Consider the following 56199-nt stretch of genomic DNA (forward strand, 5'->3'; position numbering starts at 1 on the left):
TCTTGGAAAATCGATCATACTCGATAATATACAGTATATGAGAGGTATTGCGGCCCTCTTGGTGGTTTTTTCCCATGTTTCTGTGTTTTTTCCCCATATTCTAGATGAGAGGTATTCTGCGCTCGGTGCGTTAGGCGTCGGAATTTTTTTTGTGATCAGCGGTTTCATCATGACCGTGACCGCCTGGGATTCCTTCGCGACGGTGAATGCGCCCCGTGAGTTTCTGCTGCGGCGGATCCAGCGGGTCTTCCCGCTTTATTGGATCGCCCTGTCGATCAAGATTTTCATCGATAGCCGACAGAAGGACTTTGTCTGGACGACGGGCTCGTATTTCCTGCTTCCCGTCTTCTCCCCGAACGGTCTGGTGGAGCCTGTTCACGGCGTAGGTTGGTCGCTGGTCTGGGAAATGATGTTCTATTATATTTTTGCCTTGTCTTTGTCGCTTCAACGTAGATCGGGCTTGCTCCTCATCTTGTCAGCTCTGGTCGCATTGACCTTCGTTGGATATCTGACGACCTTCAGGAGTGTCGCCTGGCATGGCAGTTCGATCTTCCTGCTGTTTGCACTGGGAATCCTCATCGGCATTGTCACGCAGGTTTCGGCCATCGATCGATCGCGGCATGGCCTCCTCGGGGTAGGTCTCGCCCTCGCGGCGCTGGTGATCGGCATCGCGATCGTCGTGTTCCAGATCAGAGAGGGATGGTTCGAGTTCCTCGAACTCGTCCTGTCGGGGGCCATCATCCTGGCGGCCGCGATCGCACCCAACATCAGCCCCTCATCATGGGTGCTGAAAACCATGCATCTTATCGGAGACGCATCGTACAGTCTCTATCTGACCCATACCCTGACCTTCAGCCTAAGCCTGTCAATCCTGAAAAGAGCGCATCTGCAGTCGTTGGAAGCCAGTCTCTGGCCCGTGTTGATCGTCGCCGCCTGCGTCGTCGGAGTTCTGGTTCACCTGGTCGTGGAAAAGAGGATCATCGCGTTTTTCCGTGTTCGGACATCGCGTGGCAAGGCGATTGCTGCGAAGGCCGAAGTGTCCTAGCGATTTCCTCGGACGGGCTGCGTCGGCGTGCGAGGAGGGCGAACGCGTTCCGCGATCGGAACTCGCAGACCCTACGGGCCGCCCGTTCGGCCTCAAGGATGATGGCAAGCCTCCGGGTCCGAGGCGCCGGACTCCCGCAACGCCTGATCACCGATACGCGACTGTGGCGATCGTGCCCCGTTCGGGCCGCCGCCATGACAGCTCAGGTTTGTTGTCATTCGAAAGATGAAAGATCGTGCCTAGCAGCGACCTTTATCCTTGCGTAGCGGAGGTCGGGCATGCATCATACTACGTAGACACGCCGCCAGTGCGTGAAGAGGACGTCCAAGTCACCGCTATGCTTGCGTATCTGAACATCTATATCGGGTGCTTGGCGCTCTTCCTTGAGTTGAGCGTGCGCGCGCCGGTCTGGCAGGATTAGCGTCGTCCGTCCGGGGGCGGGGTCCGCGCTTCACCACCCGACGCGCCCGAGGGCTGGGAGCTTGAGGGCCGGCCGCCGGAGGTCCAGGCCCGCGACGGCCCCGAGGATGTTCAGCTCCAGGCCCTCGACCCAGGCGACCGTCAGCCCGAGATAGCCGCCGAGGTTGAGCCGGAATCCGGTCCGCGACGGTGTCGGGCCGACCCAGCGGCCGTCATAGGGAAAATCCTTGCCGATCGCGGTGGCGGGCAGGCTCGCCGCCATCTCCGGCACCGCGCTCATCACGGCGGCCACGAAGGTGTTCGAGTTCGGGCCCGGCCAGACGGTGTAGTCCCCGGGCTGTGCGTAGCGGTAGGTCCGGATCGTCTCCCGGATGCGCGGGATCATCGCCTCGGCAGCCGGACCATCGGCGCCCACGACGGTCTCGGGCACGCTCCCGAACCAGCGTCCGTCCGGCACGAAGCGATCGATCCAGATCGGCTGGCCCCAGGCCGTGTAGTCGAAGCGCTGATAGGCGGGCGCGCCGGCCTCCTTGACGACGATCCAGCTGTGAGTGGCGACGATGCCGCGCCAGCTCACCGTCCGGGCCGAGAAAATCCGCACGATCGCCTCCGGATGAGCCGAGGCGGGAGGCAGCAGGCCGGTGCTGGAGCGGTCGGCGGAGCGCCAGTCCCCCCGGGTCTGGCTGGCATAGAGGGCGGCTGAGATCGCGATGGGTGCGAGGTAGGCCAGGACGAAGGCGAGAGCGGCGATCTTGAGCAAGGCGGTTCCGGACGGCGGGAGGACGGGACCGATATGGGAAGCCCGGCCGCCGGGCGGGAGGGCCGCCGGGTGGCGGACCCCGTCGCGAGGGCGGCGCGGACGTCGCGCGGGGAACCGTCCGCCATGCCGAAGAGGGCTTCCTTAACCAATCCGGGGTATCCCGGGGATGCTTCGTTCTCTGGTTGATTGACGGTCCTGCCCGATGAGCCACCACTCGGAAACGCTCGTGATCGGGGCGGGTCCCGCCGGCCTGACCGCCGCCTACCTGCTGGCGAAGGCCGGGCGCTCGGTGACGGTCCTGGAAAAGGATCCCGTCCAGGTCGGCGGCATCAGCCGCACGGTGGCGCATAACGGCTACCTGTTCGACATCGGCGGCCATCGCTTCTTCTCGAAGTCGAAGGCCGTGGTCGACCTCTGGGACGAGCTCCTGCCGGACGACTTCATCGAGCGGCCGCGGCTGTCGCGGATCTTCTACAAGGGCAAGTACTACGCCTATCCGCTCAAGGCCTTCGAGGCGCTGCGCAACCTCGGGCTCCTGGAGAGCACCGCCTGCGTCGCCTCCTACCTCTATGCCCGCGCCCGGCCGATCGCGGAGCCGAAGAGCTTCCACGACTGGGTCCGCAACCGCTTCGGCGAGCGCCTGTTCTCGATCTTCTTCAAGACCTACACCGAGAAGGTCTGGGGCATGTCCTGCGACGCCATCTCGGCGGACTGGGCGGCCCAGCGCATCAACGGCCTCGATCTGGGGGCGGCGATCCGCGACGCGCTGGTGCGCTCCCTCGGCCTGCGCAAGGCGCCGCGCGCCGGCGAGCCCGTGATCAAGACGCTGATCGAATCCTTCCGCTACCCCCGCAAGGGACCGGGCATGATGTGGGAGGCGGCCGCCGCGAAGGTGGTCGCCCGGGGCGGAACCCTGCATCTCGACCGGGGCGTCGACGGCCTGCACTTCGAAGCCCGGACCGGGCTCTGGACCGTCACGGCCAAGGCCGCGGATGGCACCCGCGAGACCTTCACGGCGCGCAACGTCATCTCCTCCGCGCCCCTGCGCGAACTCGTCGGGTCCCTCTCGCCCGCCCCGATCAGCACCTTCCAGGCCCGCGCCCTGCAGTACCGCGACTTCCTCACCGTGGCGCTGATCGCGCGCTCGGACCGGAATTTCCCCGACAACTGGATCTACATCCACGATCCGTCCGTGCAGGTCGGGCGCGTGCAGAACTTCCGCTCCTGGTCGCCCGAGATGGTACCCGACGCGGCGCATACCTGCCTCGGCCTGGAATATTTCTGCTTCGAGGGCGACGGGCTGTGGACGCGGTCCGATGCCGACCTCATCGCCCTCGCCAAGCGCGAGATCGGCCAGATCGGGCTGATCCGGTCCGAGGACGTGGTCGATGCCTGCGTGGTGCGCCAGCCCAAGGCCTATCCGGTCTACGACGAGGACTACAAGGCGCACGTCGCCACGATCCGGCGCGACCTCGAGCATGCCTATCCGAGCCTGCACCTCGTCGGGCGCAACGGCATGCACAAGTACAACAACCAGGACCACGCGATGATGACCGCGATGCTCACGGTGGAGAACATCCTCGCCGGAGAGCGGCGCTATGATCCCTGGTGCGTGAACGAGGATGCGGAATACACCGAGGCGGGCGTCTCGGGTGCGCAGGACGCGCTGACGAGCGAGCGCCTGGTGCCGCGCCGGGCGGCCTGACCGCGATGGCGACGGCAGGGATCACGGACCGCCCGGTGCCCGTGCCGGACCCCGCACCCGGCCTCGCCGCTCCGCGCTGGCCCTCGGCCCTGCACCGCTCCGCCTGGCCCCTCCTCGGGATCGCCGGTCTCGCCCTCCTGCTGCATCCCTACGAAGGCATCCACGGCGACGCCCGCATCTATGTGGGACGGGCCCTGGCCGACCTCGACCCGGAGGGGGTCGGGCGCGACCTCATGTTCACCCATGACGGGCAGTCGCGCTTCAGCCTGTTCCCGCTCGCGCTGCGCGGATTGGTGGCGGCCCTCGGCGCCGGCCCGGCGGCGCTCGCCGTCGGCCTCGCGGGGCTGGCCGCCTGGTTCTGTGCCGCCGCGGCCCTGGCGGGCGCCCTCGGGGCCGGACGGCGGCGCTGGATCGTCCTCGCAGCCATGGCGGTCCTGCCCGCTTGGTACGGCCTGCCCGGCATCTTCCGGATCGGCGAAGCGATCGCGGCGCCACGGACCCTGGCGGAGGCGGCGGTGCTCGCCGGTCTCGCGGCCATCCTCACGGGCCGCCATGCCCGGGCGCTCGGGTTCTTGGCCCTCGGCGGCCTCGTCCATCCGATCATGGGGCTGGCGGGCCTGGCGGTGATCGTCCTCGCCCTCGTCGCGGAGAACCGGCGCTGGCTGCTCGTGCTGCTGCCGCTGCCCGTCGCGATCCTGGTCGCCGCCGGCCTCGGCGTGCCGCTGTTCGCGCGCCTGCTGCAACCCGTCGATCCCGAATTCCTCGGTATCCTGCGCCAGCGCTGCGCCGAACTCTTCCCCGTGCTCTGGCCGAGCCAAGCCTGGGGGCCGCCCGCCGTGCAGGCCGCGTCGATCCTCATCGCCGCGACCCTGGTTCCGAACCGGACGCGTCGCGTGCTCCTGGCCGCGCTCCTCGCCGGCGCCTGCGGGGTGGCCGCCACCACGCTGTTCGAGGAACTGTGGTCGTCGCTCCTGGTGATCCAGGTCCAGCCCTGGCGCTTCCTGTGGATCACCTCCGTCCTCGGCGCCGCCGCCTTCGGCCTCTGCGCGGCCATCCTTCCGCAGGGGCGGCCGGGAGACCGGATCACCGTCGCCCTCCTGGGGCTGGCCTGGGTGTTCTCCTTCGACCTTCTGCTCGGGGCCACCGCCGGCTTCCTCGCCGTCGGGGTGCACGCGGCGGTCCGGCGGGACCGGCTGACGCCGTCCCGCCCCCTGATGCGCGCGACCCTGGGCCTGGTCGGCCTCCTCATCGCCGGCCGTCTCTGCCTCGAAGCGCTCACCCTCGGGTGGCTCGCCGCCCACCTGACCGAGGGGGCCCAGCTCGAACTCAGCCTGATCCGGAATTTCCCGATCGTGCCGCCCCTGGCCTTCGCCGCCGGCCTCGCCTGGATCGCCGCGGAGCGGTCCCGGCCCGCGATGGCGGTCCTGGCCCTGGCGCTCGTCCTCGCCCTCGTCGGTTTCTGGGATGGGCGGTCCCCGGCTTTCCGGCGCATCGAGGACCGCACCCTGCTGCCCGGTCTCGCCGCCGCCATCGCGGAGCGGTCCGGGGAGGTGCTCTGGCTCGACGGCGGAGCGGAGACCTGGCTGGCGCTCGGCCGGCCGAGCTGGATCACCGGCCTGCAGGGCGCCAGCATCGTGTTCTCGCGACCCCTGGCGCTGCTCTGGTCCGACCGGACGGAGCGGCTGATCGCGCTCGGCCTCGCCACCGATGCGCAGCGCCGGCCGTTCGCGCCGCCGGTCCCCCTGCGGGCCGCCGATCCTCCGCCCGGAGCCGTCGCGACCCTGTGCGCGGCGCCGGACGCACCCGCCTGGATCGTGGTGCCCATGGGCGACGGTCAGGCGCCGCCGGCCGGCGCGCGGGTGTTCACCCTCGCCGATCCGTTCGTGGTGGCGCTCGCCACCCCGGACGGCCTGACCTGGCGCCGGACGATCGCCTACGGGCTGCTGGCCTGCCGTGCCTGACGCACCCTTCGCGCCGCTTCAGGCGCGGTGGAGGAGCACGAGGCCCGCCAGCGCCGCGATGGGAATCGCGACACAGGCGAACGAGAGGGCGGCGACGCCGAAGGCGCCCGCGAGCGCCCCGACAGCGAAGGCCAGCACCGCCGGCAGCATCCGACGCATCCGTCCCCGCGCCGCCCCGTCCGGCGGGACGACGCCCCGCGCCCAGTCCACGAGGTCGATCACCGCCTGGGTGACGTTGACCGTCATCACCGTGGTGGCGGCCAGATGGGCGAGGCCGAGGCGGCCGATGGCGTTCTGGACCCCCATCGCCCCGACGCCGAGCATCCCGACCGTCACCGCCGCCGCGCCGTCGGGCGAGCCCAGCGGCGAGAGCGCGAGGCCGGCGGTGCCGAAGGCGGCGAGCAGCACGATCTCGAGCCCGAGGAGCCAGCGCAGGGGCGCCACGCCCCGGCGCTCCAGCGCCAGGGCGAGGAGGCGGGTGGCCGCGACCGCGATCACGAAGGCCGGCAGGGCGAGCAGCTTGGCGACCACGCCGGTCGAGGTCGAAACGAGTTCGGCGCCCAGCAGCACGAAGTTGCCGGTGACGTGCGCGGTGAACAGGCCCGCCAGGGCGATGAAGGCCGCGGCATCCACGAAGCCCGCCACGAAGGCGAGGCCGATCCCGGCGGCGAGGTCCGTATCAAAGTGCGGGCTGGAGAAGGAGCTCGATGCCATCGCTGCGTCCGCCGAGGGGCTTCGCGGAGCCGGACCGGCCGGGCACCCGCCATACGCCGCCGGTTCTGGCCGAACCCGCCACGGAACGGAAGCGCCCTTCGGCCCCGACGCCTCGGGACGGGGCGCACGAGCCTCCGGACGCGCGATCCCGCATGCGGCATTTTCGGCCTCGCACGGTGCGACCTCCGGCGCCGATGGCACGAAATCCCGCGGAGGCCGGCCCGCCCCCCTGAACCGCCGCCAGGGCCGTTCGTTGTGTCGACATGACGAAGACAGCAACCGACCCGTCCACCGCCGCCGCTGCCCGGATCGCGGACGCGCGCCACCGCGAACTCGCCACCGAGCACCTTCTGTTCGGGACGATCCGCTTCCTGGCCCAGGAACATCCGGAACTTCTCAACACCCTGGAGGCCAGCGTCGACCATCTCTGGGACAAGGCCGACGACGACACCCGGGACGACGAGGCGGTGCGGGAGGTGGCGCGCCGCTTCCTCAAGAGCCTGCGGGCCAAGCGCTGATCGTCCCGGCGCAAGGCCGCGTCCCGCACGTCCGTTCCGCGACTCCGTTCTCAACGATACAGGAGCTCATCATGTCGAATGGTCCCGCGCAGTCGAAATCGATCCTGCGCACCACGCTCGCCGCAACCCTCGTGCTGGGTCTGTGCGGCGGCGCCCTGGCCCGCGGCGGCGGCAGCGGGGGCGACGGCCTGTCGCCCTACGCCGCCCTGAGCGGAAACGACCGCTCCGCCGGCGTGAACAACGGCAACTACCGCGATCCCGCCCTCGACCCCTATCTCGGCGCGTATGAGGGCCGCTACGACCGCCCGGTGCGTGAGCGCTACCGCCCGAGCCGGCAGCCCTATTACGGCACGCCGTACTGACTGACCGGCGTCGGGCGGACGGCGCCCGGCAGCGGGGCTCGGACCGGGTCGGCACCGCCGACCGATCCGGGGCCGGGAACTTGCGTTCTTTTCCGGGACCGTCACGTCTCGACCCCGGGAGGACCCCTATGGACACCAGCCCCTTGCCCCCATCCGCCTTCGACGCCCCCGCGATTCTCCTGTCGGGAACGGTCGACCAGGACATGTACCGGGATTTCCGGCGCCAACTCGACGCGGTCGGCGACCGGGATCTCGTGGTGGTCGAGTTGACGACCCTCGGCGGCGATCCCGAGGTCGCCCGGATGATGGGCGAGGACATCCGCTTCAAAACCGGCATCCTCACGGACCGCCGGTTCGTCTTCCTCGGCAAGGCCGCAATCTACTCCGCCGGCACAACCTTCATGAGTTTCTTCGCCCGATCGAACCGCTACCTCACCCGGGGCACGCGGCTGATGATCCATGAGCGCAAGCTCGACAAGAAGGTGGTCCTCAACGGCCCCCTGACCACCTGCATCGCCTCCGTGAAGGCGGCGCTGCACGAGATCGAATGCTCCATCGAGATCCAGAACGAGGGCTTCGCCAACCTCGTCCGGGGATCGCAGGTGACCCTGGAGGAGGTGCTGCGGCGGGCACCCGAGAACTGGTACATCGAGGCGGGCGAGGCGCAGGCGCTCGGGTTGATCGAGGGCGTTCTCTGACGCCGTACGGCGCGGCCGCTCAGGCCGGTCCGTCGAGGAGGGCGGGGGGGGTGGGTGCGGCTTCCTCCGGCCGCCCGGCCGTCTGCAGGCGCGCGGCCTGCCGGGTCGAGGCTCGCTCGCCCGCCTCGAGGCCGCATTTCTCCACATGCACCACGCGGTTGACGACCTGGAGGTTGGGAGCACCCCAGAAGCCGAGAAGCGTCGGCCAGGGATCGTCGCGGTGCTCGCGCCAGACGCGGTAGAGGGGCACCCGGTGGTCGACCTCCGCCGTCTTGAACAGGCGCTTGCCGGAGGCGGCGCAGCGGTGGCGCTGATGCGCCTTCAGCACCTTCACCTGATCGCTGGGCGCCACCCAGAGCTTCCACGCCGCGACGCAGGCCGCGTGCCAGCGCGCGTTCTTGTTCGGCACGCCGGCCCCCCAGAGGTCCCGGTGCCAGCCGAAGCGGAAGACCGGCTGGCCGCAGATGCAGCAGTGACCCTTGCCGCGCGCATGGGCCGCCTCCCGGAAGGGGGAGGGTGGCATCCGGAAGGTGGCGGCGAGGCCGGAACCCTTCTCGGTGCCGAGGCGCCAGGACCAGCCCTCGGGATGTCCGGAGCGCGTCGCGAGCGCCCGGGCCAGCCGGTCCGCCCGCAGGAGATGCGCCCGCCAGTAGCTCTCCACCGCGAGGCGCGGGGTCGGGGGAATCAGCGGACGCGACAGGGCATGCCGCAGGACGGATGCCGGGAAGACGCCCGGCAGGGCACGGTCGAGGCGGGCACGCGCTGCGACGTTTCGCTCGGCCCTCCACTCCGAGGCGGCGCTCACGCCCGGACGAGGCCGTCGTCGGAGGGGGCGGCCACGGGCAGGACGGGCGTTGCCGGGCGTCCTGCGACCGCATCCGCCAGTCGGTTCAGGCGCCGGCCAAGATCGACCACCTCGTTCAGGGCAATGGACTTCTCGCCGTTCTTCACGGCGCGGGTGATATCGCTGAGCTGAAGCTTGGAGATGCGAAGCAACTCGGCGGCAAGCTGGTCTCTGGTCATCGGGCGCATCGCGGAATGAGGGGGGCGGTGGGATCAGCGAGATTTAGGACGTAACGGTTACCGAGGTATTGCGGCCGGCGGCCCTGCCTCCAGGCCGAAGGATGATGGCCATCATCGGTTTTTGCGCGCCGAACCGGTTCCGTTCCGACAACCCCGTGGCGCATCGGCCTTTTACGACGCGAGCAGGTCTTGTCCTGCCGCGTCCGCAACACAGTCGCGCCTCGTTGCTGTCTCGGGTACGATGAGGCCCGGATGAATCTCCGCGCTGCCACCGGCCAAGGCAAGCGTTCACTGATCACGCCGCCTGTCAGACTTGGCCCTTGCATTGGTCACGGACCCGTGAGTTGTACTCGGCGCCCCCGACACCCTATTCGGGTGGGTGTCGGGGGCGCCGGTCGGGCATCGTCCGATCGGCCGTGTTCCCTCCCGCCGGGTTCCACCAGACGTGTCCCTCCCGTCATTCGCCTTTTCCACGCAGGAGGTCCGTCCGGACTACGCGTTCGAGGCGTACCGCGATCTCTATTCGGGCGGGGCCGACGTCGCCCGGATCAGCCCGGAATTCCACGCCCAGGTCCAGGCCTACCGGCTCGACCGGATGATCCTGTTCAAGCGCCGCCTGAACGGGCTGCAGCACAGCCGGTCGCCGCAGCGGGTTCGCCAGGACGGCTTCGACCACGTCACGCTTCACCTCCTCCTCGAGGGCGAGCTGGTGGCCGGCCCGCCCGGGAACGAGCGTCGCGTGCGACCGGGAGAGATCCTGGTCTGCGACAACACGCTGCCGCATCTGAGCCGGGCGCACAACGTCTGCCAGATCTCGACCCCCGTGGCGCGCGCGCTGATCGAGCCGCTGGTGCCCGATCTGCGCCGCTTCCACGGGGCGATCCTGCCGCAGGCCGTCGGCGGCCTGATCGCGGATTTCATCCTGTCCCTGACCCGCCGCTCGGACTCCCTCGATCCGACCGTCGTCGCGCAGTCGAGTGCCGTCCTGGGCATGCTGCTGGGTGCCGCCCTGCGCGGATATTCGGCACCCGCCGATGCCGTCGTCTGGGCGGCCGCCCACGATGGTCCGGACGACCTCGCCCGGCGCCGGGAGGCCGAGGCCTACGTGGAGCGCCACCTGGGCGACCGCGACCTCAGCGCCGACACCCTCGCGGCGGGGGTCGGGATCTCGCGCAGCCTCCTCTACCGGGCCTTCGCACCGGATGGCGGGGTCGCGCGCTTCGTGCAGCAGCGCCGCCTGGAGCGGGTGCGCGACGCCCTGCGGCGGCGGACCGAGACGCGCTCGATCGCCAGCCTCGCCTATGCGTACGGCTTCTCCAGCGAGCAGCATTTCAACCGGGCCTTCCGCACGACCTTCGGCCGCCCGCCCGGGCAGTTCCGCACCCACATGCAGCGGATGCGGAGCGAGACCCATGGCGGGGCGGGCCGGTCCTGGCCTCTCGCGGACTGGCACAGCGAGCTCTATTGATGCGGGCCCTTCCCGACGTGACGCGGGCGCGCCCCGCGTCGCGGACCGCATGAGCGGCGGGCTCCGGAACGACGCAGGCAGGGTTCCCGTGCGAGCGGCTCTGGGCTTCGGCCCCCTGGCGCTGCTCATCCTGGCGCAGCTCTCGGCGGCCAGTGACCGCTTCCTCATCACCCTGGTGACGACCCCGGTGAAGCAGGACCTCGCCCTAAGCGACGCCCAGCTCGGGCTGCTCCACGGCTCGGCCTTCGTGGTCTTCTATGCCCTGGCGATGCCGCTCTTCGGCAGCTTGGCGGATCGCGGCCACCAGCGCAGGATCCTGCTCGCCAGCATCGGCCTGTGGACCCTGGCGACCCTGGGCTTCGGCTTGGCCAGCTCCTTCGCGGCGCTGTTCCTGAGCCGGCTCGCCCTGGGACTGGGCCAGGCCGGCCTCGCGCCGGCCTCGCTGTCGCTCATCGCCCACGGTTCCGCACCCGGCCGCATGGCGCGGAACGTGTCCCTGTTCACGGTGGGCGGCAGCTTCGGGCAGAGCTTCGCCCTTCTCGCCGGCGGCGCGGTCCTGGCCTGGCTCGTCCTGCGGGGCGGGCTGGCCTTCCCCGGGATCGGTCCGCTTGCGTCTTGGCGGGCCCTGTTCGTCCTCGCCTGCCTGCCGAACCTCGCGCTGATCCTCGGCGCGGCCGCCCTCCGGCTGCCGAGGCCGCCGCCGGCGGCCAGGGCCGGCTTGAGGCCCGCCTGGACGTGGATCCTGCGCCGGCGGCGGAGCTACCTGCCACACTGCGCCGCAGCCGCCTGCGCCGTGCTGATGGGCCGGACCCTGGCCGCCTGGGGGCCGACCCTCTACGTGCGCAGCCACGGCATGAGCCCCGCGGAGAGCGGCGTCGTGCTGGGAGGGCTGCTGCTGATCGGGGGCCCGATCGGCCACCTGTCCGCCGGCGTAATCCTGGATCGCGTCGCACGGAGGCACCGCCGTGCGGCGGCCTCGCGGATGCTCGGCCTCGGCCTCCTCGCCGCGCTGCCGGTCGCGATCCTGATGGCCCTGGCCCCGGATCGGACCCTCTCCCTCGCCGCCTTCACCCTTCTGACGGCCGTGATCGGGTTCACCGCGCCGCCCGCGGTCACGGGGGTGCAACTGCTCACGCCCGTCAGCCTGCGCGGGCGGGTCAGCGCGCTCTTCATCGCCGCCGTGACCCTGACCGCCTCAGGCACCGGCCCGCCGCTCCTCGGTCTCCTGGCCGACACCGTCTTCGGCGCCGATCATCTCGGGCGCGCGCTGATCGCGCTCTACGCCCTCGTGGGCGTTCCCGGGATGGTGCTGGCCGTTCGCGCGGCGCGGTCGTCGGGCCCGCGCGGCGATGCCTCGCGCTCTCCCATCGGAGGGAACGTCAGCGCCGGGCGGCCATCATGTCATGGGTGAGCACCGTCAGCTTTCCGATCAGGCCGGTGATGTCGGCGCCGTTGCAGGACCATTGCGTGCCGATGGCCTCGCCGTCCGCGGACACGGAAACGACGGCCACCGAGCGCAGCTTGCCTTCCCGCGCCAGGGCGAGCTGATCCTGAAGCACCGCGATCATCGAGGCGATGTCCGCATCCGGCGTCGTCGGCGCGATACGGGGCGGAAACGGTACGATCCCCGCGCCATTCGGCTGTCCCTGGTTGTTCATGGCGACTGTCCTGCGCTGCCCTCGATGGCAGAGACATGCAGACGGCCTGGGGACGGAGTGTGGCAGCTTGTCCGTGTCGGTGCAGGTCGATCGCGGGTGTGGCCCTATGAACACAGCTGGGGAGCGTCCGACCTCGCCGGACCAGAGCGAGGAGGGCGCGCCAGGATCTGTGGCCGTCCGCTCCGACCTTCCGATCGGTCGATCGGGAAGAGGGGGTGAGTTCCCCGACGGCGACCGACGGCGTCTCCCTCTGCCGGGATTGGGATTGCCCCGGTTTGGTGGACACCGAGAACGCTTTCGCGTGAGGTGTTTGCCCAATGCCCAAGACCCGTCCCGCAGACTCGGCTGAGTTCCGCCGGCAGATGGTCGATCTGGTCCGTGCCGGCCGCGACCCGACCAACCTCGCCCGCGAGTTCGAGCCACCGCGACAGACCATCCAGAACTGGGTCACGGAGCTTCCCGGTGGCGGCCGCCTGGTGCAAGCGCCAAGCCCGCGCCCGAGGGCTCAGTTCGCGGGCTGCTCGGCCGGCGTCGGCGACCGCAGGAAGATGAGCACGCCTCCGACGACGGACAGACCGAGTGCGATGGCGAACAGGAGGAAGAACCAGCGGGGCATGCCGCCAGATAGCACGCTTGAGCGCTCTGTGGCGGGAAAGGCTTCGGGCGGGCGGCAGCCGATCAGCGGATGAGCGTTCCTGCTTGCCCGAGCCCGACCCGGTCGCCAGCGGCATTCACGCGGCCCTGCCCCAACACCCGGGTCCGCAGGTGATCGATCGCCTCGATGGCATGGGCACGGGCTGTCGAGACGGCCCGGGGGGATTGTCCGACGACCGGCCCCGCTGCGATCCGGCCGCTCTCCGGCTCCATCAGAAGAATCATGCTCTCGAGCCTCTCCAGGACCATACGGCGCGCCTCCCAGATGCCTTGATCGGGTTCGAGGAAGCGGAGCGTCCCATCGACCAATTGCATGACGTCGTTGAGGAAATTGGCAGCCGCCGCGCGATGCGCCCGCACCTGATCGGTGGCGGCATCGAGCGCGCGAACGACGTCGGCGCGAAGCTGTGTCGACATGGGGAAGCCCTCTGAGCCTGGCCGGCCGCTCAGTGTTTCAGCGTCGTCGGGCTTGGCTTCAGGTGCAGAAAGCTCCGCTCTCCCGTGGCGGCCTCGGTGATGTGGTCGATCGCGTTCAACAGCTCGCCGAGGGTCTGGTCGGCCGAGGGCCGAAGCAGGACGCGTCGGGCGGTTGTGCGCCCGGCGACGAGCTGCGCTTCGGTCAGGGGATCGAAATCGGGGCGAACCCGTCGCTTCTGGCTCATCGATCTTCCGGCTCGCTGATGGCTCCGGCCGCGGCCGCGCTGAGGGCAGCCGTGAGCGCGATGAGGAGAGCCGCCTCGATCATGATTGAGTCCTCCCCCGTACGCATCCCTCAGGCTCCCCGAAGGCGTCAGTTAGCAGTGCCCACCGCATGGTTAAGAAATCGTTAGCCACTGCATTCGCTTGGTAATCGGAGCCAAATTCCTAGCAGTCCCGCATCTGGCGATGGATGACGAGCGGTTGGTCGCCTTGTCCTGCGGAGCGACGGTCGCAGGCGGAGGCCGCCATTACGGTCGGAATGGCGGAACGCAGGCGCGAATAGCCCCGCGTCGATCGCGGCCAGGCGGTCTCGTCCCAGATACGACGCACGCGCAGGCACCCGTCCGGGAGGGCCGTCGCCGACGGTCCGACGGGGGCCCAGGCCGTCAGGACCGGCAGTTCGCCTGCCCATCCGGCTCCGACCTCCGCGGCCGGGCATCCGAAATGCGCCGCGGCCCGGGCCAGGGCATCGGCCATCGCGCTCCTGTCCGCGGCCCTCACGCGGTCGGACGCCCCATCGGCAGGGGCGATCAGGCCACCGACACGCACGACGGTCGCGCTGCCGAGGGGCAGGCTCTCCGGGTGCAGGTCGTCGAGGTGCAGGAGCAGCGCGACATCGCCCGCAGGTGGGGCGTCGGACACAGGCAGTGGGACCTCCCGCGGCGGCATCGGCTCGTCCAGCGCAGCGGGGTCTTCGTCGAGACCGGCGGGATCGTAGCGGCCTTCCGTGTAACGCCGGATGTTCTCGGCCCGGGCGACATAGGGCTTGCCGCGGGTGTGCAGGCCCGCCACCCAGCGCCACGACAGCGTATTGCTCGCCGGGTCGCCGTCGACGAGATGGCGCAGGAAATGGTCGGCCCCCAGCGCCCAGGGCAGCCGCAGGGTGGAGATCCAGATCGAGGCAAACCACATCCGGGCGTGATTGTGCAGCCAGCCGATCGCGACGAGGTCCCGGGCCCAATCGTCGAAGCCAGCGATGCCGGTCCGTCCCGCGACGGCCGCCTCGTAGATCCGGCGCAGGCCGGGTTCGGCCGCGAGGCGCTCATGGTCCGCCGCGGCCAGCGCGAGGGCATCCGTCCAGGCTGAAGGGTGGGTCTCCAGATGACCCTTGAAGTAGGTCCGCCAGAACACCTCCGACACGAACTTCTCCGCGCCCCCGTCGCCGAAGGCGCTGTCGGCGGCGGCGACGACCTCCGCCTCGGTGATCAGGCGGCGGCGCAGATAGGGCGAGAGCGCCGAAGTCGTCGACGCTTGCCCGGGCCCCCGATCGGTGTTGCGGTCGGCGGCGTAGGCCGCGCCGGCGCCGGCGAGGAACTCAGAGAGGCGGTCGAGCCCGGCGGCGCGGGTCATGGGAAAGCGAGCGTTCATACCGCTGAACCTAGGGGCGAGGCGGAGCCCACCGATGCGACCCATTTCCCCGTGACGGGAGGAAGCTCGCGCTCGGCTTCACCCGTTTGAGCAGATCCTCACGCCGGTTCTGCGCCCGGCCCCCTCCAGGCTTTCGGCCTCAGCGTCGCCCTCGCAGCCCGTCATCCGATCCCGCTGAGCGCACCGCGCTGCCGAGGAGGCTGGCGCCTGAGCGAATGTTGGATGTGCAAGGCCGGGGACGATGGGCGGGACGCGCATCGACAGCGTGCGACGGGAGGACCGGTCCTACGATATGGGCGGCCCCTCGAACCCGCGAGGACCGCAAACACTCCACGGCACCGGTCTGGGGGCTCACTGGGTGAGACCGGCCATCCTGGTCGGGCTAAATCGCGGATTGTATTGGCGCACCCGACACGATTCGAACGTGTGACCTTTGCCTTCGGAGGGCAATTAATAGTCAAATAAGACGTACAGGGACGATCTAGTACGCTCTTGTTGCTAAACTTATTCGTCCTCAATAACCTGTCCCCTGTGTGAGACGGAGTGTGGGACGCCCGATGGCGAAGGCTTTGCCGATTGATACGGCCGCGAAACGGTCGAAGCTTCCGTCCCGCAAAAACCCGTACTGGCATGGCGTGTCCGGCGGGCGAGGCGGCGTCTCGCTCGGCTACCGGAAGCCGGAGAAAGGCGGAGGGTCCTGGGTCGCGAAGCTCGTCATCGACGGCAAGCGGATCGAGGAGCGGATCGCACCGGCCGATGATGCCCGCAGCACTGCAGATGCGATCACATACCCGGCTGCCGTGACGGCGGCGTTGGCTTGGGCGAGACAGCAGTTTGCTCGTCTCGAAGCGGCGGCAGACGCCGAAGAAACCTCTAGGGCTCCGACTGTACGATCGGCGGTGACCAACTACGCTGCAGGTCGGAAGGCGAGAACCGAGCGCGCGGGGCGAAACGCCGAAGGCAGGTTGGCGAAGTACGTGCTTGCCGACGAGACTTTTGCGAGCACGCATCTGTCGCGGCTCACGGCAGGGGTGATTCTAGCCTGGCGCCGAACGCTACCGACGCGCTTGGCGCCCTCCACCATCAACCGGTTGCTCAACGACCTGCGGGCCGCGCTGAACAGCGATGCCGAAGTTCACCGCCGCAGCTTGCCGGCTGGGCTGGTGGGTGAAATCAAAAGCGGCACCAAGGCTACGCCCACGCCGTCGAACGCCCGGAAGCAGATCCTCACCGATGCCGCCGTCCGACGGATCGTCGAAGCAGCATGCGCCGTAGATTCGACCGGTGACTTCGGCAATCTCGTCATGGTCTCGGCCGCGACGGGCGCGCGGTTCTCGCAGATCGCTCGGCTGACGGTGGGAGACGTCCAGACCGATCGCCTTCGCATCATGGTCCCGACCTCTCGCAAGGGACGATCCGTGAAGCCGACGGAGCATGTCGCGGTGCCCGTTGGGCTGGACGTGCTGTCACGCCTCGAACCCATTCTGCGCGATCGAAGCTCGCGCGAGCCGTTGCTGCTCCGCTGGACGCACCGAACAGCAGTTAAGCCCGGGCGTTGGGAACGGGATGGCCGGCGAGCGTGGCGTGAGGCCTACGAGGTCGACAAGCTCTGGGCGGCGACGATCTCTGCGGCAGCCGTCCCGGCCGACACGGTGATGCTCTCGCTGCGTCATAGCTCGATCGTCAGGGGGCTCCGCGCCGGTCTGCCGGTGCGCTTGGTCGGCGCCCTCCACGACACGAGCGTCCAGATGATCGAGCAGCACTATGCGGCATACATCGTGGACGCGACGGAAGAGCTCGCTCGACGGGCTGTGATGTCGCTCGGGTCGACAGATGCAACGCACTCGCTCCCGGCCGTCGGGGTGGCAGCGTGAGCCAGGATGTCGAACATCTCCTTCGCGAATGGGCAATTCTTCAAGGCCAAGACCCTGACCCGGTGATCAAAGATTTCAAGCATGGCGGCCCACTCGCCAAGCTGGTGCGCAGCATGCTTTCGGCGGCGCCAGAGCCCAAGCGAGGCAGGAGGGCTGATGTCAAAGAGAACTGGCGACGGTTCGTGCTTGTCGTGATGGCGAAGCGACGTCTGTTTTCCGGCGACGATATGGGCGCACCGGACGAATTCCATCTCGCGGCACAGCTCGATCAGCGCGACGATTGGGAGGGAGACCCCGGCCTGAAGCGACCGGAGATGTACAGGGCTACCTACCGCCGCATGTCGCGTCATGGGTGGCAGGACGAGCACGTCCCGAAGGGCTTAGGTGCTTTCTACGCTCCACCGCCTGATTTGACGGACAAATAACCCCCACAATTCTGTCCCGTGACCCTCCCTGTCCGTCCTGTTTGTCTCTGTCCATCGACACTATGGACAGAACGGACAGATGATGCCCCTGCCTTCGAACTCTCAGCCGCGAAAGTCGGAAACGATCCCCTGGGATCAACGCCCTCATCTTCGGATGACCGTGACCACGGATGTTACCGGTCTATCCCCCACGACAATCTACAGGTTGGCTGCGGAAGGTAAGCTGACCCTGAAACGCATTGCAGGCCGCGTCGTGGTCGAGACGCCAGGTGTCGTCGCGCTCGTGCAGAACGCCGAGCCCTGGAGGCCAGGAAAGCGCGGTGGCGCTGCGAGATCGAAGCGGGCCGAAGTCGCTCGTGCGAACCTGCGATAGGGGGCGGCGTCATGAACAACCGACGCCACTACTCCGCTTTTGCGAAAAAGCCCGTCGCCGGCACGGACTTCGACTTCTACGTCGCCGCGACGGAGATCTGCGATGAAGAGCCGATCCCGTCGATCGGGTGGTCTCCGGTGCCGATCACCGAAGACATGGCGCCTCAGATGCGGAGCTTCTGGGAGCGGCGCAATCCGCTACTTGTATCGATCGGCAAGCAGATCGAGGACGAGGCAATCGCGAAGCTCGCGGCAGTCGGCGTGCCGGCATCGAAGCTGACACCGCCGTTTTCACCGGAAGTCGAAGCCCTGGTCGCAGACTACGTCCGCGGCGCACGTCACGGCTTCTTGCTGAAAGACAAGGCGTTCGAGCGCCCGCCAGCAACGGGATCGGATCTTAGCCCCCTGCCACCCCATCATCGGGTAATCGTCGGCGCTCGGCTTTGCTGCGGAAGCTCGCGGAAGGCCGCCGATGCGCTGAACGGCGGATTACCTACGGGCGTTGAAGGCGGCCTCGATCGCAATCACGTCTACCGGGTAATGCGTGCCTTCAAACGCCTGCGCGGCCGTACGAAAATCGTCTTTCAGGCAGAGATCTTGCTGTTCTCGACGAGCTTCCTCGGACTGGAACGCGTGCGACTAGATGCCAGCCGGCGCCCCGAGTTCAAGGGAATCCGGGGCCGTGAGCTGGCTGAGGCAATTCACGAGAGCCGTGATCTCTGGAGCGTCATGGATCGAGCTGTGTCGACGATCCCGCGCTCGCAGATTCCGAAGGTGGCCTGATCGACGGACGCGCGATTTACGGCCTCATTGAAGCACCTCGTATCGCGCGCGAAGCCTCGTCAGTCTGGCTGCTTCCATCCCGCCACATCAGCAGGACCGCGCATGCCCGCACTCCCGAACGAACTCGAACTCTGGCGCGAGCGCAATTCGCTCTCGGTCCGCGAGACCGCAGCCGTCTTTCGCCGGTCCACCTCGTGGGTCCGCGACCGCATCACCGATCGCAGCTTGGCAGTCCTTCACTCGCCGATCAGCAACCCGACCCAAGTGACCGTCAGCAGCATCGCCGCTCTGATCGAACGGCTCGGCCCTGAAAGGGTGCAGATCAACCCGCCGCGGCGGCGCGGCGCCTACCTGAGACTGATCGTCGACAATACCGCTCCATAGACAAAACGGCCAGGACCCCCGTGGCAGGGCGTCTGGCCGTTTCACTTAAGCGTTCAAGGATTTGAGATGCTCGGCAGCACCAATATAGCGGCCCTCGTGCCGCCCGACAATACGGCTTCTCCTCCTGACGGGGGCGGCCGATGAACGCCCAGCCCCCGCGCAGCCTATTCCTTAAACTTCGAGATGTCGGGTATCTGTTCACTCTCCCGATCATACCGCCCGGTTCGATCATATCGCCTAAGTCGTCCTTGGCGAAGACAGGAAAGAAGATCGGGAAGATCCCTGGTGTTCGCCGCGATGGCCTTTGGTTCTCGCTTCCCGGCTGGCCGACATTCGAACCAACGGAAAACGATCTTCGGGAATGGCAAGCCATGGCTGCCGGCATCGGTATTCGGACCGGGCTGCAGCATGACGGCACATACCTTTACGCGATCGATGCCGACACCAAAGTTCAAGCTTGTGCCGACATCATACGTGCGCAGGTCGAGGGCCTGTTCAAGGACGCGCCGACCCGCATCGGTGAAGCGCCGAAGGCCCTGTATGTCGTGCGATGCAGCGGTGAGCTTCCCTACACGTCGATTGGCTTCGACGGCGGAGTGGTCGAGATTCTGGGGACGGGGAAGCAGTTCGTCGCCGACGCAATTCACCCTGGGACGCTGAAACCCTACCGCTGGCCGCGCGCCATGCGCCCGCTCGCTGACCTGCCGATTTGCGACCCAGAGGAAATAGCCGGGCTCCTCGATACCCTTCGAAGCATGCTGCCCAATGCCGGCGCCATTTATCGGGAGGGGGGAGCCCGGCGCGATACGCCACAAGGCGCGCTCATCGGCGACCCGGACGCTGTCGAAACCGCCTTACGCTTGATCCCCAACGTGTACGCGCCGCCCGGCCGTGCGAACTTCGTCAAGATGGCCGCGGCGGTGCGGGGCGCCTGTCAGAACGACTACGAGCGCGGCTTAGAGCTCTTCGTGGAGTGGGCCGAGAAAGCCAACGTCCCCGATCCACAGGACGACCCGGAACAGACATACAGGAGCGTGAAAGCCCCGTTCGCCGTCGGCGCCTCTTGGCTGTTTGAGCTGGCGGAAGCGGCCGATCCGACGGGCAAGTTCAAGAAAGCGGACGCGTGTGCTCTGCCGTGGTTTGACGGGGTTGCTGCAGCCGCGGCGGCGAAGGAGGCGCCGGCTAGTGCCGCCGTGGAAGGAGCGCAGCACGCGTCCTTCAACGACATCGACCCTGTCGACATCTTCGGCGATGCGGACCCCTCCGAGCTCGACACCCCGCCGGACGGGGCAATCCCTCCCATCATCGGCCCATGGGCACGCGATGAAGCTCGACGGAAGGGCGTTCCGCTGTCCCTGCCCGTGATGGCGGCGCTAAGCGTCGTCGGCGCGGCGATCGGGTGTTCGCTGAAGATCAGGCCGCGTTTGCACGATGACCGAGAGGAACCCGCGACCTTGTGGGTGACCATCGTGGCTGACCCGGGAAGAGTAAAATCCCCCGTCATCTCGGCCGCCCTAGGTCCACTTAAGCAGATGGATCGCGAAAGCTACCGCCTCGGCAAGCCGCTTCACGATGCCTGGCTCGCGAAGAAGCGTCCCAAGGGATCGCCGCCCACCGAGCCGGAACCGAGGATCCGGCGCTGCCTGGTCGACGATGCCACCATAGAACAGCAAATCCGCATACACGCGGACAACCCGCGAGGCATCATGCGCGCGCCTGACGAGCTCGTGGGGCTGCTCGGCTCGCTCGGGGCCTACAAAAAAGGCGCCCAGGTCGACCGAAGCATGATGCTCCGCATGTTCGACGGCGAAGCGATCATGGTGGATCGGGTTGGCGGCGGGAACAGGTATGCAGCCTCCGGCCTGATGGGTGTCCTGGCGGGGACGCAACCCGATGTCCTGCGCGAGCTGACCCGAGATCTCGGGACGGACGGGCTTCTGCAGCGCGCCATCTTCATCCTGTACGATGGCTGCCGCCGGCCGGAGCTAGATGTGCCGCCGGATCACACTGCAGCCGGGGCATATGCGCGAGCCGTGCGCGTGCTGGGAGCGTCAGAGGCGGGGTTCGGTGTCGTAGAACTCTCGCCAGACGCTTATGCCGTGTTGACCCGCGCGGAGGCTGACTTTCGAGCGATGTCCGATCTGCCGGGGGTCTCGAAGGCGTGGCAAGGGCATATTGCCAAATGGGGCAAGCTCCTGTTCCGCCTGACGCTGATCTGTCACGCGCTCCGGCACGTAGACGACTTCGACGGATTGCTGCCCGGGGTGAAGGTCGACAAGGAGACGGCTGAGCAGGCGGTGCTGCTAGGACGTTTTGTCCTCCGACACAGCCTGCGCTTCTACGAGGACTATTTCGAAACCCGTGCCGAGACCAGCGAAGCGCGGAAGATCGCGGGCTACATCCTGACCAAGCCGGACAAATCCCGGCTGAGCCATCGCGATCTCTACGAGGCTCGGAAGGAGCTGCGCGGCGCCGATAGAGCCAAGATCCGGCTCCGCGTCGAGATCATGGGCGAGTTGGAACGCGCCGGCTGGTGCGCTGTGGCGGAGCGGGGGCCGGACGGTCCGGTAGCCTGGCTTATCAACCCAAAGGTCCGAATCCGGTTCGAGGATCGTGCAGCGCGTGAGGTCCAGGACCGCAACAGTGCTCGGGAGAAGATCATCGAGGCGGCCAAGGCGCGGAAGAGGATGAACACCGACACGCTGTCGGACGGGGAGGCATAATGGCCTGCGTGACATACAAAAGGTCTGGTGAGACGTTTGCCACGGGGGGCGATTGCGGAAATTGCGGCTTGCGTGTGCGCGAACTTATATATGGTTTTCCTCTCTCTCTTTATTATCTTCTTGTCCCCCCGGCTATCCGAGTCAGTTCTAAAGTATCTCACACGCACACAAGCCGCAGTATCCGCAACTCTGCCGCTAGCCTCGATGCTGGAAGGCCGACGATCCAGCCGCTTCGGGGCTTAACTGAAGGGGCCGCAACGTGAAGCGCGGCTTTGGGACAAACGAGCCGGCATCCGCGCGGCAGATTGCGTGGCGCCGCTCGGCCCGCTTCAAGGCGATGGGCCGGGCCGCCTGCATCCAGTTCAACCGGGCGCGCCAAGCTGCACCGAAATGCGGGGCCAGAAAGAAGTCTGACGGGGAGCCGTGTCAGAATCCGGCCATGGCCAACGGACGGTGCAGGCTGCACGGCGGGCGTGTGCCCTCGGGCAGGGCCTGGCACGTCGTCCAGCTCCCGCCGGTCGACACGCCAAAGTTCGATCGCAAGCTGACCGCCGTTCAGAAGCGCGCCCGCGCGCTGGCGAAGCGTCTCGCCGCCATGACCCCCGAGCAACGGGAGCGCTACGACCGGTGGCAGCGCACCCATAAGCCGGGATCGGCTGGCGCGCGGTCTGCGGCGCGATACCGGGCGGCGCAGGACAACGCCATCGCCGAGATATTGGCGCGGCCGGAGGCGCCGGGCGCCAACGCCGCAAAGATCGCCGAGGTGGAAGGGTTGGTCGCGCGGCTGAAGCGAGAGCAACCCGCGGCGGCGATTCAGATCGCAGTGACATACAGCGAAGGGATATTCGGATGAGCCAGCACACGCATGAGATGACGCCGGCACAAGTGCGCCGGCACCTCCGAGAGCGGATGGAAACCGAAGGGGCGCTTCTGGCCTACGAAACCGCCGTAGCGATCTGCCGCGACACGCGAGCACCGGCGACTGCGAAGGCTTCTGCGCTCAAGGCGCTGCTGTACGTCGGGGGCTACGACGGCAAGCCCGCGCCCGATCGCGACAAGGAAATTTCCGAGATGACGCTGCAGGAGACGGAAGCGTTGATCGCCCGGCTGAGGGGCGAGGAGGTGCCTACCTTATCGGAGGACGTTTTCGGGTAGGTGCTCAGCACCTGCCTTCAGGACGTTTCGGGCTTCTTTTGAGCCTTCGCTGCGCGGCGAAGCACGGCCCGCTGCCTTTTCTTCCTTTGGTCCTGGCGAAAGGTTTCCCGGCGAGCCTTTTCCTCATCTGTCAGCGGCGTGCGCTTGATGGGGCCGGCGATCTTTCTCAGGAGCAAAGCCCGCCGAGCACGAGCCGCCGCGTCTATGCTGGCCTGCTCCTCGGGTGAGGGGCTAGGTCTCGCGGTCGGTTCTTCATCCTGCAGTTTAAATTTTGCGGCTCTCCGCATGAATTCGTTTAAATCGTCGACATGGATGAGGACTGGCCTGCCCGGTATGTATTTCAGCTTGCCGGCAAGTCTAAGGCGTTTGACGTTACGTGCGGAGCACCGCAAGTGATCCGCCGCTTCCTCTTGCGTTAAGAGATGGATGCCACGCTCGGCTTTTCGCTTGTCAGGACCATTTTGGTCAACGTTTTCTTCGAGTAATATCAATAGTATTTGTATTATCTGCTTGTAAGAAGCCGGCTGACTTACTTTTATCCGCCCTATCTTACTACCCCGCCCAAGCGGAAAGAATGTCGGTTTCAAAGGGACGAAATCTGACGGCCAATCCCAATCAACTTCGCATAGAGGTTTTACGGGTTTAAATTTGAGCATGACCCTTGTCCAAAGTTGTATAGTCTGTCTATCGACACTGCAGACAGTCTAAGCAGGTTTCATTTTGATATAATCTCCGATATACGACCTTAAGGTGCTTGAAAACACTTGGAACACATAAGCGGTCCCGCGGGTCCGGGGTCTCCACGCGAATGTCCAAGGCGAAAGCCTAAAGGCGTGCGAGGGCCGACGTGTCCGGTTTTTCAAGCTCCGGATCTGCAGCAGCCGCGTGAAAACGGCTTTGATGGGACACATCTGACCATGAGCAAGTCGAGAAAGGCGCTGTCGAGCGCACCGCAGCCGGAAACGGTCGACCTTCACCATCATCACTTAGCGGAGGAGGGCTTCCACCTCCGCTATTGCCTCGTCGGGCACCCGACCGCGGAAGGGGCTCTGCCGCGCCCCGTGGGCGAGATCGAGTTGCTGGCCGATCTGGAGCACGGCGCGCCCTTCATGGAAGAGGCCGAGCGCCGCGGCGTGCGCTTCGCCCTCACCCGGCCCGTGTGCACCGTCTATCCCGACCACGATGGCGGGCCCTGGTATCAAATCGTGGCCGAGGGGCCGCGTGCCCTGCTCGGCGAGCTGATGCTTCTGGCGCAGGGGATGGGGTTCGAACGCCGCCCTTGGGCGTAGACGCGGTCGCTCTGGACCGTAGACCCGAGGGGCGCCCTGACCGGCGCCCCTTTCGCGTTTCAGGCCGGCCGCGCGTCAGTTTGCACGGCGAGGGCTAGGACGGGACCGGCGAGGATGCGGGCGCGGATCATGGGTGCTGATCTGGGGCGCGGCAGTAGTGGGACCAGATTGAGCCTGCGCCCGCACCTCAGGCGACCATGAGGTTAGTAGGCAGCAAGCGAGGCAGAATGCGAAGCGGGACATGGGCGGCCTCCGAGTGCGGCGTGACACGAAGGAAGGGACGAGCCTAGAGGCCAGTTCTGAGGCCGACATAGCTCCTCAGGATGCGTCGCCAGTCGAGCCGGTTCCAGATGGTCGGGCACGGCGGCGAACGGCTCCAGCGCGTGGCGCTGCTGCTAGGCCTTGGCCAGGAGATCCCCCGGCATGCGGGCAATGGCGCGAAGGCTGCGGAGCCGGGCGCTGTGCTCGGCTGGATCGAGGCTTGGCGCCTACGGTCCGTGCTATCGGCCGTACGTCATAGGATTTCGTTCTGCATCGCTCCTGTGGGGTGAGCGTTCCAATAGGGCTTGCCCGTGTGGAACGTTCCAGCCCCCTACCGTAACCGTTCCAATTGAGTTATATTGTGTTTCGGAACGACATGTGGTTCAACGTCCCAGAACCTATTGGAACGAACCGGACCGGAACGCCCCTCATGCTCATCGGCTACGCCCGCACCTCCACCCTCGAACAGGAAGCCGGCCTGGAGGCCCAAATTCGCGACCTGACGGCCCTCGGCTGTACCAAGCTGTATCAGGAGCAAGCGTCCTCCGTGGGCCCCCGCAAGGCCCTGGAAGCGGCCCTAGAGTTCGCCCGTGAAGGGGACACCATCGTGGTCACAAAGCTGGACCGGCTGGCCCGTTCGGTGACCCACCTGGGCAACATCATCGCCGGCCTGGAGGCCAAGGGCGTGGCCCTGCGCATTGAGAACCTGGGCGTGGACACTTCAACGCCTACCGGCAAGCTGATGCTCAACGTGCTTGGGGGTGTGGCCCAGTTCGAACGGGAGATGATGCTGGAGCGTCAGCGGGAGGGCATCGCCAAGGCCAAGGGGGAGGGCGCCTACAAGGGCCGGAAGCCCACCGCACGGGCCAAGGCGGACCAGATCAAGGCGCTGTCAGCGGAGGGGTTGAGCATGTCCGCCATCGCGGCGAAGCTCGGGATTGGCAAGGGGTCGGTGCATCGCGCACTGTCCGGCGGGGCCTGATCGCCCGCCGAATCGAGACGGCGCGCGGCGGCACGTGGACCGCCGTTCAGGTTTCCCGGATCCTCGACCGGGCAGCGCGAGAGGACCTAGCCGGCCCGGAGGGCGATGACGTTCGATCCGGGTTCGCTGCGACCCACGAAGCGCCGTGATGGCTTCGGCGGGACCGGCGGTAGGATCGCGGCAGGGACGGGCCTTAGCGCCTCCTCAAGCTCAATTGCGGTTAGCCGAGCGTCTTCCACGATCGCAGTGAGGCGCAGGGCCAGCGCGGGCGTGAGTTCGACTTGGCCGATCGTCGCGGCGACCGTATCGAGGGTGGAGCGAAGGACAAGGGCGCGCATGTCGGCCGGAAGGCACATGGGGTCGATCTCCTGTGGCGAGCCGCCATTGTGCGCCCGCCGACACGCTGGGCCAATGGGGCGGCGTCGCCTTGCTAACCCGGTGGCGGCTAGCCGGACCCCACCCCTGGGTACCAGTCACAACGACGTTCCGGAAACCGCGTCAGACGGCCGACGAAAAATGCCGCCGCTAAAAAACTCGGCTCTCCAGGCGCGCCTATTGTCATAGTGGCCGCCATGCGCGCGAATTCCAGCCCATAGATCCCGCCTATTATCGCGCACGTAACGCCCATACAGTTTGGCATCAACTTTCGGATGAAAGCCCGATCGCCAATGGCCAACTCTGCGACAGACGCTCTCTTCCAGGAAGGCCCGGACGATCCGGACTTCGACGAGCCGGCGCCGCCCTCCCGTGCGGAGGAAGAGCTCGACTACAAGATCTTCGATCTCCGCAAGCACCTGATGCAGATCGCGGACGGCGATGACCCGCCGTGGGCACTCGACCATATCCTCCGATGCCTGCGGTCCCACGTGCATGATCGCAAGGGCTTGCGGCCATCGGGCGAAGACCGGGACGAGTTGCTCAGCGTCATGACGCACGCGTTGGCCGGCGCGATCGAGCATCTGCCGGCGAGCTACGACCGGGGCAAGATCCGCCTTGGCATGAACGCGGCCCGCGGTCTGATCATCTACTGGGCAGATCCGGACGGGGTACGCGCGCAGCGGCATCCGCATGTCCTCCCCGATCTCCTCGCCTACGCCGCGCTGCTCCGGAACGATGCGCGCAGCATGACGCTGGTCGGAGAGATCCGGGAACGCGCCGACCTTCGCCGAAGTGACTTGCTGGCGGGGATTCATGAAGCATTCGGCAACGAAGGAGCGGCGTGATGGAACCGAACGCCCGACCCGCCTCCGATCCGGCGTTGAGCCGGATCCTGGTCGACAAGATCATGGGCCGGCCGGCCCCGGCCCGTTCCACCGATCCGTGGGGTACCTTTCCCGACGCTCCGGCAGCCCCCGCGAAGGCCGCCGACCCGTTCGACGCCTTCCCGGACGCCCCGCAGGCTGCCGCGGCCCCTAAGCCGGCCTCCGGAATCATCGAGGTCGACGCGCCCGACGGCAGCATCGTCGAATTTCCAGCGGGCACGTCCGACGATGTCATGTCGAAGGCCATGCGCGACACGTTCGGCGGCCCGCCGCCACGTGCGACGCCTCCCGCGGATGGCATTCCCGCGGGTTTCCGTGTGGTCTCAACCCCGGCCGACGGCATACCGTCGGGGTTTCGCGTCGTCTCGACACCCACGCCCGCTAGCCCGCAGACGACTTCCGCGGCCCCGGCCGAGGCCGGCGGCTTCCTGTCGACGGTTGGCGGCCTGGCGAAGGCCGGAGCGCAGGGCGTGGTGTCCGGCTTGAACATGCTGGCCGACGCACCTGTCCAGGCGGTGAACCAGGCGCCGCGGCTCCTCAACATCAACGGCGCCCTGGTCAACAAGATCATGGGCCGCGAGGTGGTGCCGTCCTTCGGGCCGATCAGCGACAACCCGCTCCTGCCCTCCGACATCATCCAGGCCGGCCCGCGCGCGGCCGGCGCCCGCGAGTACCAGCCGCAAGGCACGGCCGAGCGCATCGTGAACCGTGTCGGCCAGGAAGTCGGCGCCTCGGCCGTTCCTGCAGCCGGCGCGCTCGTTGCCGGTAGCCGCCTCGGCGTCCAGGGCGCCCGGGCGCTGGCGACGAGCGAGAACCCGCTCGCGGCCCTGGCCTATGGTCCCGTCGAGGCCGCCGCCGCGAACCCGTCCGGCATGCTGTCCCGCGAGGCTCTCGGCGCTGGCGCAGCCGGAACCGGAGCCGGCATCGCCAACGAAGCCGCCCGCGCCGTCACCGGCGACGACGTGAACCCGATCTCGGATCTTGCCGGCTCGGCTGCCGGCGTCAGCGCCCTGGCCATCGCCAAGCCGATCCTCGGTGCTGTCGGCTCCCTCGCTTCGGCCGCGCGCGGTTCGACCCGCTTCGCCGACGACGTCGCCCGCGAGGCCGTTGCCCACGAGATCATCGCCAACTCCGGCCATGCGCAGGCGCAGGTGGCCGGCGGCATCGACCGCGGCGCCATCGACGCGCAGCCGCTGGCCGACCAGCTCCGGCGGCCGTCCGCAGCGGAATCGACCATCCCGGGCTATCGCTCCGACATCGCTGACCGCTCCGGCGATCCCGGCTTGGCGGCCTACGTCTACGGCCATACGGCCGCCAACCCCGGCCTCGACACGGTCCGGCGCGCTGCGAACCAGCAAGCCATCGGCGACCGCATGGCCGAGCTGGCGCCGACCGGTTCGTCGGGCCAGTTCCGCGCCGACCTGCAAGGCGGCGTCGACCGGCGGGTTGCAGCGGTCGAGAGCCAGGCCGAGATCGCGCAGCGGACCCTCGACGAGCACGCGCAGCGTCTCGCCTCGACCATGACGGGTGAGGCCCGCGGCGCCGATATCCGCGCGGCCCTGGCGCGCGCGGCCGACGAGGCGCGCGCCGGGGTGCGCCAGGCGTACGAGCCGATCAACCGCGCAACCGCAAACGTGGACGTGGCACCGCTCGCCGAGCGTTTCAGCGGCATCGACGAGGGCTTGAGCGTGGCCGAGCGCCAGCGCTTCCGTCCGGCCGAAGCCAGCATCCCGGATCGGCTCATCGGGCCGGCCGAAGCCGCCGGGCCGGTCGATACCGGCATTCTCGACGCCTCGGGCCGCCCCATCACGCGCGAGCCGGCGCCGGGCAACAGCCGACAGCCGCTCCGCGAGGTCACGGGGCTGCGCTCGGCCCTGACGGACGATGCGCGCGCCGCACGCACGGCCAACCGCCCGGCCGAAGCCCGCATCATCGACCAGCACGTGACCGCGCTCGACGAATACCTCGACCAGGCCGTTCCGGAGGGCCTGCGGAGCCAGTATGATGCGGCCCGCGCGGCCCGGCGGGACTTCGCCGATCGGTTCGAGCGTCCGCAGAACGCGGTGGCGCAGGTGCTCGGCGAGCGCCAGGGCGTCTACGACGTACCCGACAGCGGCGTCGCGCCCCGGTTCGCGCAGTCCGAGGAAGGCCGCCTGTCCGACCTGCGCCAGCTCATGAGTGAGGCCGGCGGCGATGCGCGCGTGCGCCCCGCGCTGCGCGACCAGTTCCTGGCGAACATCCGGGACCGCGGCTTGCTCGACCGGCCGGACCAGCTCAGCGCCTACCTCGACCGGCATGCCACCTTGCTCGACCAGCTGCCCGGCTTGCGCGACGAGATCACGGCCGGCGGCCAGGCCAGCCGTACGGCAGCGGAGGCCCGCGGCGCAGCCGATGCGACCCGTCGCGATCTCACGACCCCGGGTCGTTCGCCCGAGGCGGCCTATCTCCGGTACGACGAGGCGGGGACGGTCCGCGCGATGCAGACGGTGCTCGGCGCGGCTAAGCCGGCGGAAGCGGCCGAGCGGCTCCTGGCGACGGCCGGCACGAACCCGGAGCACGCCCGAGCGGCGTTCTGGGAAGCGCTGAAGGACCGCGCCACGGTCGACGGCGGGGTCAACCAGCCGAAGCAGATCAGCGGCCGGCGAGGCAACGACTTCCTGAACGATCCGCAGACCAAAGCTGTGGCTGAGGTGCTGTATCGCGACAAACCGGAACAGCTGCGGGACATCACGGACGTGTTCGACGCGCTGGCCGGTTCGAACAGCGCCACGCGTGCCCGGCGGCCCGGCTCCTCGGGGACGGCGCAGGGCATGCGGGCTGGCTACGATGCCGCCCTGTCGGCCGCTTCGATCTCCAGCCGGCTCCGTAGCGTCCACCGCGGCCAGCTTTCGCCGACCATCGCGGGCATCGATCTCCTGGCGACATACCTGCGCAGGAAGTCGGCACAGATCCAGGCCGGCTCGATTTCGCGGCTGCGCGACGAGGTCGTGCAGAACCCGGACCTCGCGGCCCGCCTCCTGGAGGACTACAACCCGGCGACCTACTCGGCCAAGCGCCGGGAGCTGCAGACGGCCTTCGGGGCGCGCGCCACCACGGCCATCCGGCTGTTCGACGAGGCCCACGACGAACAGGAGCGGCCGGAAGTGGCGGCCGTGCGCCGCGAAGCGCGATAGGCCGTCGCTATCCTAAGAGGCGGGGCCGACAGTGGGGGCGTTCGATTATGCCCTCCTGGCGCGAAGGTCCCAGACGCTCCCCAGAACGAAACCGATAAGCACGGCGCCAAGCACGCTCCCGACGAACATGCTCAGATTGTGCGCAACGTACTCGTTGCTGGTCCACGGATAGAAAAGTTTCCCTCTCCATTCGGTAATTAGGTCAGCCAAAGAGACCAGGAAGCCAATTGCAGCACCGAAGAGTGCCCAACGCCACTTTGCTCTATCCATCGCGAGCTCATTCCCTGCCTGCTAGAAGTCTTAAATCGATCCGATAATGTTTGTATCCCCGGCAGCGGTTCGCGGATACCCTGCTTAAACATGCACGACTGTACGCCGATCACCGACGCGATGCTGCGCGCCCTCGTCCAGGCCGCCGGAGCTCTGACCGACCGATGACATACACGCTGCACCACTTGGCGCCCGGCAGCTACGACTTGGCACTGGATGGGGTCATCGTAGGCGGCGTGGTCTGCGAGACCACGGCCGGCGGCGCTCCGACTGGGTGGTGCGCTGAGCTGCTGGAGGATCTGCCGGCGGCGACCCGCCCCCGACCCTTCGATTGCGTCGAGCATCGATTTCCGACGCTGGAGGCGACCGCGGCGTGGCTCGGCGGCGCGCCGATCCTGGAAGCCTTCGAAGAGGCGTAGGCTCCCGCCCTGGCGTACAACTCGCGGCCGTCGATCGTGGGCACGACGTAGAGTGGATGGAAGGCGGCAGCACCAAAGCCGCCGCCTCTCACGACGCTATTTACCAGTGGCAGCCTTGCGGGGACGTCCAGCTCGCTTCGGCTTAGCGTCGGCAGCAGCTTCCGAGACCGTCTCCTCCGGCTTGACGGCCATCGCCGCAGCCTTGGTCTGACCCTTCCGGCCGCTGCCTAGCCCCAAAGCGCGCGCGAGTTCAGAACGCTGAGCTGAGTAGCTCGCAGCGGTCATTGGATAATCGGCAGAAAGGCCGTGCTTTGCCCGATATGCCTCGGGAGTGAGGCCGCGAAGCGTCAGATGTCGGCGCAGCGTCTTGTAAGGCTTGCCATCCTCGAAGCTGATGAGGGCGTCCGGCGTGATCGACTTCTTGATCTGAGCCGACGTCAGCTTTTCGACGGCATCATTGGCAGAAGCGGTTGATCCAGCAGCGAGACCGTTCAAGGCGGCATGCACGCTGGTCAGCAGGTTGGCCAGTTCGCTTGCCGGGATCGAGTTGTTCGAGACGTAGGCCGATACGATGTCAGCGGTTAACTCAATGCGATCAGTAGGCGCATTAAACGTAGCGTCTTCCATCTTTGGTTCTCCTTGTACAGATATAATATCTGTCTAAGGCCTGAAACCGCGGAAAGATCAATCCTGATTTACACCGGACGGAAGCATCGCGGCGTTTTCCACTATTAAGCCGGTACTGCGGCTGTCGTAGCGGCTGCGTCCGGCTTGATACTGCTGGCCCTACCTGGCGGAAGCTGTGGAGCTTCCAACTAAGGCAGCGGTCGTAACGCGGCTGACCAGCGCGTCACGCCTTGCGTGTTTGATTACGATCCGCGCCGCCATTCGTGCGTTGGCCGCTCGCAGCTCGGCTTTTGGGCCGCCATCCCGAAGGGCTTTGCACGCCACGGCGCGAAACCAATTTGCATTGGCGATTGCGATCCCTCGCCGACGGGCTTCGCCAGTCAGCTCCACTGTCTCTGGTGCTGTCAGAATGGACATTGTGCCGATCCTGGCCGGTGAGGCTTCGCTTGTCCCCCGATGAGACAAGAGATGGGGTTGCCTTGCCGGAGCAGCAAAGAAGATACCGCATGTGCAGCTATGGCAGCCGACGCAGGTGAGCTAGCCGATGGGCAGTGTGGGCTAACTCAAAAGGGGCTGTTAAGCGCTTGCGTCAGCCCCGCGAGGCGCGCCAGCCTGCCGCCTTCGCTTCATCCTCTGAGCAGAACATGCGTTCGCCGGCCCGATCGTTGATCCGGGTCCGCTCGTAGTCGCGTGACCCGGGCAAGTGGTAAATCCGCTCGCCGCCGGCCGAGATGTTGCCCTTGATCGTGCAGCCGCTCGGCTTGGTGGGGGCCGTGACCACCTCAGGACGTGAGTGGTCGCCGCCGGCACGCTTCTCCCGGCGCCACTCGGACGGCTCCTGAAACGTGCCGGCCCAGATCCCGTGCCGTAGCGCCTTCGCTGTGAGCTCGGCGTTGGCATAGTCCTCGGCGTAGCGCCGGTAGGCGATGGCGTGGCCCTGCCGGACCATCCAGGCGTTCAGATCATCGGTCTCCGCCCGGCAGACGGCCACGACCCGGCCGTAGCGGTCGGTATCGCGTGGATCGCAGGTCACGAGGCGCTTGCCGATGTGGTCCGACAGGGCGAGTGCCGCCGTCTGGCCGCAGCGGTAGTCCTTGCCGGCGGCGTCCTTGCAGAGCTGCGCACTCTCGGGCGCGTCGATCCCGTGCAGGCGAATCCGCGTTCCGCGCACCTCGAGCGTGTCGCCATCGATCACGGAGGCCCGTCCGACGATCGGGTCGGCGGCCGCGGGGGTGGCAAGGAGCAGGACGAGGATGCAGGACCAGGAACGCATGTAGGCTGCCTACCACGTAGTCGCTTGTCCTCGATGGACCTTGGGACCTCGAAGGGCCGCGAGCCACCCGGATCAACTAACGACTTTGATCTGCCTTTGATCTTTTTGCATTTCGGCCTACCGGATCAAAGGACAATCAGCCATTCGCTTTTGACGGGCCTTTGATCCGACTGCCTATTATGCACAGCCATCAAAGGCTGGTGCTCAGTCTCCCTTTGATCAGCCTTTGATTGGGCCGTATAAAATGCGCTGTCATCAAACGCGGATCAAACAGTGTCTCGCCTCACGTCAGAAGCAGATTTTGCGCTCTCCCAGATCATAGCAGGGGCAGTGCCGAGCAGCCTGGAGACCGCAACTCTTGACTTCAAAGAGGATAAACAAAGCGCCAATGATACAGAGCGTATGATCGCTGACGCCGCCATTTGCTTCGCCAATGCGGCCGGCGGGGTCATTATCGCCGGGGTATCTGATAAAATCAAAGGAAAAGACGCCGTCCTTGGAACAAAACTTGAGCCGGCCAAAGCAAAACAAAGAATTTACGAGCTGACTAGGCCTCATTTGAATGTGGAAGCGTTTAGGCATGAGCTGCACAAAAACATTACAATTATAATTGTGCCGCAAAGTTCTGATGTCCACTCCGACACCCAGGGAAGGACTACAAGAAGAATAAATCTTGACTGCGTTCCAATGGATGCAGAACAGCAGCTTCGACTGAAGCAAGAGCGGCGCGGATATGATTGGTCCGATGAGCCGAGTGGACTTTCAATAAGCTTAATAAATGACGAGTGTATTTCTGCTGCAAGAAAGATACTTCAAGGATTTAATGATGATCGTAGATTGATCGCTGGGCTCAGCAATGTAGATCTGCTGTCGGCGCTAGGTGTTCTAGCTGGGCGTGACGAATTGAACAGAGCTGGGGCGCTGTTGTTTGGGAATTCAAATACTGAAGATTGGGGAGGTATTGTATACCAGTATAGGTCTACGCCTGGCGGAGAGCCTATAAACGTTGTCAGGCTTGGAAGCCCCTTTGTTCTCGCTTTCAGCCGAACTATGGACTTGGTTTCGGCAAGACAGTCTCTCACCCCAGTGAATTTACCTACTGGACAGCAGATAACGATTGAGGATTTTCCCCAACTTGCGGTGCGAGAGGCCTTATCGAATGCACTCTGTCATAGAGACTACAACCTTAAGCAGCCGATTTTTGTGGATCATTCCCCCGCTGTGTTTTCAGTCTCTTCACCAGGGCCGCTCGTATCCGGGGTCACATCCGCTAATATTCTGACCACTACGTCTCGACCACGAAACCCTGCACTTGCAAAGGCGGCTCGCATACTTGGGTTTGCTGAAGAGCTAGGACGAGGTGTGGACCGGATGTACAGAGAGATGATCCGATCCGGTCGTCAAATCCCTCGAATTGAAGCATCTTATGACGAAGTAAAAGTTACTCTAGTCGGCGGCGCGCCGGATACAAACATAGCTCGATTTGTACGATCCCTTCCAGAAGACGAACAGAATGATACAGATACGATGCTAATTCTGTTCAAGTTATGCACGACGAGGACAGTCACGGCGAGTGCCCTAGCCGGATTTTTGCAGAAATCTCCGGCTGAAATAGAGATGGTTCTTCGACGACTTGCTACCACAGAAGTAAATATTTTGGAAATAAGCAGGCCTTCTTCCAAAAAATCTTCAAGTGTCTTTAGATTAAAAAACGATGCACTGAAAGGATTGGGTTCCGTTGTAACGTATCACAGGAAAAACTCTGAAGAGACTGATAAAAAAATAACAGCTCACGTCAGAGAGTATGGTAAAATAACAAACAGAACTCTTCAAAACTTATTTGATATACACGTATATAGAGCGAGAGATATTTTATCTGATTTGGTGCAACGAGGTATTCTGACGCGAGTGTCTGAGCAACAGCGTGGGGTCGGCGTGGAATGGGGGCCGGGGCCGAATTTTCCATTGTCGAATAGTCGCAGAGGCAAACCGGCAAAACAGGAAAACGCAATTGGTCTACCACTGTGGGATTTAGCAAACGACAAAAAATGAATATTTATCCCATAGCACAAGGGGCTGAAGCATTTCAGCTCTTTCAAGCCGGCCGCAGAGCCGGGCCAGCTTCCTCAAACATCAGAATGAGTACGTGCCGGCCGGCGGCGTCGTGCACGTCAACGATCCAGGCCGACCAGTCGAGCCGGCCAGCGCAGCGGCCCATGATCCCGCGCGCAACCCGCATCGCTTCCGCGCGTAGATCCGACCGAGCTCGGAGATAGCGACCTGTCAAATCGAGCACGGCATGGTGACCGTCAGTGCAATGGAACCGGTAAGTCCCTGCTTGCATTCGCCTTTCACCCCGTCATCCACAGGCGTGCACAGCGCTGGCAGATTGGCCGCGGCAGGGTCTTGAGCCGAGACCATTCGCTGTGTTTGTTCTTCTTTCGTTCTATCAGGCGAGAGGCGAAGATGCACGGACGAATTGCCGACCGACCCCTCACCGAGGCTGAGCAAATTGCGGGGGCCTACACCGCGGCTGCCTGCAACGATCCGTGGGCGGCACTCGTCCAGGTCATCGCCGATGCTCTTGCCGATTTGGACGAGGCCGAGCGCCAGACGGCGCAGCAGCGCCGCCTTATCTCGCGGGGCTACATTCGCGACAGTGCGATCTTCTCGGATCATGGCCGATGAAGCTGCTGCAGATCGCACAGCTTCCGCCACACAGCGCCGGCACGGTCCGCATTCCGATCCAGGGGGCCGCGCTCTGTGCGGGCTTTCCGTCGCCAGCCGACGATTTCCTCGAGGGCTCGCTTGAACTGCCGCGCTGGCTCGCACCCAACCCGCCGGCGACCTTCGCCTGGAACATCTCGGGCGATTCCATGCGCGGGGCCGGCATCTTCGACCGGGATCTGGCGGTGGCCGACCGCAGCCTCAAGCCCGGTAACGGCAGCGTCGTCGTGGCGATCGTGGACGGCACCATGAGCCTGAAGCGCCTCGTCATCGAGGGCAACGTCGCGCGCCTCGCCTTCGACAATCCCGACCTGCCGGCCTTCGCCGTCGAGGATCTGATCGAGGGCGAGATCTGGGGCGTCGTGCGCTTCTCGATCCGTTGGCACGTCGCCCGCGCCGGGCTGGTGCGATGAGCCGGGCGATCGCGCTGATCGACGGCAATTCGTTCTACTGCTCCTGCGAGCGGGTGTTCGACCCAAAGCTCGCCCGCGTTCCGGTCATCGTGCTCTCGAACAATGACGGCTGCGCCATCGCCCGCACCGCCGAGGCCAAGGCGCTCGGGATCAAGATGGGCGATCCCTGGTTCAAGATCCGCCAGCAGTGCCAGCGCGAGGGCGTGCGCGTCTTCTCCTCGAACTACACCCTCTACGGCGACATGAGCGCCCGCACGAATGCGGTCTACCGGGACTTCTCGCCGGCGGTGGAGGTCTACTCCATCGACGAGAGTTTCCTTGACCTCTCGGACGTGCGCGACCGAGACCGGGTGACGCTCGCGCGAGACCTCCGCGCGACGGTGCGGGCCTGGACCGGCATCCCGACCTGCGTCGGCATCGGCCCGACGAAGACGCTGGCGAAGCTCGCCAACCACATCGCGAAGTCCATCCCGGATCTCGACGGGGTCTGCGACCTGACCGACCCCGTGGCCTACGACCATTGGCTCTGCCGGATCTCGGTGGCGGAGGTCTGGGGCATCGGCCGGGCCTCGCTCGCCAAGTTGATCGGCCTCGGCGTCGACACGGTCGCGGACCTGCGCGACCTCGACCCGCGCCCGGTCCGGAAAGCCATGACAGTGGTGGGCGAGCGCATCATCTACGAGCTGCGCGGGCTGGCCTGCCTGCCGCTCGAACTCCTGCCGGCCCAGCGCAAGGGCTGCGCCGTGACCCGCTCGTTTTCCCGGCGCATCACCGAGCGCGAGACCCTGGAGCAGGCAGTCGCCGCCCATGCGACGCGGCTCGGCGAGAAGCTCCGGCGCGGCGGCCTTGGCACCACGCATGTGTCGGTCTTCTATCATACGAGCGAGCACGACCGCGGCGACCCTATGCGCTCGATCTCCACGACCGTGACGCTGCCGGAGGCTACGAACGACACGTTGGCGCTGATCAAGGCGGCGCAGGCTGGCGTGGCGCGCACTTGGCGCGAGGCGCCGGGTGCGCGACCCTGGCGCTACAGCAAGGCCGGCGTGGTCACCACCGACCTGAAGCTACTGGCGGACGCGCCGCGGGCGCTGATCGGTCAACTCGACCGCGAGCGCAGCGCGCCGCTGATGGCGGCTATGGACGCCTGCAACGCACGCTTCGGCCGGGGAGCCGTGGTTCCGGCAAGGGCGGGGCTCACCGAGAAGCGGACCTGGTCGACGAAGTTCGAGATGCGCAGCCCCCGCTACACCACGCAGGTGACGGAGTTGCCGACGGCGCGGGCATGATCACCCTCCGATCCAGGTGAGCAGGCCGGCAATGGCCGCGCTGCATGCCAGGATGCCGAGCATAACGAACACCATCCACATCAGCAGATGCCCGTGCCGTCGCTGCTCGTGTTCGCGCTCGGCGGGTGTCGGGCGATATCTGCGAGGTTCGCGCATGCTCAGCCGTCCAGCGTGTCCGGGCGGCCCTCGGCGATATGGCGCGCGGTTTCCCGTCCGACCTCGATGAGAAGCGCGCGGACCAGGGTCCTGATCATCTCCTGGCCGAGCCCGTCGGCGATCTCGCCGATTGCCACCGCATGCGCTCCCATCTTCACGATAGGCGCGGCATCGCCGGCGAACGCAGGTGATCCATTGGCCATGCGCAGGTGATCCGTTTGATGCATTCTAAGATTGCATCACAACCCAGAACATATCAATGCGAGAAGCTTACCGCCCGAACGTCCAGAGCGGCACCGCGCCGCTGGGCCGGCCATCTGGCTTCGACCTCCGCGGCCGAACATCCGAAATACGCGAAGTTACCCGAAGCCGCTTTTCGCGCTCGGCTTCAGCCCTTCAGGCAGGTGCTCATGAAGGTTTTGCGCTCCGTGCCCTTGAGGCTCTTGGCCGAGGCGTCGGCGTTGCAGCTCTTCATCTTGGCCTGCTGCGGCGTCAGTTCCTTCGCTGGCGTCGCGGTCTTGCCGGCGAGGCAGTCGGCCATGAAGCCCTTCCGTGCGCTGCCGGCAAGCTTCTGCGAGCCCGCATCGACGTTGCAGCTCTTCATCCGCTCCCGCTGGGCGCTCTGCGCTGCCGATGGGGCTGGTGTCTGGGCGAGCGCCGGAGCTGCGAGGCCGAGGATGATGGGCAGGGCGAAGGTGAGAGCGCGCATCAGGAGGGTGCTCCGGGACAACTTGTCCTACGGTAGCAGGGCCTCCTCAGATCAGCGAGCTAGGGCACATGACCGTCCACAAGCACGGCTATGTGGGCTCACTGTGTGAGATGAGCCGCCTGAGCATAGCTAAGTGCTTGATAATGTTGGCGCACCCGACACGATTCGAACGTGTGACCTTTGCCTTCGGAGGGCAACGCTTCATTAATTTCCCGTGTTTTCTAGTGCTTCCGCAGCTAAGCTGCGCTTTACTAAGCCACTGATTTTAGTATGGTCAATCATGCCTCGGTAAGCAACGGTCGTTTCCCGGAATTCCCGGTTTTTACCTCCTGCTGCTTCCGCAGTGCTTCCGCGGAAGCAGGTTGAGATGGGATGCCGAAGCTAACGAAACGGATCGTCGATGCGGCCGAGCCGCAGGGCCGCGACTATTTCCTATGGTGCGACGAACTCCCGGGCTTTGGCGTGCGCGTGTTTGCGTCCGGTCGGCGCAGTTACCTCGTTCAGTACCGGAATGCAGGACGCAGTCGACGCGTCACGATCGGGCTCCACGGTCCCGTCACGACGGATCAAGCCCGAAAAGAGGCTCTCGCTCTTCTCGGTCAGGTTGCCAAGGGCGCCGACCCTGCAGAGGACCGCGCCACCCTCCGGGCAGCTCTTACGGTCGCAGACCTCTGCGCCGCCTACCTGGCAGCCACAGATAGTGGCCTAGTGATGGGCAAAGGCGGCATGCCAAAAAAGGCATCGACTCTTTACGTTGATCGCGGCCGGATCGAGCGGCATGTCCTCCCACTTCTGGGCAAACGGCTCGTGAAGGATCTGCAGCCGAGCGACATCGCCCGTTTCGTGCGGGACGTTCAGTCCGGCAAAACCGCGGCGGTGATCAGGACCGGCCTGCGCGGCAAGGCAGTCGTGGAGGGTGGTCCTGGCACAGCCGCGCGCACCGCGGGGTTGCTGGGCGGCATTCTCACTTATGCCGTCAGCGAGGGCATCATCTCGGCCAATCCCGCGACCGGCGTGAAGCGTCCCGCTGACAAGCGAAAGACGCGCCGCCTATCCGCTGACGAGTACCGCGCCCTAGGACGCTGCCTGGCTGAAGCCGAAGCCCGGGCCGAGACATGGCAGGGGATTGCCGCCACGCGATTGCTCATGCTGACCGGGTGCCGGCTGCAGGAGATCACGCGTCTGCGCTGGTCTGAAGTAGATATTCCCGGCAGTGCGTTGCGCCTTGAAGATACGAAGGAAGGCGGCTCCACACGACCACTTGGGGCTGCGGCTCGGCTCCTGATCACGAGCTTACCGCGCGTGCCGGGCTCGGCATGGGTGTTCCCTGCACCGCGTGGGACTGGCGCCTTTGGCGGCCTTCCCGGAACGATCGAACGACTGACGGCTCGAGCCGGTCTGCAGGGTGTTGGTGCCCATACCTTGCGCCACTCCTTCGCCAGCACTGCCGGCGATCTTGGATTCAGCGATTCCACTATCGGCGCAATGCTAGGCCACGCCGGCAGAACTCTGACCAGCCGATACGTGCACCATCTCGACAGCGTACTCACCGGAGCTGCCGACAAAGTGTCAAATCAGGTTGCATCTGCATTAGACAGCACGGACGCCTAAGTTGCCCCAGACTGAAAATTTTGGCCCAATTAGCCTTTGGCAACTCGCCCGCATCCTTTCTCCTCTGCGCTGGGCGGCTTACAATCGTGCGTTCAATATCAAGCCTGCCAATCTTGGACTGGGAACACAGCAGCGAGCATACGATGCTGTACGGCATGATCGCCGGAACCGCGATCTGGATGAGTTAGAGCTAATTCGTAAAGAAACAGCTTTCATGGACAGAAGGGCTCAATATCTTAGACAATGGGCGCAATTCAATTTGCTCCCGTGGCTCGAGCAACGGGTTATGACCGAGCTTAAATCTGGTGGGTACTTAATCACCGGGGTTGACCCATTCAATGTCCGGCAGCGCATTGACGTTCTTGATCTTCCAACGCTTTCACTTGAATTTTCCGTCGGCGGAAATGGCATGCACTCCAGTAATCGCCGCTTTGGAGACGTTTCTATTCAGCCAGCTGAGACAATAAGGCCTTCCAAAGTCGAGCGAGGGGGCCGCAAACCGGGCCAGCCGGCAGCCCGTGAACTATGGAAGGACGCGCAAGAAATTTTGATTAGCGCAGATCCTGCAATCTTTAGTTCCAATGGGCGGAGCGGGGGCATTAACGTTTCTGCTCTCGCGAGAATGCTGAAAGCAAGGCCCCGATGGAAGGATTATTCGGAGAAATACATTCAGGATCTCATTAGGCCGGACTGTGCAAAATGGATGCGAGAGCGCTGAGTTCAGGGCTCCAGGAATCTGGAATGGCTGATTTCTGGGTTTGCCCTTAACTCCGATCTGCCTCCATCAAGAGACATTACCAAACACTCCAGGTGATGTCCCATGATCGAACGTTCCACTCCGCTTTATCGCCGGCTTAGGCGCAAGGAGGCTTCCGCTTACCTGCACGAAATTTGGGGTATTTCCCGCTCGACGGCGACTCTCGCAAAACTAGCCGTCGTCGGAGGTGGACCGCGCTTTCAGAAAGCTGGGCGGGTACCTCTCTATCCTATTGTCGAGCTAGACAATTGGGCCGGCAGTCTCCTCTCTCCACTTAAGACTTCTACGTCTGACACCGATAGCAATAGCCTTGTTCGATCCTAGTTCTATCGAATCAATCATAACATAAACATAATGCTGCCTAAGATTATTCGTCTATAATTGAATAAAAAACGTTCTACGCGCGCGGTCTTAAGGCTATTTCTAGCGAAGAGCATCCGCGTGACTTGATAATAGAACGTCAGCGGCGACAGCAATTGCTCGGCAGAGTGAGAAGGTTTGATGTCATGAAATCTAGAATGCTTTCGGAGGCGCTTCGTGCGCCTGATAGAACACGTCTGCAATCCGCTGCGGAAGGCAATCGGTGGGGTGCCGCTGATGGGCGCTGCCCGATTCCGCCGGACGCGCCAGGCGGTGATCCCCTAGACCAGCGCTGCGCTCGTCCTGGTTCAGTCTGTCGGTCGCTTTCACGCAGTTATGTTACTGAAGCCCGGCGATGTCACGCCCACGTTCGAGTGCTGCCGTCTGTCCCTCGCCGATGCCATGCAGGACGCCTGCGAGCGCGCTCAAGCGTGCGGCTGGCGCTTCGTCGGCGTCCGCGATGAGGACCACGCCAAGCTGGTCGCAAGCTTTCTGCCCCAGACTGACGAGGACGTGGTGTGACCCTATCCCTCTCTGAATTAGCCCGAGCCCTTGGCGGTGAAGTCGTCGGGAGGCAGGTTCTCGCCCCCGGCCCCGGCCACTCGCGCCGCGATCGGAGCCTGTCCGTCCGTCCATCTGAATTCTCCCCGGACGGGATCCTCGTGCATAGCCACGCGGGCGACGACTGGCGTCCCTGCCGCGATCATGTGGTCGCCGCCCTTTGCAGGGCTTTTGATCGGTGGCGCCAAGCGCGCAAGGCCGATCCAGCTGAGGTTATCGGCCGTCAGCAGGCTTGGCGACAGGCTAAGACAGCCGAGATGGCGGAGGCCGCCGCCAGACACCGCCGCGTCCTGGCCATCTGGGAGGGCGCCGTCAGTCCGCGTGGCACGGTGGTGGAGTTCTATCTTCGCTCCCGCGCCCTCGACCTCCCCGGCGAGGTTGCGAGCTCCGTCCTGCGGTTTCATCCGCTCTGCCCTTGGGAAGGTGGCACGGTTTTAGCAATGGTCGCGCTCTTCCGGGACATCGGTACAGGCGAGATCACGGGCCTCCATCGCACAGCTCTAACTCTCGACGGCCAGAAGATCGGGCGGAAGATGCTTGGCAGGGCCGCCGGCGCCGCGATCAAGCTGGACGCCGACGAGGACGTAACGCTCGGCCTGCACATCGGCGAGGGCGTTGAGACGTGCCTTGCCGCCCGGCAGCTCGGCTTACGGCCGGCTTGGGCGCTTGGCAGCGTCGGCGCGATCCGATCCTTTCCCGTCCTCTCTGGCATCGAGGCGCTCACGGTCCTCGCTGAGACCGGTGATAGAGGCGCTAGCGAGGCTGCGGCGTACGTGGTCGGCGTCCGCTGGTGCCGCGCCGGCCGAACGGTTGACATCATTACACCGCGGGTTGCCGGAGACCTGAACGATGCCTTGCGCACGGAGGCGGCGCGATGACCCTCAGCGGCCCCTATGACGAGGACCAGCGCTACGCTCGTCGGCACTTTGAGCTCGATCCCAAGGACAACCGTTTCCTCCCGTCCCCAGAGAACGGCAACAAAGTTGGCTCTGATGCTGAGGTGGTTCCGGCGCTGCAGGCAAAAACGAAAAAACGCAAAAGCAACCGCCCGAAAGGCGACGCTTCCTGTGACCTGCCAGTCATCGAAATCTCGGCCGGCGAAGTGCCCCGCCTCATTCGGGAAACCGAGACGCTGCTTCTGGAAGCTGGTGTCGAGATCTACACGCGCGCCGGCTTTCTGGTGCGGCCCGTGGTCGACAGCGTTCCGACCAGTAAGGGGCGCACTACCACGATCGCGAGCTTACGTCCGTTCTGTCAGGCCAGCCTTGCTGATCACCTTTCCCGCGTGATCCGCTATCGCCGCTACGATGCACGCTGTGAGGATTGGGTCGACACCAATCCGCCGAGGGACATGATTGCCTCCATGCTCGTGCGTGAAGGTGAGTGGCGCTTGCTCCCCGTTGCTGGGATTATTACGACGCCGACCCTGCGACCAGACGGAACGGTGCTTTCGCAGCCTGGCTACGACCCGGCGACCCGACTCTTCCTAGCTCGCGATCCGACCCTCAAGCTGCCGCCCCTATCAGATCAACCGACCTGGGTAGAGGCAGAACAGGCCCTACGTCTCCTCGAAGATCTGCTCGTAGGCTTTCCCTTTGTTAAGCCCGTCGACAAGGCCGTAGCGCTGTCGGGCATCCTTACTGCAGTCATTCGCAGCACGCTTCCTGTGGCTCCGCTCCACGCTATCCGGGCGCATAGTCCTGGCACTGGCAAGAGCCTCCTCGTGGATATCGCTTCAGCAATCGCCACCGGCCGGCAATGCCCTGTCATCGCGGCAGGCAAGACCGAAGAGGAGACCGAAAAGCGCCTCGGGGCACTGCTACTTGATGGTGCGCCTGTCATCTCAATCGATAACGTCAACGGTGAACTTGGCGGAGATGTGCTTTGTCAGATAACCGAGCGCCCGATCATTAGGGTGCGTATTCTCGGACAAAGCAAAGCACCAGATATCGAGTGCCGCTCCTCAGTCTTCAGCACCGGCAATAATATGGTGCTGATCGGCGACATGACCCGGCGCACCGTATCATGTACCCTTGATGCAGGTGTCGAGCGGCCAGAGCTGAGAGAGTTCAACTTCGACCCGGTCGACTGGGTGCTGGCCGATCGCGGCGCCTACGTAGCGGCGGCATTGACCGTCATCCTAGCCTACCGCTCTGCCGGCTCGCCGGTCGTATGCGGTTCGATTGGCAGCTACAATGACTGGTCGGCAACGGTGCGCGCGCCCCTAATCTGGCTCGGCCATGCCGATCCCGTCGCCAGCATGGAAACGGCTCGCGAAGAAGACCCGGTTTTATCAGCGATCCGCGAATTTTTCGAGTACTGGAACGATAATCTATATCTCAACTCGCCTTACACAATAAACGGCATAGTTCAGTTCGCTTGCAACAAGACAACCGAAACGGATAGTTTCCGTATGCCAGATTTTCGCGACCTTCTGCTTAGAGTGGCCGGCAAAGGTGGCAATGTGAATACTGCTGATTTGGGTCGCTGGCTCAAACAGATCAGCGGTCGGGTCGTGAATGGCTTCAAACTGGAGACAAAGATCGATCCGAAGCGCGGTAATAAATACTATTTACGGAAAGAGGCAAATCCCCCTCAGAACAGCAACGCAGATGGTCACCTCCTCGAGGCTTCTGGGGGGATCAGGGGGGATTGAGGGGGAGTTCCAGCCCGCCCGTCCGCGTCTGTCAGAAGATAGAAAATGACAGTTTACACCATTCGCTTTGTAGCTCCCCCCTACTCCCCCCCAATCCCCCCCTTTCTGAAGTTGGCGGTCCCATGAAGACAAAGGACATCCGGCCGCTCGACGGTATCGAAGACCACGAAGCGGCCCTCATTAAGCACTCTGGATTGCCGTTGGATGAGCAGGTGTTCGTCACCAGCTACATGCGACACCGGTCGATCGCTCGCGCCGCGCGAGACGCTGGGTTCACACGAGCACGCGACCGACATGATCAGCGCGATACAGGCGCGCGTTATCTGGCCAAGCCGGTAATCCGAGACTTGGTCCATGCCATGATCGCCAACCGGCTGAAGCGACTTCAGGTGACGCCTGTCATTATTGAGCAGGAGCTGGCCAAGGTGGCGTTCGCCTCTGTCGGCAGCTTTTTGAGGGTGCAGCCGGACGGTACCGCCTACTTGGATTTCACTTACGCAGACGCTGAGCAGCTCGCCGGGCTGAAGGGGTTCAAGTGCAAGGTCGTGCATCAGCCCAGCGATGACGTGGGGGAGGCGCGCCAGGTGCTCCACATGGAGGTCCACATGGCCGACAAGCTGGGCGCCCTCGACAAGCTAGCGCGCATTCACAGGATGATCGCCCACAACGACGATGCAGTGGCGGTCGCCGTGGACATCGCGGACGCGATCCGAGCCGCACGGGTGCGGGCCGGGCTTGAGTAAGGTGGGATTGAGCGATCTGGTACGCCGGCAGACGGCCTCTCACTTTGAGTCAACGTCGGCGACGCAAGCCGCCGAACCTATCTTGGCCGAAATAACGAGCGTCTAGCCGAGACCTTCGCGGCCCCGGACAGGGTGGAGAGATTGAAGGCGATCAATATACGCCGGGCCGAGACGCCGTTCAGCGATGATGAAGGTAGTGGCGAGAGGCGAAAGGCGGGACTAAGGCTGATGCAAGGAACGCGCGCCCGGTCCGCTAGATCCTGGCCACTAGCTGTGCTCGCGCTTGTCGGCGCCGTGCTCATACTCTTCCCGTTTGTGGCTGTTCTTGCATAGCACCTCTTTTCCTGCGCATCACGGCTAACCGTGTAGCGGCAAGGGAGGGAATGAGGTGGTAGCGTGTCGCGTCTGACAGATTTGATCGCTCGGGCAAAAGCAAGAGACAGCGCGCTTGGAGAAGAACTGGAGCGCGAGTTCAAGGCTCTGGCAGCGCGGCGCGCTTTCGGATTGAACTTCGAGCGGCACCGCCCCGAGAGTGTGGAGTTGCCTGGACGCCCCGTGCGGCGTGGCGACAAGGTGCGCATACTGCCGGCAAGGAAGACGGTTGGGCACGCAGACCAGCGTCTATGGCGCGTGATCCGGTTAGAGGGCGAAAGCGGGGCAAGAACGGCTCAGGTGGCTCTGATCGACGCCGAGCTGCCGGAGGCAACTGAGGTTTCGGTCGATGATCTGGTTGTGGTGGCCGAGTTCCGCGAGTTCATTTACCCCGGGCTTGTCAGCACAGGAAAGGTTAATCGTGGAGGAGACAAGCCGTTCCAAACGGTAGTCAACGGTGAGAATTTTCATGTACTAGAGGCGTTAACCTACACTCATCGCGGTAAGATTGACGCCATCTACATTGATCCTCCCTACAATTCAGGCGCAAGCGACTGGAAATACAACAATAATTACGTCGGAGAAGAAGATCTCTACCGGCATTCTAAATGGCTCGCGTTTATGGAGCGCCGATTGCTCGCAGCAAAGGAGCTTTTAAAGGAAGATGGCTCGACATTAATTGTCACAATCGACGAGAAAGAACATCTTCGGCTAGGATTGTTACTTCAGCAGCTCTTCCCCAGCGGTCGAATTCAGATGGTTTCGACGGTGATCAACCGGAAGGGGAACGCTCGAAGGGGTGAGTTCGCTCGCTGTGAAGAATACTTGTATTTCGTTCGCTTTGGAGAAGTAAGCGTTCCCGCATGGCAGACGGACATGCTTGGGGATAGCGAAAGCGAAAAACAAAGTGTCGACGTTCGTTGGAAAAGTCTTCTTCGACTGGCTTCAACCGGGCAGACATCAGGCAGATTCAATCTCTTCTTCCCTCTTTATTTTGACAGAAAAACATTAGCTTTCGAGCAGGCTGGCAATCCTATACCCGATGGGATAGACATTGAAAGCGTCCCTACTCCAGCAGGTCTCTCCGTTCTTTGGCCAATATCCAAAGATGGTAGCGATGGCCGGTGGTCCTTAAGCCTTCCGAAGTTTAATGATTACTTGAAGAAAGGCTACGTCAAATTCGGTGGAAAGAACGGCGGAGGACGAACTCCCTATTATCTGATGTCCGGGCAAATAGCATCGATTGAAAGTGGATATTTAGTAATAACCGGACGCGATAAAGACGGTGCCGTTATTGTTGAAAGTCGGACCGAACAGAAGCAGCCTAAAACGGTTTGGAATCTTGCTTCGCATTCAACATCAGGTCATGGAACCGCTTTACTGCGGGATTTGATCCCCGGTCGAAAATTTCCTTATCCAAAATCGGTTTACGCCGTCGAAGATGCGCTACGCTTCGCCGTCGGAACTCGTCCGAATGCCATCATCCTCGATTTCTTCGCCGGCTCTGGTACCACAGCCCATGCCGTGATGCGTCTGAACCGGCAGGATGGTGGCCGGCGCCAGTGTATCTCGGTCACTAACAACGAGGTTGCAGCCGACGAACAGGCGGCTCTGCGCAAGGATGGCCTGCGCCCAGCGGACCCGGACTGGGAGAAATGGGGCATTTGCGACTATATCACCAAGCCACGCATTGCCGCCGCCATCACTGGCAGAACACCAGAGGGCAAAGATGTTGTGGGCGACTACAAATTCACAGACGAATTCCCAATGGTTGAGGGGTTCAAAGAAAATGCTGAGTTCTTTACTTTGACATATGAGGCTTTGGTTGCGGTTAGCCACAATCTTGCCTTCCAGCGCATCGCCCCGTTGCTATGGATGCGTGCTGGGTCGGAAGGTCGCCGGATCAACGACCTTCCGAACACGGGATGGGAAGTTTCCGACACCTACGGCCTACTTGTGGACCTGGACCGCGCGACAGCGTTTTGTGAGGCGGCGGCCGCCCGACAGACCCTGCGCATCGCTTACATAGTGACAGATGACGATCGTCGGTTTCAGGCAGTGTCGCGCGCGCTGCTCGACAGAGTCGAACCGGTACGACTCTACGAGTCCTATCTCACGAATTTTCGTTTCTCTATGGGCCGCTGAGCCATGAAGTTCACCCTTAAGGAATATCAGGAAGAAGCCGTTCGCGAGGTGCTTATGAACCTCAAGAAGGCTTCACGGCGCTGGCGCGAGGATGGCGATAAGCATGCCTTCTCGCTCACGGCCACCACGGGGGCAGGCAAGACCGTCATGGCGGCGGCCGTCTTCGAGGCACTATTTCACGGAGATGACAACTACGATATCGAACCTGATCCGGGTGCGGTGGTGATCTGGTTCAGCGACGATCCCTCATTGAACGAGCAGTCGCGGTTCCGCTTGCTCGAAGCATCGGACCGCCTGTCGATATCTAATCTCACGGTTGTGCAAAGCACTTTTCAACGCGAGGTGTTGGAACCAGGGAAGATCTATTTTCTAAACACTCAGAAGCTGGGTAAGTCGAGCCTCTTGGTGCGTGGGCATGACGCCGATAGCGAGGGGATCGAAAAAGGCAGCCAGCTCAGGCTAATACCCGACAGCCGGTCTTTCACCATTTGGGACGCAATCCAGAATACCATTGATGACCCGGCGCTGACACTCTACCTCGTGCTCGACGAGGCGCATCGCGGTATGCGCGCACCAAGTGGCGCTGGCGAGAAGTCCACTATCGTCAAGCGTCTGATCAACGGCTCGGGTACGGTCTCCGGAATTCCGGTCGTCTGGGGCATCTCAGCCACGGTCGAGCGGTTCACCGCAGCGGTGACTGACATGCAGGGTCGTGCGACCCTACCGAACGTTGTGGTGGATTCTGCCAAGGTCCAGGCGTCGGGTCTGCTGAAAGATACGATCATTCTCGACGTGCCCAAGGACGCTGGGCAATTCGATACCGTCCTGGTTCGCCGGGGCACCGACAAACTGAGAGAAATCTCGGCCGCCTGGGAAACTTATGGCGAACAACAGGACGACGCCGAAACTGTGTTGCCCCTGATGGTGCTGCAGGTGCCGAACTCGCCCGACCTCAATGACATTGGTAGGGCTCTCGACACGATTTTTATGCAGTGGCCAGGCCTGCCAGAAGATGCGGTGGCGCATGTGTTTGGAGAGCACTCCATCCAGACCTTTGGCCGTCATACCGTGCCCTACATCACGCCCGAACGTGTTCAGGAATCGACCTGGGTCCGGGTGCTGATTGCGAAGGACGCCATCAGCACCGGCTGGGACTGTCCGCGGGCCGAAGTTATGGTTTCGTTTCGTCCGGCGCGGGACAAAACGCATATCATGCAGCTGCTGGGACGCATGGTGCGTACGCCGTTGGCGCGACGGGTCCCTGGCAATGAGCGGCTTAACTCAGTCGACTGCCTGTTACCATTCTTCGACGAAGCTTCGGTTAAGGACGTTGCCAAAGCGCTCATGTCAGGTGGAGAAGGCGGCGAGGATCTGCCGGGTCGCCGCGTCCTGATCAACCCTGTCGAGCTGAGGCCCAATCCATCGGTCCCAGAAGAGGTGTGGGACAAGCTGCTAACGCTTCCGTCTCAATCTCTACCGAAGCGGCATGCTCGTCCCGTAAAGCGACTCACGTCGCTTGCGCATGAGCTTGCGGTGGACGGACTGCTCGAGGACGCTGGCAAGGCTGCCCACGCGGAAATGCACAAGGTGCTCGATGGTGCTAGGGCGCGTTTCAAGGCGGAAATCGAGACAGCCCGCAGATCTGTGTTGACGGTCGAAGGCAAGAGCCTGAAGGCCGACTTGAAGGGCGGGGGCATGTCCTTCGACGACTTCCTTGAGGAAGCCGACTACGCGGTGATCGAAGATGCGTATCGCAGGGCAGGCCGCGCGATTAGCCCCGATCTCGCCACGTCATACAGCGGCTACCTCGCTCGGAATGAAGGCGACGGGGACGACATGGAAGCCGCGCTTATCGAGGCGCATGTCATAATTGCAGCCCTTGGGTTGGTCGTCGGCGTCCGAGAGATGCTGAAGGCCGAGGCCGAGAAGCTGGCAAACCAATGGCTCACTCGCTTCAGGGTCGACATCAAGAACCTTTCAGATGAACGCCAGGACGTATTTCGGCAGATCCGGGAGATGAGTGCCAATCCGATGGATGTGGATCTGGCGCGTCCGACGTCATGGATGCAGCCGACAACGTTCCGGGAGGCGAACGGTCCAGAGACACCGTTGCCAACGTTCGAAAGGCACATGTTATGCGATGAGCACGGGCTGTTTCCCGAGGATTTCAATTCATGGGAAGGTGAAGTCGTGAAAACAGAACTCGCGCGGACGGGAGTCGTTGCTTGGTACCGCAATCCGTCTCGTGCAAGTCAAGATTCACTCGGAATTATCTACGAGGATGGTGGAGATCCGAAGATTGTCCGACCCGATTTTGTTTTCTTCGTTAAGCAAAGCGATGGTACGGTCACAGCAGATATTGTGGATCCACATGGTATTCAGTTCGGTGACGCGATACCGAAGCTAAGAGGGTTGGCGAAGTACGCCGAACGCTTTGGCGACAGCTATCGGCGCATTGAAGCAATTGCGAAGCTTGGCAGCAGATTTCGCGTTTTAGATTTGAAGGAAGTGTCAACGCGTGCCGCAGTTTACGCTGCGGCCAATATAAGGGCGTTATACGAGGGCGAAATTTCCTCCGACTACGTACCTTGAAAACTGTACCAGCTTCTTGCGCTGGGGGTCGCACAGGTCCGCTCACCGCGAGCCTGGCGGACCTCCTCAAGTGAAGGCTCAAGTCAGAAAGCCGCCCAAAGATGTTGGCTCAAGGGTCAGCTGTGTGAGATCGGCGTAGAGCCGATACGGTTGGAGAGCGCCAGCGCTGCGCCCCGACCACACGGATAGTCCTCGCCGGCCGCATTCTGGCAGATCTGTGCGCCCTCACGTGCATTGATGCCGTGGAGCCGGATGCGTGAGCCGCGGATCTCGAGGGTATCACCGTCGATGACCGTGGCACGGCCGACGATCCGCTCGGCGACTGCGGGCGTGGTGAGGAGCAGGAAGGCAAGGAGGGGCAGGGTGCGCATGCCGGCGCTGTAGCATGCGGACGGATTAAGTGCTGTACGGCTTGTCAGGCCAGCAGAGAATGACCGACCATGGGCAAGCCGACAGAGCCGTATGTCACGTTGTGGGTTGAAAGTTATGAGCCGATGAGCACAGCTGGCCTACATGGCGCCGTCCACATACGGCCGACTGCAGACAGCGGCTATCCAGCGGCTCTCCACGTCCGCTGCTCAAAAGCCTTCAGCCGCGAATATCCCGTAGGAACTCGGTTCAAGATCAGGGCCAAGCTAACGGACAAAGAGGGCGGGGGAGAGTTTCTGCACTCAGACCACCGTTGGGCACCTCTCGCGATTGAGAAGCCCTGAGACATGCTCACCTCGCTTCCCAGGGAAGGCCTCGGAATTGAGGCGGAGCACCCCATATACCCACGCTCCGGGTGGGCTCGCTAACTGATACCGTCAGCTACCCTATAGGAGGCTTCTTTGGACACTAATACTTTCCCTCAACACGCTTATAGTTTAATTCTTACACACAATCCCCACAAAGATGACCTATCATCTGTAGAGCATTGGGAGTCCGACGTTGGCGTCGGAGCAGAAGATTGGGTTTCTCCAAAGCAGAGAGCTAAAGCTATTTCGACAAATGATTTTTGGACCTTGGAATGGACGATTGACCCTGAAAAGGAAGAAAATCAAAGCTTGATTGCGGCAGATCTCGACACATTACTTAAGGCAGCTAAGAATATTGCTTGAGAAATTGCGCAAAACTTGTGTTGCAAGGACTGACTCGTTTATGAGAAGCGGCGAACCTATGTGTCGCCGCCTCCGTTAGGCTGAGTTGACGCGGCTACTTCGTCAGGCCCCAAGATCCCATACACCCGCGGCGGGCTCTGCCTCAACGACAATGGTGCGGTATGGCTTTAGTCTACCGTAATTGTCTGACCAATCGGTACGCTCAAGCCCAAGACGACAGGACCGATTTAGTCCTTCTGCCACCAATTTGGCCAGTTCCGGCGAGGCTGCTGTTTGGCCTACCTCGCTGCGATCGACCAGGTTTATTACGCGGTAAGTCGCGTCCATCTAACTCTCCGTTTGTCTGTGTGTACGGCCTCCGAAAGGATCCGCAGACGAAGAGGTGGGACTAATTGGCATGAACGTCAAGCTGCGATCCAAGCGGCTCACTGTGCCGAACCCCTTGGTGCATTTGCTTCATAAGGCCACCGTTTTAGCCAGCCTGCAAGCTCTCGGCAAAATCGTCCAGCACTTCACCGGACTGGCCGAGGATCGTGACGCCCTCAAGCTCGCCGGTCTCGTCGTCCGCCATCACGCGGAGCGCCGCCGTGCCGGCGTGCGGCCGGCGATCGCCTCGGCCTTCTTCAGCGCGCCGCTCTCGGTCGGCGAGACCTTGCGGTCGCCTGACACCAGACGCTTGCGCTTGATCGTGAACGTCTGGATCAGGAACGTCGTCTTGATCGTCATAGTCCCATTGCCCTTCAGGCTGCTTGGCGCTGCTCACGCACGTCGGTGAAATTCAGGGTGCCGATATGCCGGCCGCTGCCGTCGTGGATGTCGACGATCCATTTCGACCAATCGAGGCGCCAGCCGCACACTGGGCTTCAGGGTCATGAAGCCCTGGCGCCAAGCTGCGACGTCGGGATGCTCGATTGAGAAGGCGGGTGAGGCTGACATGCCATCCGGCGGCTAAGGTGGGCCGGATCGGATAGGGGCTGATGCTTAAGCGTCTATAACCGGGCAGGCGAATCATAACTCGCTCTGACGGGCGGGCGTGCGGTCCGTTATACGAAAAAGAAGATTCGTGCCGCTTGCTTCCGCAGCGCTTCCGCAAGCCATTTTGGCCTGAGCATGAGCCGATCTAAGTGCTTGGTTTTATTGGCGCACCCGACACGATTCGAACGTGTGACCTTTGCCTTCGGAGGGCAACGCTCTATCCAGCTGAGCTACGGGTGCTGACCGTGTCGCTCTGGTAACCGATGCGGGGGCTCCGCGCAACGGGTCTTTGGAAGCCTCCAGGCGCGATGGGATGTCTGCGAGGGCTCCGGAGGCGAAGGTCAGATGTTCGGGACCGTGTCGGGTGCGTGGGCCGTGAGACGGCGCCGTTTCTGCGCTGGGTGCTGCGGCCGATGCGGACACGGTTCGGCTGCGCCGCGCGGTGTGCGCCGTGCCGAGGTCGTTTGGCGACAGCGCCGGAATCGCGTCAGCGGTTCGATCGAGTAACGCGTGCCTGCCTTCGCCGTTGCCGGGCGCGGGGGCTGGCTCGGCTGCGACGCGGGTGAGGCCCAACAGGCACCGCAAGGGGCACGAAGAGCGTGGCATGAAGAGATCGCGGATGTGTCACGCTCGGCGTCCTCTTCCGTCTACCTTGCGGATTTCTCGTCTGCTACCGAGGCGCTGCTTTCGCAAGACGTTGAGAGATTTCGTATGGACCGGGTGAGTATCGGCGGCCTGAACGTGGCGCGTGGGCTCCACGACTTCGTGGTCGGGGAGGCGCTGCCCGGGACCGGGATCTCGCCGGAGGTGTTCTGGGGAGGACTCGGCGCCATCGTGCGCGACCTGACGCCGAAGAACCGCGCCCTGCTCGCCAAGCGCGGCGCCCTTCAGGATCAGATCGACGCCTGGCACCGGGCGCGCGCGGGCAAGCCGGTCGAACAGGCGGCCTACAGCGCCTTCCTGCGCGAGATCGGCTACCTGCTCCCCGATCCGGGTTCCGTCAGGGTGCGCACCGAGAACGTCGACGACGAGATCGCCCGGATCGCCGGGCCGCAGCTCGTCGTGCCGATCTCGAATGCGCGCTACGCCCTGAACGCGGCCAATGCCCGCTGGGGCTCGCTCTACGACGCGCTCTACGGCACCGACGCCGTCTCGGAAGAGGGCGGCGCCGTCCGGGGACCGGCCTACAATCGCACGCGCGGCGCCCGCGTCGTCACCCGCGCCCGCGCCTACCTCGATCGCATGGTGCCCCTGGCGGGCGGACGCCACGCCGACGTCGTCACCTACGCGGTGGAGGACGGCCAGCTCGTCGGCAACATGAACAGCGGCGACACCCTGCCGCTCGCCCGGCCCGACGCCTTCGCCGGCTATCGCGGGCGCGCCGGCATGCCGTCGGCGCTGCTCCTGCGCCACCACAACCTGCATATCGAGATCGTCATCGACCGCACCCACCGGATCGGCCGGTTCGACGCGTCGGGGGTCGCCGACATCCAGCTCGAATCCGCGATCTCGACCATCATGGATCTCGAGGATTCGGTCGCGACGGTCGATGCCGAGGACAAGGTCGCGGTCTACCGCAACTGGCTCGGGCTCATGAAGGGCACGCTCTCGGCGACCCTGCAGAAGGACGGGCGCACCCAGGAGCGCCGCCTCAATCCGGATCGGCACTACATCGCGCCGAACGGCGGCGAGGTCGTCCTGCCGGGGCGCTCGCTGATGCTGGTGCGCAACGTCGGTCACCACATGGACACGGATGCGGTTCTGGACGCCGAGGGGCGGGACATTCCGGAGGGCATCCTGGACGCGGCCCTGACGGCCGCGATCGCGATCCACGACCTGCGGGGCGAGTCCGCCGTCCGCAACAGTCGGACGGGCTCGGTCTACATCGTCAAGCCGAAGATGCACGGTCCCGAGGAGGTCGCCTTCGCGGCCGAGCTGTTCGACCGGGTCGAGGGGATGCTGGGGCTCGAGGCCGACACGCTCAAGATGGGCATCATGGACGAGGAGCGCCGCACGACGGTGAACCTGGCGGCCTGCATCGCGGCCGCGGCCGGGCGGGTGGTGTTCATCAACACCGGCTTCCTCGATCGGACCGGGGACGAGATCCACACCGCGATGGAGGCCGGTCCGGTCATCCGCAAGAACGACATGAAGGCGACGCCCTGGATCAAGGGCTACGAGGAGAACAACGTCGACGTCGGGCTCGCCTGCGGCCTTCTCGACCGGGCGCAGATCGGAAAGGGCATGTGGGCGGCGCCCGACGCCATGGCCGACATGCTGATGCAGAAGGGCGCGCATCCGAAGGCCGGCGCGAGCACGGCCTGGGTGCCGTCCCCCACGGCCGCGACGCTCCACGCCCTGCACTACCACGAGACGGACGTCCGCGCGCGCCAGGGGGAACTCGCCCGCCGTCCCCGCTCGGCCCTCGACGAAATCCTGCAGATCCCGCTCGCCCAGTCGAACTTCGCCCCCGACGACGTGCAGCAGGAGGTCGAGAACAACGTCCAGAGCATCCTCGGCTACGTTGTGCGCTGGATCGACCAGGGGGTGGGCTGCTCCAAGGTCCCGGACATTCACGACGTCGGCCTGATGGAGGACCGCGCCACCTTGCGGATCTCGTCCCAGCACATCGCCAATTGGCTCCGCCACGGCGTCGTGAGCGAGGCGGAGGTGATGGAAACGCTGCGGCGCATGGCCAAGGTCGTCGACCGCCAGAACGCCGGCGATCCCCTCTACCGTCCCATGGCCCCGGCCTATGACGGTCCGGCCTTCGCGGCGGCCTGCGATCTCGTGTTCAAGGGCCGCGAGCAGCCGAACGGCTACACGGAGTGGATTCTCACCGCCCGCCGCCGGGAGGCGAAGGCGGCGGCCGCCTGACGCGCCCGGGGCCGGAACGCCGTTGGCAGAGGCGGTCCGCTCTCAAAAGGAGACGCGCATCGATCAATGTCCGGTCGCGGTCCTGACGGAGGCGTAGCGCCCGATCGAGGCATGGCTGCCACGGAAGCGCGGTGGGGCGATGGGCGGCGACGGCGGCGCGGCGGCCCTCGTCCGGCTTCGGGTCGGCTCGTCCGTGCGTGCGAGCGCCAGCAGGGCCTGCCGGAGTGCGCCGATCTCGCTGCGCAGGCGCGCATTCTCCCGCTCGACCTCGCCAAGGCGCGCGACAGCCGCCGGCGGCAATCCCCCGAAGCGCCGACGCCAGCGGTAGAACGTGCCGAGGGAGACATGCGCGGTGCTGCAGATCGCGGCGATCGCCGTTCCGTTCTCCGCTTCCCGCAGGAGGAAAGCGATCTCTTGATCGGTGTGTCGGGATCGACGCATGCACGAAGGCCCTCGCGCGGTGAACCGAGACGGTCCTGAGGGTCCTGAGCAAGAAACGAACCGCCGGCCCGTGGCGCTGAGAAGTCGAATGCGCGCGCCGCGCCTGCAAACGGCGCGCGCTCCGCTGATGCAAATTTTGACGTTTACGATGCTCGACCGCACGCCCGATGTGCGGAACGCCGCGGTTTTGCGCAAGGCACGTCGGCTCTGCAGTCTATTTGGCCTTCCTCAGAACTCTCACAACTCTGACAATCCAGCCCGTCACGGGACGAGGCGAGAGCGATGGTCGAATTCACGAGACGCGGCTTCCTGGGAACGGCGGCGACCCTGTCCGCGCCCGCCATCATCCGCCCGGCCTGGGCCGCCGACACGGTCAAGCTCGGCTGCCTGTTCTCGTCCTCGGGCACCATGGCCAACCTCGAAGGACGCCTGAACCACGTCGTGCGCATGGCGGCCGACGGGATCAACGCCCGGGGCGGGGTGAACGGCCGGCGCATCGAGGTGGTGACGTCCGATCCGGCCTCGGACTGGCCGCTCTACGCGCAGATCGGCCGCCAGATGCTGCAGCAGGAAAAGGTCGCGGCCCTGTTCGGTTGCTGGACCTCCGTCTCGCGCAAATCCGTCCTGCCGGTGGTCGAGCAGAACGACGGGCTGCTGTTCTATCCCCTCCACTTCGAGGGCGACGAGAATTCGAAGAACATCGTCTACGTGAATTCTCCGCCGGCCAGCTCGGTGCTGCCGGCGGTCGATTACCTGATGGGGACCGAGGGCGTCGGCGCGAAGCGCTTCTTCATGATCGGCTCGGACTACGTCTGGCCGCGCACCATCAACAAGCAGCTCAAGGCCTACTGGAAATCCAAGGGCGTGGCGGAGACGGCCTGGCGCGAGGAGTACGTGCCGCTCGGCTTCTCCAACTTCCAGACCCTGGTGAACCAGATCCGCAGCTTCGCCGCGGAGCCCGGCGGTCAGCCCATCGTCGTGCTCACCGTGGTGGGCTCGTCGATTCCCGACTTCCTGCGCGAATTCGCCAACCAGGGCATCCGCGCCACCGACGTGCCGATTCTCGGCCTCGACATGGTGGAAGCCGATCTCGAGGGCCTCGACACCGCGCCCCTCGTCGGACACCTCAATTGCTGGGCCTATCTCCAGGCGGCCAAGGCCGAGGCCAACGCCCGGTTCCTGTCCGAATGGGCGGCCTACGTGAAGGCCAAGTCCGTGCCCTTCAGCGCCGACACGGTCATCGATCCGATGGTCTCGGCCTATGACAGCGTCCAGCTCTGGGCGCTGGCCGCCGCCAAGGCCGGCAGCTTCGACGTGCCGGAGGTGCGCAAGGCCTTCGCGGGCCTGAGCTTTGCCGATCCGTCCGGCTACACGCTGACGATGACGGGCG

The 56199-nt window shown here is 64.6% G+C and carries 52 protein-coding genes, 2 tRNA genes and 1 pseudogene (2 of these 55 running past the window's edge); 35 read left to right on the plus strand and 20 right to left on the minus strand.

Annotation, left to right across the window (positions count from 1 at the left end; all coding sequences use genetic code 11):
• Positions 1–1045, plus strand: the 3' portion of a protein-coding gene (locus AC3WLN_RS03010; RefSeq protein ID WP_492479439.1) for an acyltransferase family protein. 14 nt of this gene lie to the left of the window's left edge; 1045 of the gene's 1059 nt are visible here — the last part of the coding sequence; its start codon lies beyond the left edge, outside the window; its stop codon occupies positions 1043–1045.
• 451 nt (positions 1046–1496) lie between these two features.
• Here the strand turns inward: AC3WLN_RS03010 and AC3WLN_RS03015 are convergent, their stop codons facing one another.
• A complete protein-coding gene (locus AC3WLN_RS03015; protein ID WP_492479441.1) occupies positions 1497–2225 on the minus strand; it encodes a DUF3750 domain-containing protein in 729 nt (242 codons plus the stop codon).
• 202 nt (positions 2226–2427) lie between these two features.
• Here AC3WLN_RS03015 and AC3WLN_RS03020 point away from each other — a divergent pair, with 202 nt between their 5' ends.
• Entirely contained in the window at positions 2428–3930 is a 1503-nt protein-coding gene (locus AC3WLN_RS03020; protein ID WP_492479442.1) for an NAD(P)/FAD-dependent oxidoreductase, read from the plus strand.
• 41 nt (positions 3931–3971) lie between these two features.
• Positions 3972–5891, plus strand: coding sequence for a hypothetical protein (locus AC3WLN_RS03025; protein WP_492479443.1), 1920 nt, complete (start codon positions 3972–3974; stop codon positions 5889–5891).
• Between the two features lie 18 nt (positions 5892–5909).
• Here AC3WLN_RS03025 and AC3WLN_RS03030 read toward each other — a convergent pair whose 3' ends face one another.
• Positions 5910–6605 carry a YoaK family protein gene (locus AC3WLN_RS03030; RefSeq protein WP_492479444.1) on the minus strand — a complete coding sequence of 232 codons (696 nt, stop codon included), beginning with the start codon at positions 6603–6605 and terminating at the stop codon, positions 5910–5912.
• A 263-nt stretch (positions 6606–6868) separates the two neighbouring features.
• Here AC3WLN_RS03030 and AC3WLN_RS03035 point away from each other — a divergent pair, with 263 nt between their 5' ends.
• The 3 genes from AC3WLN_RS03035 to AC3WLN_RS03045 all read left to right on the plus strand — a co-directional run bounded on the left by AC3WLN_RS03035 (position 6869) and on the right by AC3WLN_RS03045 (position 8183).
• The gene (locus AC3WLN_RS03035) at positions 6869–7123 is read left to right on the plus strand and encodes a hypothetical protein (RefSeq protein WP_492479445.1); all 255 of its coding nucleotides are present in this window, start codon (positions 6869–6871) and stop codon (positions 7121–7123) included.
• Between the two features lie 71 nt (positions 7124–7194).
• Positions 7195–7485, plus strand: a complete 291-nt coding sequence (locus AC3WLN_RS03040) for a hypothetical protein (RefSeq protein WP_463771597.1) — start codon at positions 7195–7197, stop codon at positions 7483–7485.
• Positions 7486–7613: 128 nt separating this feature from the next.
• A complete protein-coding gene (locus tag AC3WLN_RS03045) occupies positions 7614–8183 on the plus strand; it encodes a peptidase S14 (RefSeq protein ID WP_492479447.1) in 570 nt (189 codons plus the stop codon).
• Between the two features lie 19 nt (positions 8184–8202).
• Here AC3WLN_RS03045 and AC3WLN_RS03050 read toward each other — a convergent pair whose 3' ends face one another.
• Positions 8203–8988 carry a hypothetical protein gene (locus AC3WLN_RS03050; RefSeq protein ID WP_492479448.1) on the minus strand — a complete coding sequence of 262 codons (786 nt, stop codon included), beginning with the start codon at positions 8986–8988 and terminating at the stop codon, positions 8203–8205.
• Positions 8985–9206: a hypothetical protein gene (locus tag AC3WLN_RS03055; protein ID WP_492479450.1), complete on the minus strand. Its 222-nt coding sequence runs from the start codon at positions 9204–9206 to the stop codon at positions 8985–8987. Before AC3WLN_RS03055 ends, AC3WLN_RS03050 begins: the two co-directional genes overlap by 4 nt.
• Before the next feature lie 445 nt (positions 9207–9651).
• Here AC3WLN_RS03055 and AC3WLN_RS03060 point away from each other — a divergent pair, with 445 nt between their 5' ends.
• Both AC3WLN_RS03060 and AC3WLN_RS03065 read left to right on the plus strand, forming a co-directional pair.
• Positions 9652–10674 (plus strand): helix-turn-helix domain-containing protein, encoded by a 1023-nt coding sequence (locus AC3WLN_RS03060; RefSeq protein ID WP_492479451.1) that lies wholly within the window; start codon positions 9652–9654, stop codon positions 10672–10674.
• An 88-nt stretch (positions 10675–10762) separates the two neighbouring features.
• A complete protein-coding gene (locus tag AC3WLN_RS03065) occupies positions 10763–12085 on the plus strand; it encodes an MFS transporter (RefSeq protein WP_492479452.1) in 1323 nt (440 codons plus the stop codon).
• On the opposite strand, the gene AC3WLN_RS03070 is transcribed toward AC3WLN_RS03065, so the two are convergent.
• The 4 genes from AC3WLN_RS03070 to AC3WLN_RS03085 all read right to left on the minus strand — a co-directional run bounded on the left by AC3WLN_RS03070 (position 12054) and on the right by AC3WLN_RS03085 (position 15053).
• Positions 12054–12332 carry a hypothetical protein gene (locus AC3WLN_RS03070; protein ID WP_463771575.1) on the minus strand — a complete coding sequence of 93 codons (279 nt, stop codon included), beginning with the start codon at positions 12330–12332 and terminating at the stop codon, positions 12054–12056. The genes AC3WLN_RS03065 and AC3WLN_RS03070 overlap by 32 nt on opposite strands.
• Positions 12333–13010: 678 nt before the next feature.
• The gene (locus tag AC3WLN_RS03075; RefSeq protein WP_492479453.1) at positions 13011–13403 is read right to left on the minus strand and encodes a hypothetical protein; all 393 of its coding nucleotides are present in this window, start codon (positions 13401–13403) and stop codon (positions 13011–13013) included.
• Between the two features lie 29 nt (positions 13404–13432).
• On the minus strand, positions 13433–13648 hold the full coding sequence (locus tag AC3WLN_RS03080) for a hypothetical protein (protein WP_492479455.1): 216 nt from the start codon (positions 13646–13648) through the stop codon (positions 13433–13435).
• Positions 13649–13850: 202 nt separating this feature from the next.
• On the minus strand, positions 13851–15053 hold the full coding sequence (locus tag AC3WLN_RS03085) for an FAD-binding domain-containing protein (protein WP_492479456.1): 1203 nt from the start codon (positions 15051–15053) through the stop codon (positions 13851–13853).
• 557 nt (positions 15054–15610) lie between these two features.
• On the opposite strand from AC3WLN_RS03085, the gene AC3WLN_RS03090 reads away from it, so the two are divergent.
• The 7 genes from AC3WLN_RS03090 to AC3WLN_RS03120 all read left to right on the plus strand — a co-directional run bounded on the left by AC3WLN_RS03090 (position 15611) and on the right by AC3WLN_RS03120 (position 22769).
• Positions 15611–16927, plus strand: a complete 1317-nt coding sequence (locus tag AC3WLN_RS03090) for a tyrosine-type recombinase/integrase (RefSeq protein WP_492479457.1) — start codon at positions 15611–15613, stop codon at positions 16925–16927.
• On the plus strand, positions 16924–17352 hold the full coding sequence (locus AC3WLN_RS03095; RefSeq protein ID WP_492479459.1) for a hypothetical protein: 429 nt from the start codon (positions 16924–16926) through the stop codon (positions 17350–17352). Before AC3WLN_RS03090 ends, AC3WLN_RS03095 begins: the two co-directional genes overlap by 4 nt.
• 384 nt (positions 17353–17736) lie before the next feature.
• Positions 17737–18507, plus strand: coding sequence for a hypothetical protein (locus AC3WLN_RS03100; RefSeq protein ID WP_492479460.1), 771 nt, complete (start codon positions 17737–17739; stop codon positions 18505–18507).
• A gap of 102 nt (positions 18508–18609) precedes the next feature.
• On the plus strand, positions 18610–18891 hold the full coding sequence (locus AC3WLN_RS03105) for a hypothetical protein (protein WP_492479461.1): 282 nt from the start codon (positions 18610–18612) through the stop codon (positions 18889–18891).
• A 140-nt stretch (positions 18892–19031) separates the two neighbouring features.
• Positions 19032–21614, plus strand: a complete 2583-nt coding sequence (locus AC3WLN_RS03110; RefSeq protein WP_492479462.1) for a DUF3987 domain-containing protein — start codon at positions 19032–19034, stop codon at positions 21612–21614.
• Between the two features lie 259 nt (positions 21615–21873).
• Positions 21874–22467 (plus strand): HGGxSTG domain-containing protein, encoded by a 594-nt coding sequence (locus AC3WLN_RS03115; RefSeq protein ID WP_492479464.1) that lies wholly within the window; start codon positions 21874–21876, stop codon positions 22465–22467.
• Complete coding sequence (locus AC3WLN_RS03120) at positions 22464–22769, plus strand: hypothetical protein (RefSeq protein WP_492479465.1); 306 nt, start codon at positions 22464–22466, stop codon at positions 22767–22769. Before AC3WLN_RS03115 ends, AC3WLN_RS03120 begins: the two co-directional genes overlap by 4 nt.
• A gap of 17 nt (positions 22770–22786) precedes the next feature.
• Here AC3WLN_RS03120 and AC3WLN_RS03125 read toward each other — a convergent pair whose 3' ends face one another.
• A complete protein-coding gene (locus AC3WLN_RS03125; RefSeq protein ID WP_492479466.1) occupies positions 22787–23425 on the minus strand; it encodes a helix-turn-helix domain-containing protein in 639 nt (212 codons plus the stop codon).
• Between the two features lie 261 nt (positions 23426–23686).
• On the opposite strand from AC3WLN_RS03125, the gene AC3WLN_RS03130 reads away from it, so the two are divergent.
• The 5 genes from AC3WLN_RS03130 to AC3WLN_RS03150 all read left to right on the plus strand — a co-directional run bounded on the left by AC3WLN_RS03130 (position 23687) and on the right by AC3WLN_RS03150 (position 30425).
• A complete protein-coding gene (locus tag AC3WLN_RS03130; protein WP_492479467.1) occupies positions 23687–24058 on the plus strand; it encodes a hypothetical protein in 372 nt (123 codons plus the stop codon).
• Positions 24059–24749: 691 nt separating this feature from the next.
• Positions 24750–25301: a recombinase family protein gene (locus AC3WLN_RS03135; protein WP_492479468.1), complete on the plus strand. Its 552-nt coding sequence runs from the start codon at positions 24750–24752 to the stop codon at positions 25299–25301.
• Between the two features lie 668 nt (positions 25302–25969).
• Positions 25970–26524, plus strand: coding sequence for a hypothetical protein (locus AC3WLN_RS03140; protein ID WP_492479470.1), 555 nt, complete (start codon positions 25970–25972; stop codon positions 26522–26524).
• A complete protein-coding gene (locus AC3WLN_RS03145; protein WP_492479471.1) occupies positions 26524–29736 on the plus strand; it encodes a hypothetical protein in 3213 nt (1070 codons plus the stop codon). Before AC3WLN_RS03140 ends, AC3WLN_RS03145 begins: the two co-directional genes overlap by 1 nt.
• A 434-nt stretch (positions 29737–30170) precedes the next feature.
• A complete protein-coding gene (locus AC3WLN_RS03150; RefSeq protein WP_492479473.1) occupies positions 30171–30425 on the plus strand; it encodes a hypothetical protein in 255 nt (84 codons plus the stop codon).
• A 96-nt stretch (positions 30426–30521) separates the two neighbouring features.
• On the opposite strand, the gene AC3WLN_RS03155 is transcribed toward AC3WLN_RS03150, so the two are convergent.
• Both AC3WLN_RS03155 and AC3WLN_RS03160 read right to left on the minus strand, forming a co-directional pair.
• The gene (locus AC3WLN_RS03155; protein ID WP_492479475.1) at positions 30522–31052 is read right to left on the minus strand and encodes a Ros/MucR family transcriptional regulator; all 531 of its coding nucleotides are present in this window, start codon (positions 31050–31052) and stop codon (positions 30522–30524) included.
• Positions 31053–31641: 589 nt separating this feature from the next.
• The gene (locus AC3WLN_RS03160; protein ID WP_492479476.1) at positions 31642–32325 is read right to left on the minus strand and encodes a thermonuclease family protein; all 684 of its coding nucleotides are present in this window, start codon (positions 32323–32325) and stop codon (positions 31642–31644) included.
• A gap of 273 nt (positions 32326–32598) precedes the next feature.
• Here AC3WLN_RS03160 and AC3WLN_RS03165 point away from each other — a divergent pair, with 273 nt between their 5' ends.
• Positions 32599–34377, plus strand: a complete 1779-nt coding sequence (locus AC3WLN_RS03165) for an RNA-binding domain-containing protein (RefSeq protein ID WP_492479477.1) — start codon at positions 32599–32601, stop codon at positions 34375–34377.
• A gap of 43 nt (positions 34378–34420) precedes the next feature.
• On the opposite strand, the gene AC3WLN_RS03170 is transcribed toward AC3WLN_RS03165, so the two are convergent.
• Positions 34421–34669, minus strand: coding sequence for a DUF6894 family protein (locus AC3WLN_RS03170; RefSeq protein ID WP_492479478.1), 249 nt, complete (start codon positions 34667–34669; stop codon positions 34421–34423).
• Positions 34670–34791: 122 nt separating this feature from the next.
• Between AC3WLN_RS03170 and AC3WLN_RS03175 the strand changes: the two genes are divergently transcribed.
• Genes AC3WLN_RS03175 through AC3WLN_RS03185 form a run of 3 tightly spaced genes read left to right on the plus strand, consistent with a single transcriptional unit; the run spans position 34792 to position 36754 of the window.
• Positions 34792–35013, plus strand: coding sequence for a hypothetical protein (locus AC3WLN_RS03175; RefSeq protein WP_492479479.1), 222 nt, complete (start codon positions 34792–34794; stop codon positions 35011–35013).
• Complete coding sequence (locus tag AC3WLN_RS03180; protein WP_492479481.1) at positions 35010–35465, plus strand: LexA family protein; 456 nt, start codon at positions 35010–35012, stop codon at positions 35463–35465. Before AC3WLN_RS03175 ends, AC3WLN_RS03180 begins: the two co-directional genes overlap by 4 nt.
• Positions 35462–36754, plus strand: coding sequence for a Y-family DNA polymerase (locus AC3WLN_RS03185; protein WP_492479482.1), 1293 nt, complete (start codon positions 35462–35464; stop codon positions 36752–36754). The genes AC3WLN_RS03180 and AC3WLN_RS03185 overlap by 4 nt, the downstream gene beginning before the upstream one ends.
• Here AC3WLN_RS03185 and AC3WLN_RS03190 read toward each other — a convergent pair whose 3' ends face one another.
• From AC3WLN_RS03190 to AC3WLN_RS03205, 4 genes are all read right to left on the minus strand, one after another.
• Positions 36755–36910, minus strand: coding sequence for a hypothetical protein (locus AC3WLN_RS03190; RefSeq protein WP_492479483.1), 156 nt, complete (start codon positions 36908–36910; stop codon positions 36755–36757). It lies immediately after the preceding gene.
• 2 nt (positions 36911–36912) lie between these two features.
• Positions 36913–37047 (minus strand): hypothetical protein, encoded by a 135-nt coding sequence (locus AC3WLN_RS03195; protein WP_492479485.1) that lies wholly within the window; start codon positions 37045–37047, stop codon positions 36913–36915.
• A gap of 251 nt (positions 37048–37298) precedes the next feature.
• Complete coding sequence (locus AC3WLN_RS03200; RefSeq protein ID WP_492479486.1) at positions 37299–37619, minus strand: PsiF family protein; 321 nt, start codon at positions 37617–37619, stop codon at positions 37299–37301.
• Between the two features lie 147 nt (positions 37620–37766).
• Positions 37767–37866 (minus strand) — tRNA-Arg (locus AC3WLN_RS03205).
• Between the two features lie 125 nt (positions 37867–37991).
• Here AC3WLN_RS03205 and AC3WLN_RS03210 point away from each other — a divergent pair.
• The 8 genes from AC3WLN_RS03210 to AC3WLN_RS03245 all read left to right on the plus strand — a co-directional run bounded on the left by AC3WLN_RS03210 (position 37992) and on the right by AC3WLN_RS03245 (position 49416).
• Complete coding sequence (locus tag AC3WLN_RS03210) at positions 37992–39230, plus strand: tyrosine-type recombinase/integrase (RefSeq protein WP_492479487.1); 1239 nt, start codon at positions 37992–37994, stop codon at positions 39228–39230.
• Between the two features lies 1 nt (position 39231).
• A complete protein-coding gene (locus AC3WLN_RS03215; RefSeq protein WP_492479488.1) occupies positions 39232–39948 on the plus strand; it encodes a hypothetical protein in 717 nt (238 codons plus the stop codon).
• 735 nt (positions 39949–40683) lie between these two features.
• The gene (locus tag AC3WLN_RS03220; RefSeq protein WP_492479490.1) at positions 40684–40869 is read left to right on the plus strand and encodes a hypothetical protein; all 186 of its coding nucleotides are present in this window, start codon (positions 40684–40686) and stop codon (positions 40867–40869) included.
• 296 nt (positions 40870–41165) lie between these two features.
• Positions 41166–41786 (plus strand): DUF7146 domain-containing protein, encoded by a 621-nt coding sequence (locus AC3WLN_RS03225; RefSeq protein WP_492479492.1) that lies wholly within the window; start codon positions 41166–41168, stop codon positions 41784–41786.
• Positions 41783–43564 (plus strand): hypothetical protein, encoded by a 1782-nt coding sequence (locus tag AC3WLN_RS03230; protein WP_492479493.1) that lies wholly within the window; start codon positions 41783–41785, stop codon positions 43562–43564. The genes AC3WLN_RS03225 and AC3WLN_RS03230 overlap by 4 nt, the downstream gene beginning before the upstream one ends.
• A gap of 122 nt (positions 43565–43686) precedes the next feature.
• Positions 43687–44307, plus strand: coding sequence for a terminase small subunit (locus tag AC3WLN_RS03235; protein ID WP_492479495.1), 621 nt, complete (start codon positions 43687–43689; stop codon positions 44305–44307).
• Positions 44308–44703: 396 nt separating this feature from the next.
• Positions 44704–46824, plus strand: coding sequence for a site-specific DNA-methyltransferase (locus AC3WLN_RS03240; protein ID WP_492479496.1), 2121 nt, complete (start codon positions 44704–44706; stop codon positions 46822–46824).
• A gap of 3 nt (positions 46825–46827) precedes the next feature.
• Positions 46828–49416: a DEAD/DEAH box helicase gene (locus AC3WLN_RS03245; protein WP_492479497.1), complete on the plus strand. Its 2589-nt coding sequence runs from the start codon at positions 46828–46830 to the stop codon at positions 49414–49416.
• A gap of 116 nt (positions 49417–49532) precedes the next feature.
• On the opposite strand, the gene AC3WLN_RS03250 is transcribed toward AC3WLN_RS03245, so the two are convergent.
• Positions 49533–49787 carry a thermonuclease family protein gene (locus AC3WLN_RS03250; RefSeq protein WP_492479498.1) on the minus strand — a complete coding sequence of 85 codons (255 nt, stop codon included), beginning with the start codon at positions 49785–49787 and terminating at the stop codon, positions 49533–49535.
• A gap of 459 nt (positions 49788–50246) precedes the next feature.
• Between AC3WLN_RS03250 and AC3WLN_RS03255 the strand changes: the two genes are divergently transcribed.
• A complete protein-coding gene (locus tag AC3WLN_RS03255; RefSeq protein ID WP_492479499.1) occupies positions 50247–50516 on the plus strand; it encodes a hypothetical protein in 270 nt (89 codons plus the stop codon).
• Positions 50517–50988: 472 nt separating this feature from the next.
• On the opposite strand, the pseudogene AC3WLN_RS03260 reads toward AC3WLN_RS03255, so the two are convergent.
• Together AC3WLN_RS03260 and AC3WLN_RS03265 are read right to left on the minus strand one after the other, a co-directional pair.
• A pseudogene (locus tag AC3WLN_RS03260) lies at positions 50989–51242 on the minus strand (hypothetical protein).
• 412 nt (positions 51243–51654) lie between these two features.
• Positions 51655–51731 (minus strand) — tRNA-Arg (locus tag AC3WLN_RS03265).
• Between the two features lie 471 nt (positions 51732–52202).
• On the opposite strand from AC3WLN_RS03265, the gene AC3WLN_RS03270 reads away from it, so the two are divergent.
• Positions 52203–54368: a malate synthase G gene (locus tag AC3WLN_RS03270; protein WP_492479500.1), complete on the plus strand. Its 2166-nt coding sequence runs from the start codon at positions 52203–52205 to the stop codon at positions 54366–54368.
• 63 nt (positions 54369–54431) lie between these two features.
• On the opposite strand, the gene AC3WLN_RS03275 is transcribed toward AC3WLN_RS03270, so the two are convergent.
• The gene (locus AC3WLN_RS03275; RefSeq protein WP_492479501.1) at positions 54432–54809 is read right to left on the minus strand and encodes a transposase; all 378 of its coding nucleotides are present in this window, start codon (positions 54807–54809) and stop codon (positions 54432–54434) included.
• Positions 54810–55091: 282 nt separating this feature from the next.
• Here AC3WLN_RS03275 and AC3WLN_RS03280 point away from each other — a divergent pair, with 282 nt between their 5' ends.
• A protein-coding gene (locus AC3WLN_RS03280; RefSeq protein WP_492479502.1) for a transporter substrate-binding protein crosses the window boundary here: on the plus strand, positions 55092–56199 show its 5' portion. Its footprint extends 119 nt past the window's final position; only the first 1108 of its 1227 coding nucleotides appear in the window; the start codon lies at positions 55092–55094; its stop codon lies beyond the right edge, outside the window.

It is taken from the genome of Methylobacterium sp. FW306-05-D, assembly GCF_058782155.1.

Excerpts from the sequence above, each read along its gene's own strand:
- AC3WLN_RS03020 (WP_492479442.1), top strand. The coding sequence starts at position 2,428 with ATGAGCCACCACTCGGAAACGCTCGTGATCGGGGCGGGTCCCGCCGGC.
- AC3WLN_RS03030 (WP_492479444.1), bottom strand. The coding sequence starts at position 6,605 with ATGGCATCGAGCTCCTTCTCCAGCCCGCACTTTGATACGGACCTCGCC.
- AC3WLN_RS03035 (WP_492479445.1), top strand. The coding sequence starts at position 6,869 with ATGACGAAGACAGCAACCGACCCGTCCACCGCCGCCGCTGCCCGGATC.
- AC3WLN_RS03040 (WP_463771597.1), top strand. The coding sequence starts at position 7,195 with ATGTCGAATGGTCCCGCGCAGTCGAAATCGATCCTGCGCACCACGCTC.
- AC3WLN_RS03045 (WP_492479447.1), top strand. The coding sequence starts at position 7,614 with ATGGACACCAGCCCCTTGCCCCCATCCGCCTTCGACGCCCCCGCGATT.
- AC3WLN_RS03055 (WP_492479450.1), bottom strand. The coding sequence starts at position 9,206 with ATGACCAGAGACCAGCTTGCCGCCGAGTTGCTTCGCATCTCCAAGCTT.
- AC3WLN_RS03070 (WP_463771575.1), bottom strand. The coding sequence starts at position 12,332 with ATGAACAACCAGGGACAGCCGAATGGCGCGGGGATCGTACCGTTTCCG.
- AC3WLN_RS03075 (WP_492479453.1), bottom strand. The coding sequence starts at position 13,403 with ATGTCGACACAGCTTCGCGCCGACGTCGTTCGCGCGCTCGATGCCGCC.
- AC3WLN_RS03080 (WP_492479455.1), bottom strand. The coding sequence starts at position 13,648 with ATGAGCCAGAAGCGACGGGTTCGCCCCGATTTCGATCCCCTGACCGAA.
- AC3WLN_RS03085 (WP_492479456.1), bottom strand. The coding sequence starts at position 15,053 with ATGAACGCTCGCTTTCCCATGACCCGCGCCGCCGGGCTCGACCGCCTC.
- AC3WLN_RS03090 (WP_492479457.1), top strand. The coding sequence starts at position 15,611 with ATGGCGAAGGCTTTGCCGATTGATACGGCCGCGAAACGGTCGAAGCTT.
- AC3WLN_RS03100 (WP_492479460.1), top strand. The coding sequence starts at position 17,737 with ATGAACAACCGACGCCACTACTCCGCTTTTGCGAAAAAGCCCGTCGCC.
- AC3WLN_RS03105 (WP_492479461.1), top strand. The coding sequence starts at position 18,610 with ATGCCCGCACTCCCGAACGAACTCGAACTCTGGCGCGAGCGCAATTCG.
- AC3WLN_RS03110 (WP_492479462.1), top strand. The coding sequence starts at position 19,032 with ATGAACGCCCAGCCCCCGCGCAGCCTATTCCTTAAACTTCGAGATGTC.
- AC3WLN_RS03120 (WP_492479465.1), top strand. The coding sequence starts at position 22,464 with ATGAGCCAGCACACGCATGAGATGACGCCGGCACAAGTGCGCCGGCAC.
- AC3WLN_RS03125 (WP_492479466.1), bottom strand. The coding sequence starts at position 23,425 with ATGCTCAAATTTAAACCCGTAAAACCTCTATGCGAAGTTGATTGGGAT.
- AC3WLN_RS03130 (WP_492479467.1), top strand. The coding sequence starts at position 23,687 with ATGAGCAAGTCGAGAAAGGCGCTGTCGAGCGCACCGCAGCCGGAAACG.
- AC3WLN_RS03135 (WP_492479468.1), top strand. The coding sequence starts at position 24,750 with ATGCTCATCGGCTACGCCCGCACCTCCACCCTCGAACAGGAAGCCGGC.
- AC3WLN_RS03140 (WP_492479470.1), top strand. The coding sequence starts at position 25,970 with ATGGCCAACTCTGCGACAGACGCTCTCTTCCAGGAAGGCCCGGACGAT.
- AC3WLN_RS03145 (WP_492479471.1), top strand. The coding sequence starts at position 26,524 with ATGGAACCGAACGCCCGACCCGCCTCCGATCCGGCGTTGAGCCGGATC.
- AC3WLN_RS03150 (WP_492479473.1), top strand. The coding sequence starts at position 30,171 with ATGACATACACGCTGCACCACTTGGCGCCCGGCAGCTACGACTTGGCA.
- AC3WLN_RS03155 (WP_492479475.1), bottom strand. The coding sequence starts at position 31,052 with ATGGAAGACGCTACGTTTAATGCGCCTACTGATCGCATTGAGTTAACC.
- AC3WLN_RS03160 (WP_492479476.1), bottom strand. The coding sequence starts at position 32,325 with ATGCGTTCCTGGTCCTGCATCCTCGTCCTGCTCCTTGCCACCCCCGCG.
- AC3WLN_RS03170 (WP_492479478.1), bottom strand. The coding sequence starts at position 34,669 with ATGCAAGCAGGGACTTACCGGTTCCATTGCACTGACGGTCACCATGCC.
- AC3WLN_RS03175 (WP_492479479.1), top strand. The coding sequence starts at position 34,792 with ATGCACGGACGAATTGCCGACCGACCCCTCACCGAGGCTGAGCAAATT.
- AC3WLN_RS03180 (WP_492479481.1), top strand. The coding sequence starts at position 35,010 with ATGAAGCTGCTGCAGATCGCACAGCTTCCGCCACACAGCGCCGGCACG.
- AC3WLN_RS03185 (WP_492479482.1), top strand. The coding sequence starts at position 35,462 with ATGAGCCGGGCGATCGCGCTGATCGACGGCAATTCGTTCTACTGCTCC.
- AC3WLN_RS03190 (WP_492479483.1), bottom strand. The coding sequence starts at position 36,910 with ATGCGCGAACCTCGCAGATATCGCCCGACACCCGCCGAGCGCGAACAC.
- AC3WLN_RS03200 (WP_492479486.1), bottom strand. The coding sequence starts at position 37,619 with ATGCGCGCTCTCACCTTCGCCCTGCCCATCATCCTCGGCCTCGCAGCT.
- AC3WLN_RS03210 (WP_492479487.1), top strand. The coding sequence starts at position 37,992 with ATGCCGAAGCTAACGAAACGGATCGTCGATGCGGCCGAGCCGCAGGGC.
- AC3WLN_RS03220 (WP_492479490.1), top strand. The coding sequence starts at position 40,684 with ATGTTACTGAAGCCCGGCGATGTCACGCCCACGTTCGAGTGCTGCCGT.
- AC3WLN_RS03225 (WP_492479492.1), top strand. The coding sequence starts at position 41,166 with ATGGCGGAGGCCGCCGCCAGACACCGCCGCGTCCTGGCCATCTGGGAG.
- AC3WLN_RS03230 (WP_492479493.1), top strand. The coding sequence starts at position 41,783 with ATGACCCTCAGCGGCCCCTATGACGAGGACCAGCGCTACGCTCGTCGG.
- AC3WLN_RS03235 (WP_492479495.1), top strand. The coding sequence starts at position 43,687 with ATGAAGACAAAGGACATCCGGCCGCTCGACGGTATCGAAGACCACGAA.
- AC3WLN_RS03245 (WP_492479497.1), top strand. The coding sequence starts at position 46,828 with ATGAAGTTCACCCTTAAGGAATATCAGGAAGAAGCCGTTCGCGAGGTG.
- AC3WLN_RS03250 (WP_492479498.1), bottom strand. The coding sequence starts at position 49,787 with ATGCGCACCCTGCCCCTCCTTGCCTTCCTGCTCCTCACCACGCCCGCA.
- AC3WLN_RS03270 (WP_492479500.1), top strand. The coding sequence starts at position 52,203 with ATGGACCGGGTGAGTATCGGCGGCCTGAACGTGGCGCGTGGGCTCCAC.
- AC3WLN_RS03275 (WP_492479501.1), bottom strand. The coding sequence starts at position 54,809 with ATGCGTCGATCCCGACACACCGATCAAGAGATCGCTTTCCTCCTGCGG.